Source organism: Streptococcus suis (genome assembly GCF_029616525.1).
GTDB lineage: Bacteria > Bacillota > Bacilli > Lactobacillales > Streptococcaceae > Streptococcus > Streptococcus suis_AF.
The window spans coordinates 1-48,946 of sequence record NZ_JANFME010000014.1; the positions used below are offsets into that span (position 1 = coordinate 1).

A 48,946-nucleotide genomic window follows, 5' to 3' on the forward strand; every position below is an offset into this window, starting at 1 on the left:
TTTGGTTGAACACTTTTCATTATAGGTCATATGGGACTTTTTTCTATACTCAAAAAGGCTCCATAATTTCCATGGTGGATTTACCCACTACAGAAATTATAGAGCCATAATTGTTAGGTGTTTTTCTGTTTTAATGGTCTTGGAATTTTTAGGATAATTTAGTATACTACTATCAGAATTATATTCATGGAGTGGATTGCAGTATGTTTGGATATTTTAAGAAAAATTGGTATGTTATCTTGTTGCTGGTTGGTCTTATTTTTATATCGGGTCCAATATTCTCTCTTTTTTTAACTTATATTCAACAAGCTCTAAATAGTAGCTTGGGCGACTGGCTTAGTTTTTATGGTGCAATCATTGGTATTGGTATTTCATTTTTTGTCTTCCATTTTCAATTATTTATTGACAAAGAGAAATTTAGAATCAGTCAGAGACCAGAGATGTTTTTAGATTATAGCTATCAAGTTGTGAAAGCTTCTAGCTATGTTTATTATCATGATAAATATTGGTATGGGTTGATTCAAAGTAATAAGAATACCAAAAAATTAGCAGTAAATTCATTTCAAAATTCGTATGGTGTGGATAATAAACGAGATAAGGCACTTTCTGTTGAGATTGTAAATAATCAACCTTTGTTTAATCTTCAAATTCAGTTTGGGGATTCTTCAGATTACGCTATCATTCCTAAATTGTCAGAAGGACAAAAAATTTATATTGTTTCAAAAAAGCATCAAGAGGCAATTTTTAATTATCTATTATTCAATATTCCTGATTTCGACCATATTCCTTCAGAATTAACAATTTATTATACAACTCTTTCAGGGGAGAAAATCAAGAGAATGTATCGTATAGACGAGAAGGGGCAGGTGAGTATGGTAAAAGAACAATCTATTGCTAGTTATTCTCCTCCCTCTAACTTGAATTATGTGTGTGATTATTTTATCAAGTAGTAGCTCACCTCGTGTGAGCTTTTTCCATTCCCGAACGTTACCCTGCTTTTTCTATCAAAATCCGTCCATTTTTGCTATACTGTTTATATAAAATCCGTTTTTGAGGTGTGAAAAAATGAAACTTTTGGTTGTCGGGTCTGGTGGTCGTGAACACGCTATTGCAAAGAAATTGTTAGAGTCTGATCAGGTAGAACAGGTCTTTGTAGCTCCTGGAAATGACGGAATGACTTTAGATGGTATCGAGTTAGTAAACATCGGAATTTCCGAACATTCTGCTCTCATCAATTTTGCCAAGGAAAATGATATTGCTTGGACTTTTGTGGGTCCAGACGATGCTCTGGCAGCAGGTATCGTTGATGATTTTGAACAGGCGGGACTAAAGGCTTTTGGCCCAAGTAGACTAGCCGCGGAGCTAGAGTGGTCAAAAGACTTTGCCAAACAAATCATGGTCAAATACGGCATTCCAACAGCAGCCTTTAGCACATTTTCCAACTTCGAAGAAGCCAAAGCCTACATCGAAGAGCAGGGGGCTCCCATCGTGGTCAAGGCGGACGGCTTGGCACTGGGCAAGGGTGTTGTCGTGGCGGAAACCGTCGAGCAGGCGGTCGAAGCAGCACGGGAGATGCTCTTGGATAACAGGTTCGGCGACTCAGGTGCCCGCGTGGTCATCGAGGAGTTCTTGGCGGGCGAGGAGTTTTCCCTCTTTGCTCTGGTCAACGGTGATCAGTTCTATATCCTGCCGACAGCCCAGGACCACAAGCGTGCCTTTGACGGCGACCAAGGTCCCAACACGGGCGGTATGGGGGCTTACGCTCCTGTTCCCCACCTACCTCAAAGCGTGGTGGATACAGCGGTTGACACCATTGTCAAGCCCATTCTGGACGGCATGATTGCGGAAGGGCGGTCTTATCTGGGCGTGCTCTATGCTGGCTTGATTCTGACCGACCAAGGTCCCAAGGTCATCGAGTTCAACGCCCGTTTTGGCGACCCAGAAACCCAGATTATCCTTCCTCGCCTGACCTCTGACTTTGCTCAGAACATCGACGATATCCTCCATAAACGCCCGACACAGCTGACTTGGCTGGATAGTGGCGTGACGCTGGGCGTAGTCGTGGCATCAAATGGCTATCCTTTGGACTACGAAAAAGGTGTAGAGTTGCCAGCGAAGACCGAGGGTGACATCACGACCTATTATGCAGGGGCGCGTTTTGCGGAAAATAGCAGAGCACTGCTCTCAAACGGCGGTCGTGTTTACATGCTAGTCACCACAGCAGACACCGTCCAAGACGCCCAGGAAAAAATTTACTTGAACCTGAAAAATCAAGATACGACAGGCCTCTTTTATCGGACAGATATTGGAAGTAAGGCAGTAAAATAAGGGATACAGAAAAGGAAAGACAAGTATGAACATTCCAATTTCCATCATCATGGGCTCTAGTTCTGACTGGAAAACCATGAAAAAAGCAGCCGATGTGCTGGACAAATTTGGCGTAGCCTATGAAAAGAAAGTGGTCTCTGCCCATCGCACGCCAGACCTCATGTTCCGTCATGCCGAGGAAGCGCGTGATCGTGGTATTAAGGTCATCATTGCAGGAGCGGGTGGTGCGGCTCATTTGCCAGGTATGGTGGCAGCTAAGACGACCCTGCCTGTCATCGGTGTTCCAGTCCAATCCCGTGCCCTCAGTGGTGTGGATTCGCTCTATTCAATCGTGCAGATGCCGGGCGGCGTGCCCGTTGCGACTATGGCAATCGGTGAAGCAGGTGCCACCAATGCAGCTCTGACAGCTCTTCGCATTCTCTCCATTGAAGACCCAACCATTGCAGCTCAGCTGGCAGACTTTGCTAAGGAACAGGAAAAAATTGCGGAGGCGATGACAGATGACCTCATCTAAGACAATCGGAATTATCGGCGGCGGTCAGCTGGGGCAGATGATAGCCATTTCTGCTATTTACATGGGCCACAAGGTCATTACGCTGGATCCAGCTGCGGACTGCCCAGCCTCCAAGGTCAGCGAGGTTATCGTCGCTCCCTATCACGATGTGGCGGCCCTCAAACAGCTGGCGGAGCGGTGTCATGTCCTGACCTACGAGTTTGAAAATGTCGATGCCGACGGACTGGACGCGGTCATCAAGGACGGCCAGCTCCCTCAAGGGACAGACCTCCTTCGCATTTCCCAGAACCGTATTTTTGAGAAGGATTTCTTGGCAAAAAAAGCTGGCGTGCAAGTCGCCCCCTACAAAGTCGTCACCTCTAGCCTAGACCTAGAGGGACAGGACCTCAGCAAAAACTATGTCTTAAAGACAGCGACTGGGGGCTATGATGGACATGGCCAGAAGGTCATTCGAGAAGCGGCGGACTTGGTAGAGGCCAGTCAACTAGCCAACTCTGCCGAGTGTGTTTTGGAAGAGTTTGTGAATTTCGACCTGGAAATCTCCGTCCTTGTGTCTGGCAATGGCTCCGACTACACCGTCTTTCCTGTGCAGGAAAATATCCACCGCAATAATATTCTTTACAAGACCATCGTGCCTGCCCGTATTTCAGATGAACTAGCTGAAAAAGCCAAAACCATGGCCCTGCAAATCGCAGAAAAGCTCCATTTGGCAGGCACCCTCTGCGTTGAAATGTTTGTGGCAGGTCAGGACATTCTGGTTAACGAAATTGCCCCTCGTCCTCATAATTCTGGGCACTATTCGATTGAGGCCTGCGATTTTTCGCAGTTTGACACCCATATCCGAGGCATTCTCGGACAGCCTCTGCCCCCTATTCGCTTACTTTCTCCAGCTGTCATGGTCAACATCCTTGGACAAGACATGGAAGCAGTCCAAACCTTTCTTCAAGAAAATCCTACCTCCCATCCCCATTTTTATGGTAAACTAGAAGCAAAGCACAATCGCAAAATGGGACACGTGACGGTGTTGGGGGAGGAGGCTGAAGTGGAGTATTAAGTTGGGGGTGAATTACTAATTGAGTAGTATTGACTTAAAAAAGGGAAAATCTTTTAGAAAATCTGTCATAAAGGTAATAAAATCAAATCAAAAAGTTTACTTACAAAAGGCGAATTTAACTGAGGAACAAAAAAGCTACTTCGAACGCCAATTTAAAAAAATGAATAGATATTTGAATAGTTTGTTGAGGAAAGAGCTTCTCTCCATAAATCAGACTAAAAATTTTATAAAAGTTAATAGACAAATCCAACGTATATCAGGGTATTGTCAAACCAATAAATTATTCAGGTACAACTTTTATGAGGAGAAAATTGTCCTAAATAACATATTAATTTCTATTTATGAGATTAACTTAGAATCGAACTATGACAAAAAGTGTGCTTCTTATGGAGAAAGTTTGTTGAATTGTTATTTAGATACCTTGATAACACTATTTGACCGTCATTCAGAAAAGGATATAACAAAAAATTTTCCTTTTCTAAATTATCCTCCGAGTGGCGAGAATTTAGAATTAGATGTTAACTTTGAAAATTTAAAATTAGCGTTTGAGTTTCAAGGAGAATATCATTATGTTGATAGCAGAATTCAAAAGAAAGATAAATTTAAGCTAAGCGCAATGAATAGAGAAAGAAGAATATTGATTCCAGTAAACGTTAGTCAATTACAAACTGACGAAATTGTGGATTTAATATTAAATGCTATTATTAACAGTGACAACATTAAAGAAGTTATTTACTATCAAAAAGAAATTCAAAAATTTTCTAGAGCTAGTCGTAATCGTTTTTTAAGGCTATTAAATAATTTTTCAATATCTTTGGAATTATATCGTGATTCATTTAAGTATTTAGATTATAGAGCAAGTTTTTATATATCAAAATTACAAAAAAGTAATAAAAATATTTCTGCTACAACTCCTGCACCACAGATGATAAGTAGTGATGAACAAGTTTCCTTCGAGTCCTTACAACGTCTTCAAAAAATATTGTTCAAGTTGTAATGAAAATGGAGATAAAGAGGGGAACGGAGTTTTATTTATTGATAGTAGTAAGATAGTTATAAGTAATGATTTTTATTGGTACGGGAGACTTATAGTTTGGAAAATATTTATAAATTTTGTGGAAGATTATTATAAAAACAAGTTTTTACAAGATGAAACTATGATGAACAATTTAATATTTAAATATACAAGGAGCAAATATGCTAAATCGTTATTCCCGCCCAGAGATGGCGGCTATTTGGAGTGAAGAGAACAAGTACAAGGCTTGGTTGGAGGTGGAAATTCTCGCTGATGAGGCTTGGGCTGAGTTGGGTGAGATTCCCAAAGAAGATGTGGCTTTGATTCGTGAGAAGGCGACTTTTGACATCGACCGCATTTTAGAGATTGAAGAGGAGACCCGTCACGATGTGGTGGCTTTCACGCGTGCGGTTTCGGAAAGTCTTGGTGAGGAACGCAAGTGGGTCCACTATGGTCTGACTTCGACCGACGTGGTAGATACGGCTTACGGCTACCTCTATAAGCAGGCCAACGACATTATCCGTCGTGACCTTGAGAACTTTACCAATATCATCGCCGACAAGGCGCGTGAGCACAAGTACACCATTATGATGGGGCGGACTCACGGTGTTCATGCGGAGCCAACGACCTTCGGTCTTAAGTTGGCGACTTGGTATAGCGAAATGAAACGCAACATGGAGCGTTTTGATGTGGCGGCTAAGGGTGTTGAAGCTGGTAAAATTTCAGGTGCGGTTGGTAACTTTGCCAACATTCCACCATTTGTGGAAGAGTATGTTTGTGGCAAATTGGGTATTCGTCCGCAGGAAATTTCAACTCAGGTCCTTCCTCGTGACCTCCACGCAGAATATTTCTCAGCCCTAGCCTTGATCGCAACGTCTATCGAGCGTATGGCGACAGAAATCCGTGGACTACAAAAATCTGAGCAACGCGAAGTAGAAGAGTATTTCGCCAAAGGCCAAAAGGGCAGCTCTGCTATGCCCCATAAACGCAACCCTATCGGCTCTGAAAACATGACCGGTCTGGCTCGTGTGGTGCGTGGTCACTTGGTGACGGCTTTTGAGAATGTGGCTCTCTGGCACGAACGCGATATTTCCCACTCGTCAGCGGAGCGGATTATCACGCCGGATACGACTATCCTCATCAACTATATGCTCAACCGTTTTGGTAATATCGTCAAGAACTTGACGGTCTTCCCTGAAAATATGAAACGCAATATGGAGTCGACTTTTGGCCTGATTTACAGTCAGCGTGTCATGCTTAGTTTGATTGAAAAAGGTATGACCCGTGAGGAAGCCTATGACTTGGTGCAACCAAAAACTGCGCAGTCATGGGATAATCAAGTGGACTTCAAGCCCCTTCTCGAAGCGGATGAGCGTGTGACTGCCAAACTCAGCCAGGAAGAAATCGATGAACTCTTCAACCCCGACTACTATGCTAAGCGGGTGGATGACATCTTTGCTCGACTTGGATTATAAAAAATCAAAATTCTTTGGATTTTCCAGAGAATTTTTTTATTTATTTGCGAATAAATAGGTGAAGGGGAAAACAAGCTCACAACTTATTCAAAAAAAGTATCGTCATTTGGTTTTTCTTTTATTACTTCGTTAACTCGCCTTGCCTAACTCTAGTTATGCTTGCGGCTCGTTGCCTAGTACTAAAAGTAAACTAAAAGACTATAAAAAATTTTTTCAAAAAATGCAGACGATTTGCGAATAAGTAAGTGAGAGGGAAAATTCCCCTCAAGGAGATACACACTTGAAAAAATAAATCATTTTCCAAATGATTTACGAATAAACAAGTGTAGGAAAAATGAAAGGAGAAGAAGGATGATTATAGCACCAGCGTTATGGATTTTATCATGGTGGAAAAAATAAGTTTGTTTTAATTTAGGGGAGTAGAGATGATAACAGTTCAACATATCCATAAACAGTTTGGAGACAAGGTTGCCTTAGACAACATTAGCTTTGATATTCAAGAAGGACAAATCTTTGGATTCTTGGGTCCCTCTGGCTCGGGAAAGACAACCATGATTAAGATTATTACCGGGCAGCTACCAGCAGATAGCGGAAAATCTTATCTACTAGGTAAAGAATCGACCCTATTGTCACCAGAGGACTTTGAAGCAATGGGCTTGGTCAGTGATTCAAGTGGCTTCTTCGAGAAGATGACTTTGGAAAATAATTTGTTGTTCTATGCAAAATTCTTTGGTGTCAGTCCGAAAGAAGTAGAGGTTATTTTACAAAAAGTAGGATTACTGGATAGCAAAAAAACAATTGCAGAAAAACTATCTACAGGTATGAAACAGCGAATGTTGCTTGCCAGAGCCCTGATCAATTCACCAAAAGTATTGTTTCTTGATGAGCCGACAAGTGGTTTGGATCCAACAACTTCAAAACGGATTCATGAACTATTATTGGAGCTAAAAGGTAAGGGGACGACGATCTTCTTGACCACGCATGATATGGCAGAAGCGACATTCTTATGTGATCAATTGGTTCTATTGAATCAAGGAAATTTGGTTGAAAAGGGAAGTCCGCAGGATTTAATTCATAAGTACAATGTCACTAAAAAAGTGAGGGTTACTTTTGAGGATGGTAGTGATACTGAGCTGTTGTTTAGTGAGTTGACACCTGAGAAGTTAGCTCAGGCAACCACTATTCACTCTTGTGAGCCGACTTTGGAAGACATTTTTATTCAACAGACAGGAGCAACCTTAAATGTATAAACGATTTTTAGCCTTGCTTTGGCTTCGCACACAAGTCTTGGTGACCAATAAAAACATCCTATTGCCAGTATTGATGCCTTACTTCATGTTATTGCTGTTTAAGTTTGTCATGAAAACAGATGATACCAAGGCAATGGATTTGATGGGAATTTGTTTTTCAATGGCTATTGGTATGTCAGTAGGAAGTCCTATATCTGCAATGATTTCTGAAGAAAAGGAAAAGAATAATCTGTCTACCTTGTTACTGACAGGTGTTCGCCCAAGTGAATATGTACTGTCTATTTTGTGTTACCCTGTTGTCATTAGCTTTGTCAATCTTATTCTATTTCCAGCTATTACACAGGCCGATGTATCAGGATACATGCTTAGCTACTCAGTCATCATGCTCTTGACATCATTGGCTTCTATTCTAATCAATCTTTTAATCGGGGCAACTTCCCAATCTCAATCCAAGTCACAGGTTACCTCGATGATTATCACAATGGCAGTATCTATGGGACCTAGCCTGTCTTTGATGAATGAGACAGTGGGGCAGATTTTGAAATATAGTTTTCTAGGAGCTTATATTGAATTTTTCAAAAATCCCTATGTTGAAATTTGGAATCAGGAACTCTATTACCTCTTGGGGTGGATTGTCCTGATTAGTTTGACCTTGATTCTCTACTTGGGAAATTGTATGAAATATTTTAGGAACTCCCTATCAGGAATAATAGAAAAAATTCAATATTCTTTATAATATGAGTAAATTAGAAAGGAGAAATTTATGGTATCAGCATTCATTATCGGTGTCGGTGTAGGAATTATTGTTTATTGTATTCAAAACTAATAGGAAATTGAAGAAAGAGTATTATATTATGAAGGAGGAGAAATATATGCTAGTAGCTGCAGTTACAGGTTTCGTTGTTGGTTATGTGGCGGCACATTATTTGAGACCATAATTGATGGTGAAATATGAGTATTAAAATTCTTTGGTTTTTCCAGAGAATTTTTCTTTTTGTTTACGAATAAATAGGTGAGGGAGTTATTGCTCATCTATCTTATTGATAAAAGGGGAAACAATATGAATATGTTTAGGTCAATTTTTAAGTCGGTGATACATCGAAGGGATGTTGCTTTGTTCTATGCTTTTGCGGGTTTGCCAATCTTAGTTCCTATATTGTCAAAATTTTTGGTGGGGGTAAAAGCTGAATATACGGATAATTTTTTAGATTTTCTAGGAGCAGCATTGGCAACACAGGATGGGATTGTGTTACCAGCATTACTGTTATCCTTGATTATTTCAGCAGTCTTTAGGGACGAGATTGATAGTGGCATTCTATTTTTATATAAAGATCTGAATAGAACCCGACTTTTTAATGCAAAAATCATTAATTTAGTAGCAATGTATACCTCTTATGTCCTTCTAACAGTGCTGACAAGTGCGATTGCTTATTTTGGCTTCTTGAATGCTTCTGGAAAAGTAGTATCGGATGATTGGAGTAATGTACAGTCCACCTTCCTATCTATTTTTGCAACAATTTCAATCAATGTTATTGGTATTCTATTGGTTGCTACGGTTTCTATCAAGGTGAAATCCTTACAGGCAGTTCTAGCAGGAGTTTTTTGGTCGCTATTTACAACAACTGCACCATTTCTGATTGGAGTTCGTTATGTCGTACCGAATGGCTATGCTAAGATGAGTCTTGATCAGCCACTGCTTGCATGGTTCTTGGTCGTAGCTATAACGACATTTTATATTGTTGCTACCTATCTCAAAGGTCGTTCGAACTTTGAAAAACTGGAATTTTAGAAATAGTTATATAAAGGAGTTACTTATGCTTAAAATCAATCATTTATCAAAACAGTTTGCAGGAAATGAATTTTACTCACTAAAAGATGTGAGTTTAGAAATCAATAAGGGGGAGATTGTTGGTCTGATTGGGAAAAACGGAGCTGGAAAATCCACGCTCATGAAACTAATGGCCAAGTCCCTAAAACCAAGTTCGGGAACCATTACTTATAAGGGTACGGATATTTTTAGCCAGGATAATTTGTTGGTAGACTTCGGGATTATGATTGATCCCGTCTTCTATCCAGAAATGACTGTTATGGACAATCTCAAGTTTTATTTGGACCTGCATGGGAAAAAAGACCTCTATCCAAATATTGAGAAGACTTTGAAATTGGTAGAATTATGGGAAGCTCGCAATCGGAAACCCAAGGGATTCTCGTTTGGTATGAAACAACGGACTGCTTTGGCGATTGCCTTGGTTGCGGAGCCCGATTTCCTTATCTTAGATGAGCCTTTTGTGGGCTTGGACCCGATTGGTGTTCAGAAATTGATTGATATCTTGAAGCAGTGGTCTAGTGAGCGACAAATTTCCATGCTGATTTCGAGTCACCAACTAGGTGAGCTGGAGGCCTTGTGCAGTCGCTATGTCTATATCGAATCGGGAGAATTGGCAGATGCTTTTGAAGGCAAATCTCATCCAAGTGTGCTCGTGCAGTTGGACAGGACTAAAAACCTAGATTCTGTAGAGGCTTTGCTCAATGACCATGTGGTGCTAGAGGGGGAAGTGCTAGAGATTTCCACTGCTACACCTACAAGTGAGCTAAATCAGATTTTTGGTTTGTTGGCTCGTCAAGAATTGATTGTGAAACTAGAAGTGAAAGAGAATCACTTGAAAGAAATCTTTACGAAAGGGTAGTGAGTATGAAGCAAATTTTTCCAGCTGTCTTTAGAACGATTTGGAAGCGAAAGGAGACGCAGATTTATCTCCTGTTCACTTTGTTTCCTTTTATCTATCTAATCACTTCATTTATTGAGGGATCGAATTTTATGCAGATTCATGCGGATGAGGGGTCGGTTAGTCTTGTTGCCTTTATGAATATGATTGTGAGCTCAGCAGATAGTTTCATTCTTCCTAGTTTGACCCTGTATTTTTTGGCTATATCTGTCTTTAGAAAAGAAGTAGATGAGCATACCATGTTTTTGTATCGGGATCTTGGACGGAAGCAGATTTTCTGGTCTAAATATCTTGGGCTACTAGCAACAATTGTTATTTTCTATGGTCTCTTCTTTGTAACCTCTGCATTTGTACATTATGTTCGGGTAATCCATCTGCCTTTTGGTAGTCCAGCTGTTTTTGAAGCTAGTTTGGCAGAGAGCTTGAGTAATGTATTTTGTATTGTCGCTTATTTGCTAAAAGATATTTTATCGATTAGTTTGGCAACTGCTCTTTGTTTGTATCTGAAAAATATCACCACAATGATCACAGGATTTTTGGTGACGATTACGATGATGATTTTAGCAGTTGTTGGCGGTCCAGTTGCGATGATTTTTCCAACTAGTTATATGCCTTTGGCGAACGAAGGTCTTACAGGAGCGGGACTTGCTTACTTAGGAGCTATCGGTGTCACAATTGTTTATGTACTCGTATTTACTAAAATTGCTGCGAAAAAATTCAAGAATTTGGAGTTCTAGTTATGAATAAAAGACTCGTCGGAGTGTTGTTGAAGTCGCTCAATAAAACGATATTCTTGTTTGGGATAGTTCTGAGTGCACTTGGGGTTGGAATGGGTTTGTTCCTGCCCCAGTTTATTGGTAGGTTGCTAGATCAAACCTATTTGAGCAATCTATTAACACGGCCAGAATTGCTGGCAGGTTTCATTCTTTTCTTTGTATCGGTCTATGCAGTACAGGCTCTATCTAATTATTTCATAGGGCGTAGTGGTAGTAATGCACTCAAACAGTTGCAACAATATATTTATGAATCCTTGTTGACTACATCTGTAAAGGACTTGGATCAGTACCAATCAGGTGATCTTGCCAGTCGTTTGACCAATGATATGTCGGTTGTTCTGAACTTCATCACCGTTATTCTTCCAAATTTCTTGATGAATGGTTTGATGGTTATGGGGTCAATTTATTTTCTGTGGACCATCAGTCCGTGGCTCACGGGTCTTAGTCTCTTCTTGCTTCCTATGTTGTCAATGGTTATGATTCCGATGAATCAGCGGTTGGAAGGTTACTACTCTGCTTATCAAGAGGGATTAGGGCAGGTTTCTAGTAGAATTAGTCATAAATTTACAACGATTCGTTTGATGAAGGCATTTCAGGGAGAAAAGTATGAACAGCGAGAGATGGGCAAGTCTTTTCAGTATCTGTCACAAACCTTTGAGAAAATGATTAGACTGTCAGCGGTCCAACATACCTTGGTTAGTAGCTTGATGACGGGATTTATTATCCTGATGTTACTTATAGCTGGGATAGAAGTAACCAAGGGAGTAATGACCATGGCTACCTTGACCACCTTTGTATTGTACATGATGCAATTGATTGATCCAGTAACAGATATTGCTGCTTCCCTAAATGAACTGACGGAGTTTCATGCAGTGTCTAAACGTTGGTAGAATTGCTGGAACTGAATAAGGAAGAACAGGAAGATACAGAATTGGTTGATGATGCTAGTATCCAGCTGGAAAATGTTCGGTTTTCCTATCATACAGATCCGGTTTTGAATGGAGTATCGGTTAGAATTCCTGAGGGAGCTCACGTGGCGATTGTTGGGCCAAGCGGAGCCGGAAAGTCAACGATTTTTTCTTTGCTGATGAAATACTATCAAGACTATCAAGGGGAGATTCGGATTGGTCAACAATGCTTAAGTGATATTTCAACCAAGGAGATGAGAAGATTGATTTCCTTCATACCACAAGACAATACGCTCTTCCATGGAACGATTAGAGAAAATCTATTGTATGGAAAGAACGAGTCTGTGTCTGAAGAGCGTATTGCTCATATTCTAAAGGAGTTGGGATTGTCTCCTTTAGTAGCTGAGTTGGAAGATGGTTTAGATACTCGGATTTCAGAAAATGGGACAGGTTTGTCGGAAGGCCAAAAACAACGGTTCAGCATTGCGAGAGCCTTATTGCTAGAACATCCGATTTATTTGCTAGATGAGGCGACAGCGAGTTTAGATACTGTCACAGAACGTGTCATTAGCAAAGCGATTGACCGGTTAACAGCTGGCAAAACAAGGCTAACCATTGCTCACCGTTTGCATACGGTGCGTGAGGCAGATGCTATTCTGGTATTGGATAAAAATGGACGAGTGGCTGACTACGGTCATCACCAGCAGTTAGTGGAGAGAAATCATCTGTATCAAGATTTCTTAAGAGGCTTACCGCAAGCCAGTTAGTGAATGGGGGTCGATGGACTGACCACTCTAAGTCAGGGTTATCTAATAATAAAATGGAAAACTGATGATTACTTGTACAATAAATAGATAGGAGAAGAGAATGAAACAAAAGACTTACACATTATCTTTGGGAGGAAATGATAGAGAGGACTCGAAAGTTTCAAAGATCGAAGAAAAATTTGAAAAATATATGGAGGGGGTAGCTGAAAAATTAATCAAAGCAGATAAAAAACGTATTGACAAATGGTTTGTTCATGTGCGAATTGAGGAGTAAAGTAGCTGTGAGCAAAAATCACAGATGTTTTTATAAATAGTGGAAAATAAATAAAATGAATTCTGTTTGTAGTTTTCCGTATGCGTGACGAGTTATACTCTATCCAAGCTAGAAATAGCAGAAATACTTTTCACCTAAAGGTGTCCCTAGCTCTAAGTCGCAAGCAACAAGAGCTAGGTATCATATAATCTCCTGAGAGCAGTCGGCAAAAGTCGGTTGTTTTCGTTGTAATCAATAGAAAAAGGTGCATATCTGCACCTTACTGTTCTTAAGAAATTATTCAACAACCCCACCTTCTACAACAAGATCATCAGCTTGAGCAGCATCACCATATACTGGTTGAAGGGTTTCTTGATAGGCTTTATGGAAGAATTCTTCTTCACCAAGTTTTTCAATTGTTTGGTTGATGAAATCAAGTAATTCGGTGTTTCCTTTTTGGACGGCAGGAGCGATAGTGTCTACATCTCCAAGCGCTTTTACACCAACCTCGAAACCTTTATTTTCCAAGGCCCATGCGAGAACTTCAGTATTGTCTGTACTTATGGCATCGCCACGTCCGTCTAAGAGAGCAGCGTAGGCTTCGCTGTATTGGTTGTATTTCTGAAGTTTGACTTCTGGATAATTCTCTTCGAAATAAAGTTCAGCTGTGGTACCCTTGCTGACGATGAGGGTTTTACCATTGAGTTGTTCTGGGTCAGTGATAACAGCAGAGCTTGGAGACACGATACCGAGGGATACTTTCATGTAAGGAAGGGCGAAGTCTACTTGTTCTTTTCGCTCATCTGTTACTGTAAAATTGGCTAGGATGATATCAACCTTGGCAGAAGTGAGATACTCCACACGGTTTGCGGCTTCGACAGGGACGTATTCTACCTCAACGCCCAATTCTTTTGCCAAGCGGTTGCCTAGATAGACGTCATATCCTTGGTATTCACCATTTGCATCCACATAGCCAAATGGTTTCTTGTCACTGAAAACACCGATTTTGACTGTTCCACTTTCTTTGATTTCTTCAAGAGTACGTGCGGTTGCCCCGCTTGTGGAACTGTTGGAACTATTTGAAGAACTGCTTGCGTTACTGCAGGCAACTAAAATAACTGCAGCCAAGACACTAAAAATAGCAAAAATAGGTTTAAAGATTTTCATAAAATTCTCCTTTTAAAAATGATTAAAGTCAAAAGTTGTTAGAAAGGCTTGAGCCCGTTGCGTTTGTGGATGTTGGAAGAAATTCTGAGCGGTATTTTCTTCGATAATTTCTCCCTTGTCCATGAAAATGATGCGGTCAGCAATGGCGCGTGCGAATTCCATTTCATGCGTCACAATCAGCATGGTCCGTCCTTCTTTTGCCAAATCATTGATGAGAACCAAGACTTCCCGAACCATTTCTGGGTCAAGAGATGCAGTGACCTCATCAAATAATATAATTTTAGGATGCATCAGGAGGGAACGAATGATAGCTACCCGTTGCTTTTGCCCGCCAGATAATTCACTGGCATAGCTGTGTTTTTTATCTTCAAGACCCACGCGTTTTAGCAAGGTCTCAGCTTCTGCTTGGACCTCTTCTTTGTTGCGTTTTAGGGCTTTGACAGGAACAAGGGTCAGATTTTCTAGGACATCCATATGGGGAAAGAGTTCATAATCTTGAAAGACCATGCCAATTTTTTGCCGAATATCTTGTAGAGAAAGTGTTCCAGACAGAATAGATTGGCCATCTAGTAAAATATCGCCATCTTGAATGCTTTCTAACTTGTTAATACAGCGTAGTAGTGTACTCTTCCCACAACCAGAAGGGCCTAAGATGACGACTACCTCTCCTTCCTTGACCGATAAGGAAAGATGATTGAGAATGGTTTGTTGACCAAAGCTTTTAGTAATATTTTGTAATTCTAAGACAGGTTGACTCACGACTTCACTCCTTCCAAATAGTTTCGAGATAGCGAGAAAATGCAGATATCGGGAAACAAATCATAAAGTAAATACAGAAAATCACTCCGTAAATCCATAAGGATACACTTGGAGAGCTAGTCCTGTAAAAATCAATAATCTGTTGCCCGATTTTATTGACCTCAACCACGCCAATGAGGATAACCAAGGAGCTGGTCTTAATCATGCGGGTGACCAAGTTAATTGCCTGTGGGAGTAGTCTGCGTAGAACTTGAGGAATGATGACATAGCGATAGAGACTTCGTTTGTTTAACCCCAATGCTAATCCGCTATCGAATTGGTGTTTAGGTAGAGAAGTGATGGCTCCTCGAACTAAATCTCCCATTTCAGCTGTTCCCCAAAGTGAGAATACTATAATCGCAGCCAATTCACCTGAAATATTGATATTGAATCCTCGTGCTAATCCAAAGTAGAAAAGGAAGAGTAGAACCAGCTGGGGTACAATGCGAATGGTTTCTAAATAGATTCTTGAAAACCAAATAATTAGCTTGTTTTTTGAAGTCATGATGATACCAAATGCTAGTCCAGCAATGGTGGAAATACCGATAGAGAGAAAGGAAATCCAGAGTGTGACACCAAGCCCGGCCATTAGCCGTTGCAAATTATTTCCTTCTAGTAAGACTTTAATGCCCATATTCTGCATGGCGAATACTCCTTTCTAGGTAATAAAAGAAAAGCGATAGTGGAAGCAGGACAATCAAGTAGGAACTCACTAGGAGAAAGAGTGCTTCGTCTGTTTCGTATTGCAGTCCTATCAAATCTTGAGCGACGTACATGAGGTCTGCCAAGGCAATGATGGAAAAAACAGAGGTTTCTTTTATTAGAAAGATGACATTGGCACTAAAGGAAGGTAGAGCGATAGCCAGCGATTGAGGGAGCAAGATGTATTGGAAAATCTGCCAATTTGTCAGACCCAAACTAGCTCCGATTTCTATCTGACTTTTCTTGATAGCCTCAAATCCACTACGGAAGGATTCTGCCATATAGGAACCACCTAGAAAAATCAAACCAGCAATGGCACAGACTTCAGCATCAAGTACAATTCCTAATCGCGGTAAACCATAATAGAGGAAGAAAAGTTGAATGACCAAGGGAGTATTGCGTGACAATTCAACATAAGCAGTGGTAATCTGTTGAAGAAGAGGAATACGGTAATAACGGATGATACTAATAATCAACCCCAAGCTAAAAGCTCCGATAATTCCGAGGAATGCAAGTCTAATTGTTAGAATGAATGCCTCTTGATAAAGTGGTATGGATTCTTGAATAAAGTTCCAATCCAGAAGATTCACCTCCTTTGTGATGTATTGAACTAATAGTAACATAGATACTTCTGCTTGAAAATTTTATTTTTTAAATGGGAGATATAAGTTTTTTCTATAGGACAGTTAGCTATGCTATAATAGAAACATGACAAATCGAATTTTAGATATGGAACAAATGCAGGACGAGGAGTATGTTGAGCGTACCCTGCGTCCACAGAAATTAAATGAGTACATCGGTCAGGACAAGGTTAAGGACCAGCTGAAAATCTTTATCGAGGCAGCCAAGCTCCGTGATGAAGCCTTGGACCATACCCTTCTGTTTGGACCTCCAGGTTTGGGGAAGACCACCATGGCTTTTGTCATTGCCAACGAACTAGGCGTCAATATCAAGCAGACCAGTGGTCCTGTTATTGAAAAAGCAGGTGACTTGGTGGCCCTTCTCAACGACTTGGAGCCTGGCGACGTCCTCTTTATCGATGAAATCCACCGTATGCCCATGGCGGTCGAGGAAATTCTCTACTCTGCTATGGAGGATTTCTACATCGACATCATGATTGGGGCTGGGGAAGCCAGTCGCTCCGTGCATTTGGAGTTGCCACCTTTTACCCTGATTGGAGCGACCACTCGTGCGGGTATGCTGTCCAATCCCCTGCGGGCTCGTTTTGGTATTACCGGCCATATGGAGTATTATGAACTGGCTGATTTGACGGAGATTGTCGAGCGGACAGCGGACATCTTTGACATGGAGATTACTCATGAAGCAGCGATCGAGCTGGCTCGTCGTTCCCGTGGGACCCCTCGTATCGCCAACCGTCTGCTCAAGCGGGTGCGGGATTTTGCACAGATTATGGGCGACGGCCTGATTGACGACACCATTACAGACAAGGCCCTAACCATGCTGGATGTGGACCGCGAGGGGCTGGACTACGTGGACCAGAAGATTCTCCGCACCATGATTGAGATGTACGGTGGCGGTCCCGTCGGCCTCAACACCCTGTCGGTCAATATTGCCGAGGAGCGTGAGACGGTGGAGGACATGTACGAACCTTACCTGATTCAGCAGGGCTTCCTCATGCGGACGCGGACAGGGCGGGTTGCAACAGCCAAGGCTTACGAGCACTTGGGTTATCCCTATACGGAAAAATAATGGCAGAGCAGATGAGACAAATAGCTCGTTTATTTGGAGACTGGCCTGAGACGATTATCTGGACCTGTTTAGAAGGTGCCATGGGAGACATTTATGTTGATGACAGCCAGTCGCCCCAGTCAGTTCTAGCTCTCTATGGACGGCAGAGCTTCTTTGGTTTTTTAGCTGGCCAGCCACATCGAGACTTGCTAAAAATCTGCGAGGAAAAAGATGTGATTATGGTTCCACAAACTCAGGCTTGGTCTGATTTAATAGAAGAAACTTACCCAGATGGTGTTTATTCATTTACTCGTTATGCAACAAAGAAAAATACGGTATTTGACCGAGGCGCTTTACAGGAAATGGTTGATGACTTGCCTGAAAGCTTTGATGTGAAACTGATTGACCGTAATCTGTACGAAGCTTGTCTGGTAGAGGAATGGTCACGGGATTTGGTGGGAAATTATATAGATGTGGAACAATTTTTGGACTTGGGGCTGGGCTATGTCATCTTGCACAAGGGTCAGGTGGTTTCGGGGGCTTCGTCCTATGCCAGCTATTCAGCTGGGATTGAGATAGAAGTGGATACTAGGGAAGACTATCGAGGTCAGGGTTTGGCAAAAGCCTGTGCGGCTCAGTTAATTTTAGCTTGTTTAGACCGCGGACTCTATCCAAGCTGGGATGCCCACACCTTGACATCCTTGAAACTGGCTGAAAAGCTGGGCTACCAACTGGACAGACCCTATCAGGCTTACGAATGGAGATAAGATGACACTGACATTTATTTGGGATTTGGATGGAACGCTCTTGGATTCCTATGAAGCGATTTTGGCTGGCATCCAGGAAACCTACGACCAATTTGACCTTCCTTTTGACCGTGAAGAAGTAAGAAATTTCATTCTTCGCTATTCTGTCAAGGATTTGCTGGTGCGTGATGCGGACAAGTACGGTCTAGATAGTGATGAGCTCAATCGTGTGCGTGCGACGTCCTTGAAGGAGAAAAATACGCAAATTCCTTTGATGGCTGGTGCGCGTGAAATTCTGGACTGGACGGCAGAGAAAGGAATTCAAAATTTTGTTTATACACACAAGAGTGACAATGCTTTTCAGGTTTTGGAAGATTTGGGTGTCCGTCACCATTTCACAGAAATCTTGACAAGCGATTCAGGTTTTGCCCGCAAACCAAGTCCAGAAGCTCTGCTATTTCTCATTGAAAAATACGGACTGAACAAAGAAAATACCTACTATATCGGTGACCGTTTGCTCGATGTAGAAACAGCTATCAACGCAGGGATTCAAAGCATCAACCTGCAAATTGATAGTGTGGAGAAGAATTGGAAGATTGTTTCTTTATTGGACATAAAACAAATATTAACCGATGAATATAAATAAAAAACAAACGTAAAACCGTTTGTTTTTTATTTAAAAGCAGAAAAAAGTATGGAAATTGAGTGGTGATTTTGCTATAATATACAAAAGAATATTTGGAGGTATTTTATGAACGATAAGGAATTTGGACAACGTGTACGTCAACTTCGAGAAACCGCTAGTCTGACACGTGAACAGTTTTGCGATGACGAACTTGAACTCTCCGTCCGCCAATTAACCCGTATCGAAGCAGGTACTTCTAAGCCGACTTTTTCAAAAATCCAATATATCGCAACCCGCTTAGGCATGGGGCTCTATGAGCTTATGCCAGATTATGTGTCGCTACCTGAACGATATTCCAAACTGAAGTTTGATGTCCTCCGTACACCGACTTATGAAAATGGGGAATTGATGGAAAAACGTGCAGATATGATGACAGAAATCTATGATGACTATTATGATGACTTGCCTGAAGAAGAGAAAATAGCGATTGATGCCATTCAATCCATTATTGATGTATTTGAAACGAAGACAGCAGAATTTGGTCAAGATATTCTAGAAGATTATTTTGAACAAATCCAAAGAACCCCCCAATTTTCAGCCAATGATTTGTTGATAATTCGACTCTATTTAATCAATTTGAGAATAGAAATTAAACAGAGCAGTGATTTTCAGCACTTTTTAGAGTTGGTGGAAAAGTTACCAAGCCAAGTAGAATTGATTGAATCTGGAGAATTATTTATTTTAAGAGATGTGATGCTGACGTCGATAGGGATTCTTGGCGAACATGAAGAATATGGCAAGATACCTCCACTTTTTGATGCTCTAGACAGAATTATGGTTTCAACTCAAGATTTTCAAAAGAAACCCATTCTCAATCTGCTTAAGTGGAAATATGAGTTGTATGTAAATAATGATAGCGAGGAGGCTAGACGGTTTTATGAAGAAGCAGTTATGTTCGCAAAATTAATTGGAGACTCCCATTTAGTAGAAAAACTAGAATCATCATGGAGAGAAGAGGAAAAGTGACATTTTTGTCCTGTTGAAGAATTGCAAAAAGTATTATACTAAACTCATAAAGATTAAAGGAGATTAGTAATATGTTTAACTTTTTGAATTTTTTTGGTCGTCTTGGTGGTAACTGGGGGAAATGGACTGATGGATAATAGAGTTCCTCAATGTATTATCAAAAGCCAACATCTGTTTGGCTTTTTTTGCTATACTAGACAGTATATAGGAGGTGGCTATGTTAGAAAATTGGTTAAACACCAAACAAGGTCAGGTGTTTCATTACAAGATGGAAAAGATTGAGTATGCCCTAGAACTGCTAGGGAATCCCCAGTTTGCAGTTTCGATCATTCATGTCGCTGGAACCAATGGCAAGGGATCGACAATTGCCTTTATGCGCCAGCTCTTTCAGACTCACGGCTTGCGTGTAGGTAGTTTTGTATCTCCCCACATGGTGAGCGTGCACGACAGGATTTGTATCAACAGTCAGCCCATTTCAGACCATGATTTTCAGCACTATTTACAGAAAGTCTACGACTTAGAGCAGGAAGTCGCCACTCGTTATGAGCCTTTTCGCTATTTTGAGGTCATGGTACTTATTATGTTCCTCTATTTCAAGGACCAACAGCCTGATTTGGCGTTAGTAGAGGTGGGGATTGGCGGACTTTTGGATACGACCAATGTCGTGGCACCAGCCCTAAGCGTCATCACCTCCATCGGCATGGACCATCAGGACTTACTAGGCTCGACTTTAAGGGAAATAGCAGAGCAGAAAGCAGGGATTATCAAGGAAAACGTGCCTGTCGTCCTTGGACCACTTTCTCCAGAAACCACAGCCATCTGTCGCCACATTGCCCAAGACAATCAGGCACCTGTCTACCAATTTGGTCAGGAATTCACCTATAAAGCAGGACAGTTCAGCAATCCGGACATCGACCTGTCAGAATTAGTTCTGGGTCTGGCAGGCCATCATCAAGAAGAGAATGCGGCCGTAGCCCTACAAACTTTTCTACTCTATATGACCAATATCCAAAAAGACATTCAACCTCAGTTGATTCAACAAGCCCTTGCCCAAACTAGCTGGCCTGGTCGTTTGGAATTGGTTGCTCAAGAGCCAAAAATCTATTTGGACGGAGCCCACAATGTCCCAGCTATCGAACGTTTGGTTGAATTTATTCAGGAGCAAGACGAACCTGTTACTATTCTCTTTTCAGCCCTTCGACGCAAGGATTTTCAAGAAATGCTTGAATTATTAGAAGAAAAATTGCCACATACTCCCCTTGTACTAACCAGCTTTGCCTATGATGGTGCCTTGTCTGAGGAAAACCGACAAGGACGAGATTATGTTGAGAATTATCAGCAGTATATAGAAGACTGGCAATCTAGCGAGCAAGGTATTTTGATTGTCACAGGCTCTCTCTACTTTATCTCAGAAGTTCGTCGGATTTTTAAAAAATGAATATCTTTTTGCGAATAAATAGGTATGACACATGCAGAAAAAGTAGCCTTTTTAAAAGAATTTCAAGAGAACAAACGCCATACCTTTCGCCAATTAGAACAGTTTGCAAAAATTTCTAGAACTCCCGATAGGAAATGACATCGGGAGTGCTTTTTGATATAATAAGGAAAGCAAATCCAAGGAGAAGAAAATGACAGAATTAGATGTAGTTTCGGACGTAGTTACTCATCCTGAGGAAACTTATCGGCGTAGTCGTAGAGCATCACGCAGACAGCAAGTGCAACTGAATGGTGAATTTCATGAAAGAGTATTAAAGACAAAGTATTGGCCAGCTCTTGTTTGGAGTTTAGTTTGGAGTTTAGTTTTAAGTGTTTTTAGCGTAGCCAATCCACTGCTAATGCCATTTGCAACCAATATACAAACTCAAAATTTATATGCAGGGATGGCAATGGCAAATGGACAAATCCCTTATGGTGATTTCTTTGGTACAAGCGGGTTATTATTCTATTTACTTGCTTTCTTAGGTCATCTGGGAGGAACTTTCATTATCTTTGGAATCCTCCAGTTTATAGCATTACTGATAGCGGGAGTCTATTTCTATAAGATTGTAGCTTATTTTAGTCAGTCAGAACACCTAGCGACAAGTTCTAGTCATTGGTTCTATGTATTTATTTTTGCACTTGGTTTTGGAGGGATGTATGCAGAAATGTTTGCTCTTCCATTTCTTTTGACTAGTGTGTGGTTTCTGGTCCGCTATTTTGAAAATGCAGTGCGTGATGAGGCATTTATCCTCTACGGAATCGATGCGGCATTGGTATTTTTAATTTACCCAAAAAGTCTGATCCTTTGGTTAGTTGCAGGTCTAGTTTTATTTATTTTTAATAACCAACACCGCCAAGTTACTCGAGGAATCTATCAATTATTAGCGACCATTTTTGGTTTTCTTTTGATTCTATATGCGGTAGGTTATTATGCTTTTGAGGCGCAGATTCTGGGGACAGCTATTCAACAAACTTTCCTTTATAACTTACAGTTAGACTTTCACCATTCCTATCTATATTTAGCCTTGGCGATTGTGTCTGTATTTTTACTCTTATCTGGATTCTTTAAAAGTTTCATCCAAATGGTGTTTTCTTTCAAACAAGGAAGACATACCTATATCAAAGTTCTCCTATTATTGACTTTCTTAGTTCAATGTGTCTTTATTGTTGGGAATGCAAACTTTCAATGGAGCCAACTCATTCTTCTTTTACCGTATGGTTTTGCGATGTCAGTCGTTTACCTGCGTGATGAGGATGTAGAAGATTATCGTGGGTATTTGCGTCGTCAATTCTTTCTTCCGTTAGCTATTTGCTTGGGTATTATCGCTCAACCTGCTTATCTTTATTTGGTACAGGGAGATTTGAGAACTAACCGTGAACAAGTTGCCAATTACATTGGTGAACAAACGAAAGATTCAGATAAGATTTATGTTTGGGATAATAGCGCAAGCATCTATCTTTCAAGTCAACGTTTATCTGCCGCAACGATTACTACAGCAGAACCCTATCTGAATACTGACGACAATAAAAATAGCTTGATGTATAACATCAATAAAAATGAGGCAAAATTTGTAGTCGTCAATAAGAATTTGCCAATTCTAGATGAAATCAAGACAAATTTAGAATCACAGTACCAGTCTGTTCAGACAACGGATTACTTTACGATTTATCAAAAGAATGAATGATTGCTCAGGCAGTCATTTTTTCTTTAGCCTATCTGGGAAAAGGAGGGAAAGTGGATATGTGGTATAATGGAAAAATAAGCATTCGGGAAAAATTATTAAAGAAATGTAGGAGAAATGATGTCACATATTATCGAACTACCAGAAATACTAGCCAACCAGATTGCGGCTGGTGAGGTCATTGAGCGACCAGCCAGTGTGGTTAAGGAGTTGGTGGAAAATTCCATTGACGCAGGGGCTAGTCAGATTGAAATTAGTGTTGAAGAGGCTGGCCTTAAAATGATTCAAATTACGGATAACGGTGAGGGGATTGCCCCTGATGAAGTAGCGCTTGCCCTCCGCCGTCACGCCACCAGTAAGATAAAAAATCAATCGGATTTGTTTCGTATTCGCACCCTCGGTTTTCGTGGAGAAGCTCTGCCTTCCATTGCTTCTGTCAGTCATATGATCATTGAGACAGCTACGGCAGACTCTGCACACGGGCTTCATTTGGAGGCCAAAGGTGGTGTCATCGAGAAAGAGGAGCCAGTTAGTCGTCCAGTTGGCACACAGATTACTGTTTCGGATTTATTTTACAATACCCCTGCTCGTCTCAAATACGTTCGCAGTCAACAGGCTGAATTATCACATATTGTTGATGTTGTAAATCGATTGAGCCTAGCTCATCCGGAAATAGCCTTTGCCTTAGTAAACGAAGGGCGAGAATTAATTAGAACTGCAGGGACAGGGAAACTTCGTCAGGCAATTTCAGGGATTTATGGGATTGCTTCCGCCAAAAAAATGGTTGAAATTGAGGCAGAAGATCTGGATTTTCAGATTTCAGGTTATGTTTCCTTGCCAGAGTTGACTCGTGCCAACCGCAACTATATTTCCATTTTCATCAACGGTCGTTATATCAAGAATTTTTTGCTGAATCGAGCGATTTTGGAAGGTTACGGCAGTAAGTTGATGGTTGGACGCTTTCCGTTGGCAGTCATTTCTATAGAAATTGACCCCTATCTTGCTGATGTCAATGTGCATCCGACCAAGCAGGAAGTTCGCATCTCCAAGGAAAAAGAACTCATGACCTTGATTCGAGAGGCGATTAGTCAAGCGCTTAAAGAGCAGGACTTGATACCAGATGCTCTTGAGAATTTAGCTCAGTCAAGTACTCGACCAAAAGTAAAAGCAGAGCAAGGCACCTTACCACTCAGAGAGCCAAAAATCTATTATGATACGATTAAGCAAGACTTCTTCTTAAAACCAGATGTTGTCGCTGAGGATGTCAAACCTCTCGAAGAGGATAGGCAAGAGATTGTTGAGTCGCCTGTCGAAAATAAACCTACATCTGTTCAATTTGCAGAACGTCAGTCGGTGGAATCAGAAGATCAAGAGCATCCCAATCTAAGCGCAAAAGAATTGGCAAAACTGGCAGATAAATTAGACCGGGAGGCAACCTCGACATTTCCAGAGTTAGAATATTTTGGTCAGATGCACGGGACGTATTTATTTGCACAAGGCAAGACAGGACTTTATATCATTGACCAGCATGCCGCACAAGAGAGGGTCAAATACGAATACTACCGTGAGAAAATTGGACAGGTTGACAATTCAGCTCAACAGTTATTGGTGCCGTATATTTTTGAATTTCCGCAGAATGATGCCCTTGACCTCGTCCACAAAATGGATGCCCTTCGTCAAGTTGGTGTCAACTTGGAAGAATATGGAGCTAATCAATTTATTCTGCGTGAACATCCTATTTGGATGAAGGAAGAAGAGATTGAGTCTGGCATTTATGAGATGTGCGACATGTTGCTCTTGACGGATCAGGTGTCAATCAAGCAGTATCGGGCAGAACTGGCTATCATGATGTCTTGTAAACGGTCAATCAAGGCCAACCATGCTTTGGATGATTATTCGGCGCGTGATTTATTGAGACAATTGTCTTACTGCCAAAATCCCTATAACTGCCCGCACGGTCGCCCAGTCTTAGTACATTTTAGCAAGTCAGATATGGAAAAGATGTTCCGTCGCATTCAAGAAAATCACACGAGTTTGCGAGAGTTGGGCAAGTATTAACATAGTTGAAAAAGTTGACACATTAGTAAAGGAAGTATATGTACGACTATATTAAAGGAATTTTAACGAAAATAACTGCAAAATACATTGTGGTAGAAACGCAAGGAGTAGGCTATATCTTGCAGGTTGCTAATCCCTACGCCTATTCAGGACAAGTTCAGCAAGAAGTGACTGTCTATACTCATCAGGTGATTCGTGAAGATGCTCATTTGCTCTACGGATTTGCTACAGAAAATGAAAAATCCGTCTTTCTGAGTCTGATTTCAGTATCAGGTATTGGTCCAACAACAGCTCTGGCTATTATTGCTGTTGATGATAATGATGGTCTGGTGCGTGCTATTGAGCAAAAAAATATTACTTATCTGACCAAGTTTCCAAAGATTGGCAAGAAAACAGCCCAGCAGATGATTTTGGACCTAGAAGGCAAGTTTGTCATGAGCGAAGAAGCGGGTCCTGTTCAACAAGTAGCACCATCCAGTGAAAATATTGCCCTCGATGAAGCTATGGAAGCCATGGAAGCCCTTGGTTACCGTCCAGCCGAACTCAAGAAAATCAAGAAATTCTTCGACGGTACCAACGACACCGCAGAAAACTACATCAAGTCAGCACTTAAAATGCTGATGAAGTAATGGGATACTAAGGCGTTAAGCGATACAAAGCAAAATAGAAAAGCTGACGCAGAGGCTTTAGCATCTAGGAAGTCTTTATCTTTTTGCAAAGTATCGTAGCCGTGTTCAATTAACGTACCAGTATGATGGTTAAAAAGTTTTGTTTTGTTACTCAAAGTTTGAGTCAACATTTCAGCGCAGTGGTTGATTGGCAGATTTGTTCGTGTTTCACACATCAAATCTGGCCTAATCAACTGTGCGGGGGCGGGAAGACGAATTCTTTTTCTGCCTGTCGAATTCTTTCCCGCTCCCACTACGGCAATCGCTATTTGCGACTTGCCTAGGTACCTTACTAATTCGTCACAAAAATAATATCGATTTTTGTGGCTCATGTCGTGTCCAGATATAAAGGACGTGAAGGACAAAGAGAAAATAGACGGCCGAACAGAAATTTTGCAAGAAATTTCGTTGTGAGACCTCCGCAATGACAACTAGGTAAAAGGCGAGTTTTGACGAAGCCTTTTGCCAGATGTCAACTGCGTTATTCGGTGATATTTAGGATTCAGTTTGTATCATAGCCGTGTTTCAGTCAGTTTATCCTGATTCGCACTTTAGTTATTCACGAAAAGGAGTTTCTATGTCCCCTTGTGCTTGGGTCAATCCCAACAATCCACTCTATATTGCTTACCATGATGAAGAATGGGGCAAGCCACTTCACGATGAGCAGTCTTTGTTTGAGTTGCTTTGCTTGGAATCCTACCAAGCAGGACTTTCCTGGGAAATTGTTCTCAATAAACGCCAGGCTTTTCGCTCTGCTTTTTTCAACTATGATATTCAAAAGGTTGCGGCCATGACAGATAGAGAGTTAGATAGCCTTCTGACCAATTCAGACATCATTCGTCATAAGGCAAAGCTGTACGCTACCCGCGCCAATGCTCAGGCCTTTCTTCGAGTACAGGAGGAATTCGGTACGTTTGATACGTATCTTTGGGAATGGGTTAACTTTACATCTATCGACAACCCTGTCAAGTCCTTCCGAGAATTGCCGACCAAGAACGACTTGTCTGAGCGGATTTCAAAAGATTTGAAGAAACGAGGTTTCAAATTTGTAGGGCCTGTCTGTATTTACTCCTATTTGCAGGCTTCAGGTCTGTTGAATGAACATGAAGAAACTTGCGAGATTGGAAAGAAATTACGAATTAATTAGATGAGCGAGCAATCGCACCCTAGACAGAGGAGGAATATGAAAGCAGAACTAATCGCCGTTGGGACGGAGATTTTGACAGGTCAAATCGTTAATACCAATGCTCAGTTCCTTTCGGAGAAATGTGCAGAGCTGGGAATTGATGTTTATTTCCATACAGCTGTTGGAGATAATGAAAACAGGCTTCTGTCTGTACTGGAAGTAGCCAGTCAGCGGAGCGACTTGGTCATTCTCTGTGGAGGACTTGGTCCAACTGAGGATGACTTGACCAAGCAGACCTTGGCGACCTTCTTAGGTAGAAATCTTGTGTTTGATGAGTTGGCTATGGCAAAATTAGACCGTTTCTTTGCCAGTCGCCCAGGTCGTGTCCGTACACCAAATAATGAACGTCAGGCACAGATTGTGGAGGGAAGTCAGGCGTTACAGAATCCAGCTGGTTTAGCTGTTGGTGGTATGGTTGAGCAAGATGGTGTAACCTATATTGTTTTGCCTGGCCCACCAAGTGAGCTTACGGCCATGTTTTCTGAGAGTCTCTTACCTTTACTGTCCCAATCTCAGCAGCAACTTTATTCGCGTGTCCTACGTTTTTTTGGCATTGGTGAAAGCCAGTTAGTGACTGTTTTGGCGGACTTGATCGACAAGCAGACAGACCCAACTCTTGCTCCTTATGCAAAAGTTGGAGAGGTGACTTTACGCTTGTCCACCAAAGCGACCAGCCAAAAAGAGGCAAATTTACGTTTGAATCAGTTGGAAGAGGAAATCTTACAACATGACAAACTGGCAGACTATTTCTATGCCTACGGAGAGGACAATAGTTTGGTCAAAACGGTAGCGACTCGTTTGGCGGAGAAAAGACAAACCATCGCTATCGTCGAACAGGGGACAGGTGGTCTCTTGCAAGCTGAATTGAGCCTGGCTTTGGCTGATCAGCCGTATTTTAGCGGAGGAAAAGTCATCGGTCAGCTAGGGACAGAATCGGGCTGGCTATCAGAGGAAGTTGACTGCATTCGGCAGGAGCTGCAAGCTGATTTAGGTTTGGCTGTGTCTGTGCTTATCAAACCGGAATCAACAGAGGACAACGTACTTGCAAAAGTATACCTCACTTTGGCTACGACCTCGGGTATTTCCCAAAAAGAGATAGATTTAGGTGGTTATTCGTGGCAATACCTTCGCCAGCTTGCTTGTCTGCAGGCCTGGGATTTTGTACGAAACACTTTGTGAAATAGCAGATATTTGCTATAATAGTTTGACTAAGAAAAGAGGAGAAAATCATTGGCTAAGAAACCAGGAAAAAAATTAGAAGATATTACAAAGAAATTTGGAGATGAGCGTAAAAAAGCGCTGGATGATGCCCTAAAATCAATTGAAAAAGATTTTGGTAAGGGTGCTGTTATGCGTCTTGGTGAGCGTGCTGAGCAAAAAGTTCAAGTCATGAGCTCAGGTAGCTTGTCAATCGACATTGCGCTTGGAGCAGGTGGATATCCGAAGGGCCGTATCATTGAGATTTATGGTCCAGAGAGTTCAGGTAAGACAACTGTTGCCCTTCATGCAGTAGCTCAAGCCCAGAAAGATGGCGGTATTGCTGCCTTTATCGATGCAGAACATGCCTTAGATCCAGCCTATGCAGCAGCTCTTGGTGTCAATATTGATGAGTTGCTCTTGTCACAGCCAGACTCAGGGGAGCAAGGTCTTGAAATTGCAGGTAAGTTGATCGACTCTGGTGCGGTTGACTTGGTTGTTGTGGACTCTGTTGCTGCCCTAGTACCACGTGCAGAAATCGACGGTGATATTGGTGATAGCCACGTTGGTTTGCAGGCTCGTATGATGAGCCAGGCTATGCGCAAACTAGGTGCATCAATTAATAAAACTAAGACGGTTGCCATTTTCATTAACCAATTACGTGAAAAAGTCGGTGTCATGTTTGGTAACCCTGAAACAACACCTGGTGGTCGTGCGCTTAAATTCTATGCATCTGTCCGTATGGATGTTCGTGGAAACACACAAATCAAAGGAACAGGTGACAAGAAAGATCAAAACGTTGGTAAGGAAACCAAGGTGAAGATTGTGAAGAACAAGGTGGCTCCACCATTTAAAGAAGCTGTTGTTGAAATCATGTACGGTGAAGGAATTTCTCGCACAGGTGAATTGATTGAGATTGGTAGCAACCTCGGCATCATCCAAAAAGCAGGGGCTTGGTATTCATATAATGGAGAAAAAATTGGCCAAGGTTCTGAAAATGCTAAGAAATTCTTAGCAGATAATCCAGCAATCTTTGATGAAATTGACCGCAAGATACGTGTTCATTATGGCTTGATCGAAGCAGATGGAGTTGCGACCGAAGAAGCTCCTGTTGTTGCGGAAGAAATCCAAGATGTTATCCTAGATCTTGATGGCGGTATTGAATTAGAAGATTAATTCCTAACAAAATAGATTTAATATTGAACTATTGATACCTATCTGTTATAGGTATGTATGAAGTTGTTTAGTATAAGAACGAAAAAGTCTGGAGATTCCAGGCTTTTTTCTAATAAAAACCGAATTTTTACCCCAAAATTTAAAGTTTTTTTAAAAAATAGGTCTGCAGACCGAGGGAATTTATGATATAATAGTCTATAATGTGCTTAATAAAATGTAGCAAAGGAGTGACTACATGATTAAAATTTATACTGTATCTAGTTGTACTTCTTGTAAGAAAGCGAAAAATTGGTTAAATGCTCACCAATTATCTTATAATGAGCATAATCTTGCGAAGGAAGCCATTACTAAGGAAGAAATCCTAAACATCTTAACCAAAACAGAGAATGGTATTGCAAGTATCGTATCGTCAAAAAACCGTTATGCAAAGAGTCTGGACTTTGATATTGAAGAGTTGAGTGTGAACGAGGTCATTGATTTAATTACCTCTAACCCACGTATTTTGAAGAGTCCAATCTTGATCGATGAGAAACGACTTCAAGTGGGCTATAAAGAAGACGATATACGCGCTTTCTTGCCACGTGCAGTGCGCAATGTTGAAAATGCTCAGGCTCGTATGAGAGCAGCTCTATAAGATGTACAAAAGGACTCTTTTGGGGTTCTTTTTGCGCATTTTTTGAGAATAATTAAAATTTGTGATATAATGTAAAAAATAGGGAAAGAAGGTGTAAGTATGGGATTTACCGAAGAAACCGTTCGTTTTCGCCTAGATGATACAGATAAACAAGAAATCAGCAAGACATTGACTAGTGTTTATCGTTCGCTAGAGGAAAAGGGCTATAATCCGATTAACCAAATCATTGGCTATGTATTAAGTGGGGACCCTGCTTATATTCCTCGCTATAATGATGCCCGCAATCAGATTCGTAAACATGAACGAGATGAAATCATTGAAGAATTGGTGCGCTACTATTTGAAAGGGAATGGGATTGACCTCTAATGAGAATAATGGGATTAGACGTCGGTTCCAAGACAGTTGGTGTAGCTATTTCAGATCCGTTAGGTTTCACGGCCCAAGGGTTGGAAATCATCCCAATCGATGAAGAAAAGGGCGAATTCGGTCTGGAGCGTTTGACCGAACTTGTAGAACAGTACAAGGTTGATAAATTTGTTGTAGGCTTGCCGAAGAATATGAATAATACTAGTGGTCCACGTGTGGAAGCTAGTCAAGCTTACGGTGATTTATTGACTGAGCGTTATAAACTTCCAGTTGATTATCAGGATGAACGTTTAACAACTGTTGCAGCAGAACGGATGCTGATTGAGCAAGCGGATATCAGCCGAGGAAAACGCAAGAAAGTTATCGATAAATTAGCAGCTCAGCTGATTTTACAAAATTATTTAGATAGAACATTTTAAAGGAGATTCTAATGGCACATCATCATGACCATGAACACGACCACAACCACGACGAACGTGAATTGATTACTTTGGTAGACGACCAAGGTAACGAAACACTTTTTGAAATCTTATTGACGATTGACGGTCAAGAAGAGTTTGGTAAGAACTATGTTCTCTTGATTCCTGCAAGTGCAGAAGAAGATGAGAACGGAGAAGTTGAAATCCAAGCCTACTCATACATCGAGAATGAGAATGGCACAGAAGGTGATTTGCAACCTATCCCAGAAGACGCAACAGCAGAATGGGATATGATTGAAGAAGTCTTCAACAGCTTTATGGAAGAGGAATAAAAAGGTCCAGTGGACCTTTTTATCATGAGCCTGAAAACAAGAAAGCGAATTAAGGTCCAGTGGACCTTTTTATCATGAGCTGAAAATCAAAGAGCGAATTGAGGTCAGGTGGAGTGAAGCAGTCTGGGAAGAGACTGTTTAACAGCAAGGCGAGGAATGAATCATAAGCCAGAAAATCAAAAGGGAGGCCAGATGAAAGATAGTTTTACAGAAAGAAGTAAGAAGCTGAGTGAGGAATTAGAGAGGCATCTACTGGCTGATAAAAATATTTTGGTCATATTAGACATAATGGATAGACTGAATTTATCAGATTGCTGGCTCTGTGCGGGAACTATCCGTAATTTCATTTGGAATCAATACAGTTTTGATGAAGAAACAGATGTTGATCTTGTGTTTTTTGATGAAAATATTTCTTATGAAGAGACAATGGAAATAGAAAGCGATTTATATCAAAACTATCCAGCCTATCGATGGGAATTAAAAAATCAAGTGTATATGCATATCCATAGTCCGAATACTAAACCGTATCAATCATCAAGGGATGCGATTGAAAAATTTCCAGAAAGATGCACAGCGATAGGTATTTGTCGAACAGAAAGAAATAAATTAGAAATATTTGCTCCTTTTGGATTGGATGACATTTATGCTTACCAAGTACGGCCAACACCACATTTCTTAGCGGATCCTAATCGCATGGAATTGTATCGACAAAGAATTCTTAAGAAACAGTGGAAAAATAGGTGGCTATCGCTAACAGTAAAAGAGACCTAACTCCCACCAAGTAAGTAGGCAAAAAACAGTATTTTTTTTATAAAGTAAAACAATCAACTACGGGAGACTGACTATGTTATGGAATTTGAAACGGTTTGTTTGAAGCTTAGAAACTTAGGTAGGCTATATTGTTACTTCAAAGTTAAATTTAGAAACCATATCGAGGCTATAATTCGTAAACAGGAAAGTCAAAAATGTAAATTTGATCGTCTCCTCCATGAAGATATTCATGGTTTGATTCAATCACCGAGCTTGGGTAATGATGAGTTGCTGATGTTATGGGGTCTCCTGAGAGATTATCGAAAAAATTTAATCAATGACCGACTTGAAAATATGAAAAATTGATAAGCAGACAGAGTTTTACTGGCAGTCAAAAAAATAATTCGAGAGTTACAAGGATATTTGAAAAAACGTTGATAGTTAACTCAAATAAAAAATAAGTAATGAAGAATCCTGAAATAAAAGTTTTGGGATTTTTTGAATTTTTGAGTAAAAACTCTTGCAATGGCAAGTAGAATCTGGTAGAATGTTCTAGTGCCGTAAAAATTACGGCTGTAGCTTTGATGCAAGAGGTTGCGACACGCTCGGTTGCATTGCCACGCAGCACGTGTTGGTTTTCTTGTGGAGCTAGCCTATTATGTTAAATAGACGAAAAGGAGAAAAAGATGGCAAACAAAAAAATTCGCATCCGCTTGAAAGCGTACGAACACCGTACACTTGATACAGCAGCTGCAAAAATCGTTGAAACTGCAACACGTACAGGTGCTCAAGTAGCAGGTCCAGTTCCGCTTCCAACAGAACGTAGCCTCTACACAATCATCCGTGCGACTCACAAGTATAAAGATTCTCGTGAGCAGTTCGAAATGCGTACACACAAACGTTTGATTGATATCATCAACCCAACTCAAAAAACAGTTGATGCTTTGATGAAATTGGATCTTCCAAGTGGTGTAAACGTAGAAATCAAATTGTAATCAAGTCGCAAGGTAGAAAAGCAAGTGTTCAAAATTGAACACGGGCTAAACTCCGTGTGAAAAAAGATAAACTTTCCTAGAAACAGAAGTTTCTTTGTCAAGTTTCCTATTTTCACTTTGAGTTCGACGCCCTTTGTATCTTGATTTGAGCATGAAAAACGCTCGTTAAAAACTTTTTAAATACAAAATTAAGAAAAGGAATATTTTTCTCATGACAAAAGGAATCTTAGGGAAAAAAGTGGGAATGACTCAAATCTTCACTGAATCTGGTGAATTTATCCCTGTAACTGTCATCGAAGCAACTCCAAACGTTGTTCTTCAAGTGAAAACAGTTGAAACTGATGGTTATGCAGCAGTTCAAGTTGGTTTTGATGACAAACGTGAAGTATTGAGCAACAAACCTGCCAAAGGCCATGTAGCTAAAGCTAACACAGCTCCTAAGCGCTTCATTCGTGAATTCAAAAACATTGAAGGCTTGGAAGTTGGACAAGAAATTACAGTTGAAACTTTCGCAGCTGGTGATGTTGTTGATGTAACTGGTACATCTAAAGGTAAAGGTTTCCAAGGTGTTATCAAACGCCATGGTCAATCACGTGGTCCTATGGCTCACGGTTCTCGTTACCATCGTCGTCCAGGTTCTATGGGTCCTGTTGCACCTAACCGTGTATTCAAAGGTAAAAACCTTGCAGGTCGTATGGGCGGCAACCGTGTAACAATTCAAAACCTTGAAGTTGTACAAGTTGTTCCAGAAAAGAACGTTATCCTCATCAAAGGTAACGTACCAGGTGCTAAGAAATCTCTTATCACTATCAAGTCAGCAGTTAAAGCTGGTAAATAATAAGGAAAGGGGAAATCAGTCGAAATGGCAAACGTAACATTATTTGACCAAACTGGTAAACAAGCTGGTGAAGTAGTTCTTAACGATGCGATTTTTGGTATCGAGCCAAACCAAGCAGTTGTATTTGATGTGATCATCAGCCAACGTGCTAGCCTTCGTCAAGGTACTCACGCAGTTAAAAACCGTTCAGCAGTCTCAGGTGGCGGACGCAAACCATGGCGTCAAAAAGGAACTGGACGTGCTCGTCAAGGTTCTATCCGCTCACCACAATGGCGTGGCGGTGGCGTAGTCTTCGGACCAACTCCACGTTCATACGCGTACAAACTTCCACAAAAAGTTCGTCGCTTGGCACTTAAATCTGTTTACTCAGAAAAAGTTGCTGAAAACAAATTTGTAGCTGTTAACTCACTTGAATTCACAGCTCCAAAAACTGCTGAATTTGCAAAAGTACTTGCAGCATTGAGCATTGATTCTAAAGTCCTTGTTATTCTTGAAGAAGGCAACGAATTCGCAGCTCTTTCTGCTCGTAACATCCCAGGAGTTAAAGTTGCAACTGCAACAACTGCAAGCGTACTTGACATCGCAAATGCAGACAAACTTCTTGTAACTCAAGCAGCTATCTCTAAAATTGAGGAGGTTCTTGCATAATGAATTTGTATGATGTTATCAAAAAACCTGTCATCACAGAAAGCTCAATGGGCCAACTCGAAGCAGGCAAGTATGTATTTGAAGTTGACACTCGTGCACACAAACTCTTGATCAAGCAAGCTGTTGAAGCTGCATTCGAGGGTGTTAAAGTTGCAAATGTTAACACAATCAACGTGAAACCTAAAACAAAACGCGTAGGTCGTTATGTAGGTCGCACAAACAAAGTGAAAAAAGCAATCATCACATTGGCTGCTGATTCAAAAGCGATCGAATTGTTCGCTACAGCTGACGCTGAATAATCAAAGGAGGAATTAACGTGGGTATTAAAGTTTATAAACCAACGACAAATGGCCGTCGTAACATGACTTCTTTGGACTTCGCTGAAATCACAACAAGCACTCCAGAAAAAAGCTTGCTTGTTGCTTTGAAGAGCAAAGCTGGTCGTAACAACAACGGTCGCATCACTGTTCGTCACCAAGGTGGCGGTCACAAACGTTTCTACCGTTTGGTAGACTTCAAACGTAACAAAGATGGCGTTGAAGCAATCGTTAAAACTATCGAATACGATCCAAACCGTTCAGCAAACATCGCTCTTGTACACTACACAGACGGTGTTAAAGCTTACATCATTGCTCCTAAAGGTCTTGAAGTTGGTCAACGCATCGTTTCAGGTCCAGAAGCAGATATCAAAGTTGGTAACGCACTTCCACTTGCAAACATCCCAGTCGGTACTGTTGTTCACAACATCGAGTTGAAACCAGGTCGCGGTGGTGAGTTGGTTCGTGCTGCTGGTGCATCTGCACAGGTTCTTGGTCAAGAAGGTAAATACGTTCTTGTTCGCCTTCAATCAGGTGAAGTTCGTATGATCCTTGGTACTTGCCGTGCTACTGTTGGTACTGTAGGTAACGAACAACATGGCCTTGTCAACCTTGGTAAAGCAGGTCGTAGCCGTTGGAAAGGTATCCGTCCAACAGTTCGCGGTTCTGTAATGAACCCTAACGATCACCCACACGGTGGTGGTGAAGGTAAAGCACCAGTTGGTCGTAAAGCACCATCTACACCATGGGGTAAACCAGCTCTTGGTTTGAAAACTCGTAACAAGAAAGCTAAATCTGACAAACTTATCGTTCGTCGTCGCAACCAAAAATAATCTATTCTTAGTTGCCTAGCATTCTATATCATCCGCCAACTCGGTAGCCCGCAAAGCGGGCAAGCCGCTGTGGTACATATTTTAAAGGAGAAAACACTAAAATGGGACGTAGTCTTAAAAAAGGACCTTTCGTCGATGAGCATTTGATGAAAAAAGTTGAAGCTCAAGCAAACGACGAAAAGAAAAAAGTAATTAAAACTTGGTCACGTCGTTCAACGATCTTCCCAAGTTTCATCGGTTATACAATCGCAGTTTACGATGGACGTAAACACGTACCTGTATACATTCAAGAAGACATGGTAGGTCACAAACTTGGTGAATTTGCACCAACTCGTACTTACAAAGGTCATGCTGCTGACGACAAGAAAACTCGTCGTAAATAATTTAGGAGGAAAACACAATGGCAGAAATTACTTCAGCTAAAGCAACTGCTCGCACAGTACGTGTTTCACCTCGTAAATCACGTCTTGTCTTGGATAACATCCGTGGCAAAAGCGTAGCAGACGCAATCGCAATCTTGAAATTCACACCAAACAAAGCTGCAGGCATTATCGAGGGAGTTTTGAACTCAGCAATCGCTAACGCTGAAAACAACTTTGGTTTGGAAAAAGCTAACTTGGTAGTCAGCGAAGCATTCGCAAACGAAGGACCGACGTTGAAACGTTTCCGTCCACGTGCGAAAGGTTCAGCTTCACCAATCAACAAACGCACAGCTCACATCACTGTAGTTGTGGCAGAGAAATAAGGAGGTAAAAACGTGGGTCAAAAAGTACATCCAATTGGTATGCGTGTTGGCATCATCCGTGATTGGGATGCTAAATGGTATGCTGAAAAAGAATACGCGGATTACCTTCATGAAGATCTTGCAATCCGCAACTTTATCAAAAAAGAATTGGCTGATGCGTCAACATCAACAATCGAAATCGAACGTGCTGTAAATAAAGTAATCGTTTCTATCCACACTGCTAAGCCAGGTATGGTTATCGGTAAAGCTGGTAGCAACGTTGATGCACTTCGTGCTCAATTGAACAAATTGACTGGTAAGCAAGTACACATCAACATCATCGAAATCAAACAACCTGATTTGGATGCACACCTTGTTGGTGAGTCAATCGCTCGTCAATTGGAGCAACGTGTGGCATTCCGCCGTGCTCAAAAACAAGCTATCCAACGTGCAATGCGCGCTGGTGCAAAAGGTATCAAAACACAAGTTTCTGGTCGTTTGAACGGTGCTGATATTGCCCGTGCAGAAGGCTACTCAGAAGGAACTGTTCCTCTTCATACACTTCGTGCGGATATCGACTACGCTTGGGAAGAAGCTTTGACAACTTACGGTAAACTTGGTGTTAAAGTATGGATCTACCGTGGTGAAGTTCTTCCAGCTCGTAAAAACACTAAAGGAGGTAAATAACAAATGTTAGTACCTAAACGTGTAAAACACCGTCGTGAATTCCGTGGAAAAATGCGCGGTGAAGCTAAAGGTGGAAAACAAGTAGACTTTGGTCAATACGGTCTTCAAGCAACTACTAGCTCATGGATTACAAACCGCCAAATCGAAGCTGCCCGTATCGCTATGACGCATTACATGAAACGTGGTGGTAAAGTTTGGATTAAGATCTTCCCACACAAATCATACACTGCTAAAGCTATCGGTGTACGTATGGGTTCTGGTAAAGGTGCTCCTGAAGGTTGGGTAGCTCCAGTTAAACGCGGTAAGGTTATGTTTGAAGTAGCTGGCGTTTCTGAAGAAATCGCACGTGAAGCATTCCGCCTTGCTGGTCATAAATTGCCAGTTAAAGTTAAATTCGTAAAACGTGAAGCAGAATAAGGAGAAGACATGAAACTTCAAGAAATTAAAGATTTTGTAAAAGAACTTCGTGGCCTTTCTCAAGAAGAACTTGCTAAGAAAGAAAACGAATTGAAGAAAGAACTCTTCGAACTTCGTTTCCAAGCTGCTGCTGGTCAACTTGAGCAAACTGCTCGTTTGAACGAAGTGAAGAAACAAATTGCACGTATCAAAACTGTGCAATCTGAAACTAAATAATAGATTGGGAAAGGAGAATTTCAATGGAACGCAATAATCGTAAAGTTCTTGTTGGACGCGTAGTATCTGACAAAATGGACAAAACAATCACAGTTGTAGTTGAAACTAAACGTAACCACCCAGTCTATGGTAAACGTATTAACTACTCTAAAAAGTACAAAGCTCATGATGAAAACAATGTTGCTAAAGAAGGCGATATCGTTCGTATCATGGAAACTCGCCCACTTTCAGCTACAAAACGTTTCCGTCTTGTAGAAGTTGTGGAAGAGGCAGTTATCATTTAATCAACCTGAAAGGAGAAAATTGACATGATTCAAACAGAAACTCGTTTGAAAGTTGCTGACAACAGTGGCGCACGTGAAATCTTGACAATCAAAGTTCTTGGTGGTTCAGGACGTAAATTCGCGAACATCGGCGACATCATCGTTGCTTCAGTAAAACAAGCTACTCCTGGTGGTGCGGTTAAAAAAGGTGACGTTGTTAAAGCCGTTATCGTTCGTACTAAGACAGGTGCTCGTCGTGCTGATGGTTCATACATCAAATTCGATGAGAATGCTGCAGTTATCATCCGTGAAGATAAAAACCCTCGCGGAACTCGTATCTTTGGCCCAGTGGCACGCGAATTGCGTGATGGCGGTTTCATGAAAATCGTTTCATTGGCACCAGAAGTACTTTAATCTAACAAACTAAGTCCCCTGTTATCTCACCAGAGTAACAGGGTGCCCATTAGGGCGTAAGAAATCATAGGAGAAATCAAATGTTTGTAAAAAAAGGCGATAAAGTTCGCGTAATCGCTGGTAAAGACAAAGGCGTTGAAGCAGTTGTCGTAACAGCACTTCCAAAAGTAAACAAAGTTATTGTTGAAGGTGTTAACATCGTTAAGAAACACCAAAAACCAAACAGCGAAAACCCTCAAGGCGCTATCGTTGAAAAAGAAGCTCCAATCCATGTGTCAAACGTTCAAGTTCTTGACAAAAATGGTGTTGCAGGACGCGTTGGTTACAAGTTTGTAGACGGCAAAAAAGTTCGCTACAACAAAAAATCAGGCGAAGTGCTTGATTAATCACGAAGGAAAGGAGAAGTATAATGGCAAATCGTTTAAAAGAAAAATATCTTAATGAAGTAGTTCCTGCTTTGACTGAACAATTTAACTATTCTTCAGTTATGGCTGTGCCAAAAGTTGATAAGATCGTTTTGAACATGGGTGTTGGTGACGCTGTTTCTAACGCTAAAAACCTTGAGAAAGCTGCTCAAGAATTGGCTTTGATCTCAGGTCAAAAACCACTTATCACTAAAGCTAAGAAATCAATCGCCGGCTTCCGTCTTCGTGAGGGTGTTGCGATCGGTGCGAAAGTAACTCTTCGTGGCGAACGTATGTATGAATTCTTGGACAAATTGGTTACAGTTTCACTTCCACGTGTACGTGACTTCCACGGTGTACCAACTAAGTCATTCGACGGACGTGGTAACTACACACTTGGTGTGAAAGAGCAATTGATCTTCCCAGAAATCAACTTCGACGATGTTGATAAAACTCGCGGTATGGATATCGTTATCGTTACAACTGCTAACACTGACGAAGAATCACGTGCATTGCTTACTGGCCTTGGTATGCCGTTTGCAAAATAAGAGGGAGAGAATAAATGGCTAAAAAATCAATGATCGCTAAGAACAAACGCCCAGCTAAGTTCTCTACACAAGCTTACACACGCTGTGAAAAATGTGGACGTCCACACTCAGTTTACCGCAAATTCAAATTGTGCCGTGTATGCTTCCGCGACTTGGCTTACCTTGGACAAATTCCTGGCGTAACAAAAGCTTCTTGGTAAGATAAGATGTGAGAGCGTTTAGCAACCAAGGCAAAGATAGGAGATTTGACGATGAAGTTTACTTCTAGGAAAATCTATCTTCTTTGCTAAGGTTGTAGCTCGAACTCAATTAAAACAACCCCGATACAAAGTTTGCTTGCCGATTTGAACACGGGCGAAAGCCTGTGTGAAAAAGACAAACTTTCCTAGAAACCACAGTTTCTACGTCAAGTTTTCTATTTTCACTTTGGCTTTTTAGCGCCCTTTGTATCATGAATTAACTAGCAAGTGATTTAATCAAACTGCTAGTAAGAGGAGAAACAACAAATGGTTATGACTGACCCAATTGCAGACTTTTTGACACGTATTCGTAACGCTAATCAAGCAAAACACGAAGTGCTTGAAGTTCCTGCATCAAACATCAAAAAAGGTATTGCTACAATCCTTAAAAACGAAGGTTTTGTGAAAAACGTTGAATTCATCGAAGATGACAAACAAGGTATCATCCGCGTATTCTTGAAATACGGACCAAACGGTGAAAAAGTTATCACTAACTTGAAACGCGTTTCAAAACCAGGTCTTCGTGTTTACTCAAAACGTGAAGATATTCCAAAAGTTCTTAATGGACTTGGTATCGCAATCATCTCAACATCAGAAGGTCTTTTGACTGACAAACAAGCTCGTCAAAAGAACGTTGGTGGTGAGGTTATCGCATACGTTTGGTAATTGGATGATACCAAGAGCGTAGTGACCTAAGTGAAAATAGGAAATCAAACGAAGAATGCTTGCATTCAAGTTTGATTTATCTTTTTCACACAGGTCACAGCTCGGGTTCAAATCTAATAATCTGATTTGAAGGTATCATAAAACCTGCTCATTCGAACACGGGCTGAAGTCAGTGTTTAAGTGAGTCCCCCGTGAAAACTAGTCGCTTGACGGCTTGATAATTTAACAGGAGAATTTAAAAATATGTCACGTATTGGTAATAAAGTAATTACATTGCCTGCTGGCGTTGAGCTTGCTCAAAACAACGGCGTGGTAACTGTAAAAGGACCTAAAGGGGAATTGACTCGTGAATTCCCAACTGCTATTGAAATCCGTGTGGAAGGTGCAGAAGTAACTCTTCACCGTCCAAACGATTCAAAAGAAATGAAGACTATTCACGGTACTAGCCGTGCTAACCTCAACAACATGGTTGTTGGTGTTTCTGAAGGCTTCAAAAAAGAACTTGAAATGCGTGGTGTCGGTTACCGTGCTCAATTGGCTGGTAACAAATTGACACTTGCTGTTGGTAAATCACATCCAGATGAAGTGGTTGCACCAGAAGGTATTACATTTGAAGTTCCAACACCAACACAAATCGTCGTGTCTGGTATCAACAAAGAAGTTGTTGGTCAAACAGCAGCTTACATCCGTAGCCTTCGCGCTCCTGAGCCATACAAAGGTAAAGGTATCCGCTACGTTGGTGAATTCGTTCGCCGTAAAGAAGGTAAAACAGGTAAATAATAGCTTGCTGAGGTGGCTTAGCCACCTGGCTGACTATTTCTCAAATTGTTTCGCAAGAAACAGAATCATACATTAAGAGGTGAATATTGTGATTTCAAAACCAGATAAAAACAAAATCCGCCAAAAACGCCACCGTCGCGTTCGCGGTAAAATCTCTGGAACTGCTGCTCGCCCACGTTTGAACATTTTCCGTTCTAATACAGGCATCTACGCTCAAGTGATTGATGACGTAGCGGGTGTAACGCTCGCAAGCGCTTCTACTCTTGATAAAGAAGTTTCAAAAGGTACTAAGACAGAACAAGCTGTTGTTGTAGGTAAACTCGTTGCTGAACGCGCGGTAGCTAAAGGTATTTCTGAAGTGGTCTTTGACCGCGGTGGATATCTCTATCACGGACGTGTGAAAGCTTTGGCTGAATCAGCTCGTGAAAACGGATTGAAATTCTAATAGGGAGGACACTAAGAAATGGCATTCAAAGATAACGCAGTTGAAATTGAAGAACGCGTAGTAGCCATCAACCGTGTTACAAAAGTTGTTAAAGGTGGACGTCGTCTTCGTTTTGCAGCTCTTGTGGTTGTTGGTGACCGTAACGGTCGCGTAGGTTTCGGTACTGGTAAAGCTCAAGAAGTACCAGAAGCTATTCGTAAAGCAGTTGAATCTGCTAAGAAAAACATGATTGAAGTACCAATGGTTGGTACAACAATCCCTCACGAAGTTCGCTCAGAATTTGGCGGCGCTCGTGTATTGTTGAAACCTGCTTCAGAAGGTTCTGGGGTTGCTGCCGGTGGTGCAACTCGTGCCGTAATCGAATTGGCAGGTATCGCAGATGTGACTTCTAAGTCACTTGGTTCAAACACACCAATCAACATCGTTCGCGCAACAGTTGAAGGTTTGAAACAATTGAAACGTGCTGAAGAAGTGGCTGCACTTCGTGGCATCTCAGTTTCTGATTTAGCATAAGAAAGGAGATACTCATGGCTCAAATTAAAATCACTTTGACTAAGTCTCCAATCGGTCGCAAACCAGAACAACGTAAAACAGTTGTTGCACTTGGACTTGGTAAATTGAACTCTTCAGTTGTTAAAGAAGATAACCCAGCTATTCTTGGAATGGTTAACGCTATCTCTCACTTGGTAACTGTAGAAGAAGTTAAATAATCTAACAAATAGACTAAGTCGCATAGAGAAATCTTTGCGACTTCTAGTCCATTTTACATATTTACACACAGCGAGTTTGTGGAGGAAGACTCTTGTACTTCACAGGCGCTAGCATATAAAAGAGGAGAAATAATAATGAAACTTCATGAATTACAACCTGCTACAGGTTCTCGTAAAGTCCGCAACCGTGTAGGTCGTGGTACATCATCAGGTAACGGTAAAACATCTGGCCGTGGTCAAAAAGGTCAAAAAGCTCGTAGCGGTGGCGGTGTTCGCCCAGGTTTTGAAGGTGGACAAACTCCATTGTTCCGTCGTCTTCCAAAACGTGGATTTACAAATATCAACGCTAAAGAGTACGCAATCGTTAACCTTGATCAATTGAACGCTTTTGAAGATGGTGCAGAAGTAACACCAGTTGTGCTTATCGAAGCTGGAATCGTTAAAGCTGAAAAATCAGGAATTAAAATTCTTGGTAATGGTGAATTGACGAAGAAATTGACAGTTAAAGCTGCTAAATTCTCTAAATCAGCTGAAGAAGCAATCACTTCTAAAGGTGGCTCAGTAGAAGTCATCTAAGAGGTGACAGCCTATGTTTTTTAAACTTTTAAAAGATGCCTTAAAGGTAAAATTGGTACGTAGTAAAATTCTATTTACTATCTTTATCCTTTTTGTCTTCCGCGTAGGAACCCACATTACAGTACCAGGAGTAAACGCAAGGAGTCTTGAAGCCTTGTCAAATGTTCCATTTTTGAACATGTTGAGCTTGGTTTCGGGAAATGCTATGCGTAATTTCTCAGTTTTCGCGCTAGGTGTTAGTCCTTATATTACAGCTTCCATCATTGTTCAACTTTTGCAAATGGATATTTTACCTAAATTTGTTGAATGGGGTAAGCAAGGTGAAGTTGGTCGTCGTAAACTGAATCAGGCAACACGCTACATTTCTTTGGTACTGGCATTTGTTCAATCGATTGGTATTACAGCAGGCTTTAATGCCTTGTCTGGTGCAAAATTGACCAATATGCCATTAAATTGGCACACATATTTGTTGATTGGATCAATTTTGACAACAGGTTCAATTATTGTAACCTGGTTGGGGGAACAAATTTCTGAAAAGGGCTATGGTAATGGTACATCAATGATTATCTTCGCGGGTATCATTTCATCACTACCAGGAACTTTTCACGAGATTTACATTGATCGCTTTGTTAATATTGAATCAAGTCGTTTGGGGGAGTCAGCAATCTTTGTTGCTGCACTCGTCGTATTAATATTCTTTGTTGTGTATTTTACAACTTTTGTACAACAAGCAGAATATAAATTACCAATTCAATATACAAAACGTGCACAAGGAGCACCTTCTAGCTCATATTTACCGCTGAAATTGAATCCAGCAGGAGTTATTCCCGTAATCTTTGCAGGCTCAATCACTGCAGTTCCAACTTCTTTGATTCAATATTTCGCAAGTCAAAATAAGAGTGCCGGGTGGTTATTGACGGTTCAGGAATACTTTGATTATTCAACTGCTAAAGGTATGATTGTATATGCAGGTTTAATTATTGCCTTTACATTCTTCTACACCTTTGTTCAAGTAAATCCTGAGAAGACTGCAGAAAGCCTTCAGAAAAGTGCAGCCTATATCCATGGAGTTCGTCCTGGTAATGGCACTGAACAGTTTTTGTCAAAATTATTGACAAGATTGGCAGTAATCGGTGCACTCTTCTTGAGTTTTGTAGCTTTGTTGCCTATCCTTGCGCAAAATCTCTTTGGGCTTTCTTCAAGCATTGCGTTCCTTGGTACAAGTTTGATTATCGTAATCTCTACAAGTATCGAAGGCATCAAGCAATTAGAAGGCTACCTTCTTAAGAGAAAATATGTAGGTTTCTTAGAAATTACAGAATAGAATATAGGTTGACCTAGTCAACCTTCTATTTTGTTTTTAGATAAGTTTGTCAATAATGGCAAATTTATGTGAAAACAAAATAAGGAGTTTGTCATGAATCTTTTAATTATGGGTTTACCAGGTGCTGGTAAAGGGACACAAGCGGCCAAGATTGTTGAGAAATTCAATGTTGCTCATATCTCAACAGGAGATATGTTCCGTGCAGCAATGGCCAATCAGACTGAAATGGGTATTCTTGCCAAGTCGTACATTGATAAGGGTGACCTCGTTCCCGATGAAGTTACTAATGGCATTGTCAAAGAACGTTTGGTTCAGGATGACATCAAGGAAAAAGGCTTTTTACTAGATGGCTATCCTCGTACGATTGAACAAGCTCATGCCTTGGATGAAAATTTGGCTGACTTAGGAATTGAGTTGCAAGGTGTTATCAATATTGAGATTGATCCTTCAAAATTGGTAGAGCGTCTCAGCGGTCGTATTATTCATAAAGAAACCGGCGAGACTTTCCACAAAGTATTCAATCCACCTGTTGGAGACTACAAAGAGGAAGACTTCTATCAACGTGAAGATGACAAGCCAGAATCTGTCAAACGTCGTTTAGAGGTCAATATCGCACAAGGACAGCCAATCATTGATCATTATCGTGCAAAAGGGCTGGTCCATGATATTGAAGGTGACCAAGACATTGACCTTGTTTTCCAAGCAATTGATACAGTACTATCAAAATTGCAATAAACTAACAGATTTGGCTTGCATTTTTTACACAAAGATGATAAAATAGCCTAGTCTGACTTATAATTGTTACCTCTGTGTTCAGAGGACATCAAATCGATATTTAGAGAGGGGTTACTTTTGCATGGCAAAAGAAGATGTGATTGAAATTGAAGGCAAAGTAGTCGATACAATGCCAAATGCTATGTTTACTGTTGAGTTGGAGAACGGACACCAAGTCCTTGCAACTGTTTCAGGTAAAATCCGTAAAAACTACATTCGTATTTTGGTCGGTGACCGCGTAACTGTTGAGCTTAGTCCATACGACTTGACACGTGGACGTATCACATACCGCTTTAAATAGTCGAAATACTTGGAGGGATTAAACATGAAAGTAAGACCATCGGTCAAACCAATTTGCGAATACTGCAAAGTTATTCGTCGTAATGGTCGTGTTATGGTGATTTGCCCAGCAAATCCTAAACACAAGCAACGTCAAGGTTAAGAAATAGAAAGGAGAAAACATGGCTCGTATTGCTGGAGTTGACATTCCAAATGACAAACGTGTAGTTATTTCATTAACTTATGTTTATGGTATCGGTCTTGCAACATCTAAAAAAATTCTTGCAGCTGCAGGTATTTCAGAAGATGTACGCGTGAAAGATTTGACATCAGATCAAGAAGATGCTATTCGTCGTGAAGTTGATGCAATCAAAGTTGAAGGTGACCTCCGTCGTGAAGTTAACTTGAACATCAAACGTTTGATGGAAATCGGTTCATACCGTGGTATCCGTCACCGTCGTGGACTTCCTGTCCGTGGACAAAACACTAAAAACAATGCCCGCACTCGTAAAGGTAAAGCTGTTGCGATTGCAGGTAAGAAAAAATAATATAGGAGGTAGAAAAATTGGCTAAACCAACACGTAAACGTCGTGTGAAAAAGAATATCGAATCTGGTATTGCTCATATTCACGCTACATTTAATAACACTATTGTTATGATTACTGATGTGCATGGTAACGCTATTGCTTGGTCATCAGCTGGTGCTCTTGGTTTCAAAGGTTCTCGTAAATCTACACCATTCGCAGCCCAAATGGCTTCAGAAGCAGCTGCTAAATCTGCACAAGAACACGGTCTTAAAACAGTTGAAGTTACCGTTAAAGGCCCAGGTTCAGGTCGTGAGTCTGCTATCCGCGCTCTTGCTGCCGCTGGTCTTGAAGTAACAGCAATTCGTGATGTGACTCCTGTACCACACAATGGTGCTCGTCCTCCAAAACGTCGCCGTGTATAATCATACATTCCATACACAGCTTTTCGTTTAAGAGGGAGTAAGAAATGATTGAGTTTGAAAAACCAACAATAACAAAAATTGATGAAAATAAAGATTACGGCAGATTTGTGATCGAACCATTAGAACGTGGTTACGGTACAACTCTTGGTAACTCTCTTCGTCGTGTACTTCTTGCCTCACTTCCAGGTGCTGCAGTAACATCAATTAAAATTGATGGTGTACTCCACGAATTCGACACAGTTCCAGGTGTTCGTGAAGATGTTATGCAAATTATTCTTAACATCAAAGGCATTGCTGTAAAATCTTATGTCGAAGACGAAAAGAAAATTGAACTTGATGTAGTAGGTCCAACTGAAGTAACAGCAGGAGACATTCTTACAGATAGTGACATTGAAATTGTAAACCCTGACCATTATCTCTTTACCATTGCTGATGGTGCCACTTTTAAAGCTGTTTTGACTGTCAATTCAGGTCGTGGTTATGTACCAGCTGAGGGTAATAAGAAAGACGATGCACCAGTGGGAACACTTGCTGTAGATTCTATCTATACGCCAGTGAAGAAAGTCAATTATCAAGTTGAACCAGCTCGTGTTGGTAGCAACGATGGTTTTGACAAATTAACACTTGAAATCAACACAAATGGCACCATTATTCCAGAAGATGCTTTAGGTCTTTCTGCACGCATTTTGATGGAGCACTTAGGTCTCTTCACTGACTTGACTGAAGTTGCAAAATCTGCAGAAGTGATGAAAGAAGCTGAAGTGGCTTCAGATGATCGTATGCTTGATCGTACGATTGAAGAATTGGATCTATCTGTTCGCTCATATAACTGTCTGAAACGTGCAGGCATTAACACTGTATTCGACTTGACAGAGAAAACTGAGCCAGAAATGATGAAAGTGCGCAATCTTGGTCGCAAGAGTCTTGAAGAAGTTAAAGTTAAATTGGCTGATCTTGGTCTAGGATTGAAAAAAGATAAATAATATAGGAGGAAATCATGGCATACCGTAAACTAGGACGCACTAGCTCACAACGTAAAGCAATGTTGCGCGATTTGACAACTGACCTTTTGATCAACGAATCAATCGTTACAACTGAAGCTCGTGCTAAAGAAATCCGTAAAACAGTTGAAAAAATGATCACACTTGGTAAACGTGGTGATTTGCACGCACGTCGTCAAGCGGCAGCATTTGTTCGTAACGAAATTGCATCTGAAAACTATGATGAAGCAACTGATAAGTACACTTCTACTACAGCACTTCAAAAATTGTTCTCTGAAATTGCACCTCGTTATGCAGAACGTAATGGTGGATATACTCGTATCCTCAAAACTGAACCACGTCGTGGTGATGCTGCACCAATGGCAATTATCGAACTTGTATAAGATCATCAATTTTGTTGAGTGTTATGATGATGGAATCCTATTCTGATTCTTAGTCTAGCTCTGGTCTACCGCTGAGCTTGTCTCAGCGGTAACACTCATCATGTTGATTGGACGCTTGTTTACGAAATTACTCTAAGATAGAATAATTTCGTAAGCAGGCGTTTTTATTTTACTCAAAAATTTTGATATACTTATAAAATGAATAGAGAAGACATGACATCCCTAGGCAATTGCTTTGAAGAACACTATTTTGCTAACATTAAAGAAAAGCCAGAATTGTTTATAGGTGTAGAATTAGAATATCCGATAGTTAATATCTCAGGGAAAGCAACTTCTATCCAAGTGGCTACAGATATGATGCGACATCTTTCTAATCAAAATGGTTTTACCATCGTCAAAAGAGATGATAGAGGAAATCCGATAGAACTCCAGCACGAGTCGGGAGACCTCATACTATTTGAAGTCACGTATAATACACTAGAATTTGCATTCGCAAAAGCAAAAAATATTGGTAGTGTAGAAGAGCGTCATAAAGAATATCTAGAGAATATTCAATATTATTTGCGCCAAAATGGACACGAATTGCAGGGGTTAGGGATAAATCCCAATTGGGAAAACAATGACAATAGACCGGTAGATACGGGCCGATATAGGATGTTGATGAACTATCTCAAGCTAGGAGAAGGCAAACCTAATATGCATCCCTATACTGGATATGCTGGCTTTATTTGCGGAAATCAAGTGCAGTTTGATGTGAGTCGAAAATCCTTTTTACGAGTCATTAATGCGTTTAATAAAATTGAAGCAGCGAAGGCGTTTTTGTTTGCAAATTCACCATTCGATCATATGGATGGTATGGCCCTTACTAGGGATTATTTTTGGGAATATTCAATGCATGGCCTCTTAAAGAATAACGTTGGTATCTACTCAGAGGAATTTCAAACTGAGGCAGAATATCGTCAATACCAAGAAGAGTCCGCAATGTTTTATGTCATCAGGGATAACTGCTATTATTATTTTAAACCAATTACTGTTAAATCTTTTTTTGAGCAAGAAAAATTTGCAGCGTATTCAGAAACTGGCGAGATATGTTACTTTGTTCCGAAAGCAGATGATTTCAAAAACCATCGCTCATACCACTATCAAGAGCTTACCAAACGAGGAACTATTGAATTTCGAAGTACATGTACACAACCATTTGAAACAACATTTGCTCCCATAGCCTTTCATTTAGGTCTGCTCGCCAATCTCGTGAAATTAGAAGAAATTCTGGAATGTACAGAGTTTTTTAAAGAATTTGGCAGAGATTATTCGAAGCTACGTAGACAATTTTCGAGAAAAAAACTGTCTGATTTAGAACAAAGAATGGCGAAAGACTTTTCTAAGACATTATTAGATTGTGCACATGAAGCCCTCCTTTTGAGAGGATACAGTGAAGAAAAATATTTAACTCCACTGTACAATTCATTAATTGATGACTTCGGGGTATTGTGACAGTCTACTAAAATATGAATAGGTGGGCATAGATTTTCACAAAAAACATAAAGACCGGTAAAATTTTGATATACTGGAGGCATACGAAGAAAATATACAATCTCCGATTAGTATGCCTCTCAGCTTTTCGCCAAATTTCATAAAAAATCTAAAAAATCTCAAAAAACCGGTTGACAATTGCCAAAGTAGATGATAGAATAATTGAGTTGTCTCTTGAGGGGCTAGTTAATAGAGGAACGAAAAAAAGTTTCGAAAA

Annotated in this window: 62 protein-coding genes and 1 pseudogene; 59 read left to right on the top strand and 4 right to left on the bottom strand. The window is 40.8% G+C overall.

The window, feature by feature from the left end:
• The first annotated feature begins 203 nt into the window (after positions 1 to 203).
• The 13 genes and pseudogenes from NOL38_RS06685 (at position 204) to NOL38_RS06750 (ending at position 13,087) form a co-directional block, all read left to right on the top strand.
• Positions 204 to 950: a hypothetical protein gene (locus NOL38_RS06685; protein ID WP_044670241.1), complete on the top strand. Its 747-nt coding sequence runs from the start codon at positions 204 to 206 to the stop codon at positions 948 to 950.
• A gap of 115 nt (positions 951 to 1,065) precedes the next feature.
• Positions 1,066 to 2,328 carry a phosphoribosylamine--glycine ligase gene (gene purD / locus NOL38_RS06690; RefSeq protein ID WP_277941748.1) on the top strand — a complete coding sequence of 421 codons (1,263 nt, stop codon included), beginning with the start codon at positions 1,066 to 1,068 and terminating at the stop codon, positions 2,326 to 2,328.
• Between the two features lie 25 nt (positions 2,329 to 2,353).
• Entirely contained in the window at positions 2,354 to 2,842 is a 489-nt protein-coding gene (gene purE, locus NOL38_RS06695) for a 5-(carboxyamino)imidazole ribonucleotide mutase (protein ID WP_277941749.1), read from the top strand.
• Positions 2,829 to 3,896 carry a 5-(carboxyamino)imidazole ribonucleotide synthase gene (gene purK, locus NOL38_RS06700; protein WP_277941750.1) on the top strand — a complete coding sequence of 356 codons (1,068 nt, stop codon included), beginning with the start codon at positions 2,829 to 2,831 and terminating at the stop codon, positions 3,894 to 3,896. Before purE ends, purK begins: the two co-directional genes overlap by 14 nt.
• Positions 3,897 to 3,915: 19 nt before the next feature.
• Positions 3,916 to 4,893: a hypothetical protein gene (locus NOL38_RS06705; RefSeq protein WP_277941751.1), complete on the top strand. Its 978-nt coding sequence runs from the start codon at positions 3,916 to 3,918 to the stop codon at positions 4,891 to 4,893.
• 200 nt (positions 4,894 to 5,093) lie between these two features.
• Positions 5,094 to 6,386, top strand: a complete 1,293-nt coding sequence (gene purB / locus NOL38_RS06710; protein ID WP_277941752.1) for an adenylosuccinate lyase — start codon at positions 5,094 to 5,096, stop codon at positions 6,384 to 6,386.
• 425 nt (positions 6,387 to 6,811) lie between these two features.
• Positions 6,812 to 7,636 (top strand): ABC transporter ATP-binding protein, encoded by an 825-nt coding sequence (locus NOL38_RS06715; RefSeq protein ID WP_024387786.1) that lies wholly within the window; start codon positions 6,812 to 6,814, stop codon positions 7,634 to 7,636.
• Positions 7,629 to 8,372, top strand: coding sequence for an ABC transporter permease (locus tag NOL38_RS06720; protein WP_277941753.1), 744 nt, complete (start codon positions 7,629 to 7,631; stop codon positions 8,370 to 8,372). The genes NOL38_RS06715 and NOL38_RS06720 overlap by 8 nt, the downstream gene beginning before the upstream one ends.
• 324 nt (positions 8,373 to 8,696) lie before the next feature.
• The gene (locus NOL38_RS06725) at positions 8,697 to 9,425 is read left to right on the top strand and encodes an amino acid transporter (RefSeq protein WP_341829393.1); all 729 of its coding nucleotides are present in this window, start codon (positions 8,697 to 8,699) and stop codon (positions 9,423 to 9,425) included.
• A gap of 25 nt (positions 9,426 to 9,450) precedes the next feature.
• Positions 9,451 to 10,323: an ABC transporter ATP-binding protein gene (locus tag NOL38_RS06730; RefSeq protein WP_277941755.1), complete on the top strand. Its 873-nt coding sequence runs from the start codon at positions 9,451 to 9,453 to the stop codon at positions 10,321 to 10,323.
• 5 nt (positions 10,324 to 10,328) lie between these two features.
• Positions 10,329 to 11,099 (top strand): hypothetical protein, encoded by a 771-nt coding sequence (locus NOL38_RS06735; protein ID WP_277941756.1) that lies wholly within the window; start codon positions 10,329 to 10,331, stop codon positions 11,097 to 11,099.
• A 2-nt stretch (positions 11,100 to 11,101) separates the two neighbouring features.
• Positions 11,102 to 12,813: pseudogene (locus tag NOL38_RS10475) on the top strand (ABC transporter ATP-binding protein).
• A 100-nt stretch (positions 12,814 to 12,913) separates the two neighbouring features.
• On the top strand, positions 12,914 to 13,087 hold the full coding sequence (locus tag NOL38_RS06750) for a hypothetical protein (protein WP_208582471.1): 174 nt from the start codon (positions 12,914 to 12,916) through the stop codon (positions 13,085 to 13,087).
• A gap of 276 nt (positions 13,088 to 13,363) precedes the next feature.
• Here the strand turns inward: NOL38_RS06750 and NOL38_RS06755 are convergent, their stop codons facing one another.
• From NOL38_RS06755 to NOL38_RS06770, 4 genes are read right to left on the bottom strand one after another with little or no spacing between them, the layout of a single operon-like run.
• Positions 13,364 to 14,233, bottom strand: coding sequence for a cysteine ABC transporter substrate-binding protein (locus tag NOL38_RS06755; protein ID WP_277941759.1), 870 nt, complete (start codon positions 14,231 to 14,233; stop codon positions 13,364 to 13,366).
• A gap of 12 nt (positions 14,234 to 14,245) precedes the next feature.
• A complete protein-coding gene (locus NOL38_RS06760) occupies positions 14,246 to 14,992 on the bottom strand; it encodes an amino acid ABC transporter ATP-binding protein (RefSeq protein ID WP_277941760.1) in 747 nt (248 codons plus the stop codon).
• Positions 14,993 to 14,996: 4 nt separating this feature from the next.
• Entirely contained in the window at positions 14,997 to 15,674 is a 678-nt protein-coding gene (locus NOL38_RS06765) for an amino acid ABC transporter permease (protein WP_277941761.1), read from the bottom strand.
• Positions 15,655 to 16,314: an amino acid ABC transporter permease gene (locus NOL38_RS06770; protein ID WP_277941773.1), complete on the bottom strand. Its 660-nt coding sequence runs from the start codon at positions 16,312 to 16,314 to the stop codon at positions 15,655 to 15,657. The genes NOL38_RS06765 and NOL38_RS06770 overlap by 20 nt, the downstream gene beginning before the upstream one ends.
• Before the next feature lie 127 nt (positions 16,315 to 16,441).
• On the opposite strand from NOL38_RS06770, the gene ruvB reads away from it, so the two are divergent.
• The 46 genes from ruvB to NOL38_RS07000 all read left to right on the top strand — a co-directional run bounded on the left by ruvB (position 16,442) and on the right by NOL38_RS07000 (position 48,690).
• Complete coding sequence (gene ruvB, locus NOL38_RS06775; RefSeq protein ID WP_024377694.1) at positions 16,442 to 17,443, top strand: Holliday junction branch migration DNA helicase RuvB; 1,002 nt, start codon at positions 16,442 to 16,444, stop codon at positions 17,441 to 17,443.
• Complete coding sequence (locus NOL38_RS06780; protein WP_024395313.1) at positions 17,443 to 18,189, top strand: GNAT family N-acetyltransferase; 747 nt, start codon at positions 17,443 to 17,445, stop codon at positions 18,187 to 18,189. Before ruvB ends, NOL38_RS06780 begins: the two co-directional genes overlap by 1 nt.
• Position 18,190: 1 nt before the next feature.
• On the top strand, positions 18,191 to 18,814 hold the full coding sequence (locus tag NOL38_RS06785; RefSeq protein WP_277941762.1) for an HAD-IA family hydrolase: 624 nt from the start codon (positions 18,191 to 18,193) through the stop codon (positions 18,812 to 18,814).
• A gap of 105 nt (positions 18,815 to 18,919) precedes the next feature.
• Positions 18,920 to 19,819, top strand: coding sequence for a helix-turn-helix domain-containing protein (locus tag NOL38_RS06790; RefSeq protein WP_277941763.1), 900 nt, complete (start codon positions 18,920 to 18,922; stop codon positions 19,817 to 19,819).
• Positions 19,820 to 20,036: 217 nt separating this feature from the next.
• Positions 20,037 to 21,257: a bifunctional folylpolyglutamate synthase/dihydrofolate synthase gene (locus NOL38_RS06795; protein WP_277941764.1), complete on the top strand. Its 1,221-nt coding sequence runs from the start codon at positions 20,037 to 20,039 to the stop codon at positions 21,255 to 21,257.
• Between the two features lie 190 nt (positions 21,258 to 21,447).
• Positions 21,448 to 22,983: a quinol oxidase gene (locus NOL38_RS06800; RefSeq protein ID WP_277941765.1), complete on the top strand. Its 1,536-nt coding sequence runs from the start codon at positions 21,448 to 21,450 to the stop codon at positions 22,981 to 22,983.
• Between the two features lie 117 nt (positions 22,984 to 23,100).
• Entirely contained in the window at positions 23,101 to 25,038 is a 1,938-nt protein-coding gene (gene mutL / locus NOL38_RS06805) for a DNA mismatch repair endonuclease MutL (protein ID WP_024395309.1), read from the top strand.
• Positions 25,039 to 25,076: 38 nt separating this feature from the next.
• The gene (gene ruvA, locus NOL38_RS06810) at positions 25,077 to 25,667 is read left to right on the top strand and encodes a Holliday junction branch migration protein RuvA (RefSeq protein WP_024389679.1); all 591 of its coding nucleotides are present in this window, start codon (positions 25,077 to 25,079) and stop codon (positions 25,665 to 25,667) included.
• A 616-nt stretch (positions 25,668 to 26,283) separates the two neighbouring features.
• On the top strand, positions 26,284 to 26,853 hold the full coding sequence (locus tag NOL38_RS06815; protein ID WP_277941766.1) for a DNA-3-methyladenine glycosylase I: 570 nt from the start codon (positions 26,284 to 26,286) through the stop codon (positions 26,851 to 26,853).
• Positions 26,854 to 26,889: 36 nt separating this feature from the next.
• Positions 26,890 to 28,071 (top strand): competence/damage-inducible protein A, encoded by a 1,182-nt coding sequence (locus tag NOL38_RS06820; protein WP_277941767.1) that lies wholly within the window; start codon positions 26,890 to 26,892, stop codon positions 28,069 to 28,071.
• Between the two features lie 51 nt (positions 28,072 to 28,122).
• Positions 28,123 to 29,265 (top strand): recombinase RecA, encoded by a 1,143-nt coding sequence (gene recA / locus NOL38_RS06825; RefSeq protein ID WP_277941768.1) that lies wholly within the window; start codon positions 28,123 to 28,125, stop codon positions 29,263 to 29,265.
• A gap of 235 nt (positions 29,266 to 29,500) precedes the next feature.
• Positions 29,501 to 29,899, top strand: a complete 399-nt coding sequence (gene spx / locus NOL38_RS06830; protein WP_002939362.1) for a transcriptional regulator Spx — start codon at positions 29,501 to 29,503, stop codon at positions 29,897 to 29,899.
• 99 nt (positions 29,900 to 29,998) lie between these two features.
• Positions 29,999 to 30,265, top strand: coding sequence for an IreB family regulatory phosphoprotein (locus NOL38_RS06835; protein WP_002939360.1), 267 nt, complete (start codon positions 29,999 to 30,001; stop codon positions 30,263 to 30,265).
• Positions 30,265 to 30,684, top strand: a complete 420-nt coding sequence (gene ruvX, locus NOL38_RS06840; protein ID WP_002939356.1) for a Holliday junction resolvase RuvX — start codon at positions 30,265 to 30,267, stop codon at positions 30,682 to 30,684. The genes NOL38_RS06835 and ruvX overlap by 1 nt, the downstream gene beginning before the upstream one ends.
• A gap of 11 nt (positions 30,685 to 30,695) precedes the next feature.
• Complete coding sequence (locus NOL38_RS06845) at positions 30,696 to 31,016, top strand: DUF1292 domain-containing protein (RefSeq protein WP_002939343.1); 321 nt, start codon at positions 30,696 to 30,698, stop codon at positions 31,014 to 31,016.
• Between the two features lie 192 nt (positions 31,017 to 31,208).
• Entirely contained in the window at positions 31,209 to 31,787 is a 579-nt protein-coding gene (locus NOL38_RS06850) for a nucleotidyltransferase family protein (protein WP_277941769.1), read from the top strand.
• 665 nt (positions 31,788 to 32,452) lie between these two features.
• Entirely contained in the window at positions 32,453 to 32,761 is a 309-nt protein-coding gene (gene rpsJ / locus NOL38_RS06855) for a 30S ribosomal protein S10 (RefSeq protein ID WP_002939332.1), read from the top strand.
• Positions 32,762 to 32,972: 211 nt separating this feature from the next.
• A complete protein-coding gene (gene rplC / locus NOL38_RS06860; RefSeq protein WP_011921686.1) occupies positions 32,973 to 33,599 on the top strand; it encodes a 50S ribosomal protein L3 in 627 nt (208 codons plus the stop codon).
• A 24-nt stretch (positions 33,600 to 33,623) separates the two neighbouring features.
• Positions 33,624 to 34,247 (top strand): 50S ribosomal protein L4, encoded by a 624-nt coding sequence (rplD, locus tag NOL38_RS06865; protein ID WP_004195490.1) that lies wholly within the window; start codon positions 33,624 to 33,626, stop codon positions 34,245 to 34,247.
• Positions 34,247 to 34,546, top strand: a complete 300-nt coding sequence (locus tag NOL38_RS06870) for a 50S ribosomal protein L23 (protein ID WP_004195491.1) — start codon at positions 34,247 to 34,249, stop codon at positions 34,544 to 34,546. The genes rplD and NOL38_RS06870 overlap by 1 nt, the downstream gene beginning before the upstream one ends.
• A 17-nt stretch (positions 34,547 to 34,563) precedes the next feature.
• Complete coding sequence (gene rplB, locus NOL38_RS06875) at positions 34,564 to 35,397, top strand: 50S ribosomal protein L2 (protein ID WP_002936663.1); 834 nt, start codon at positions 34,564 to 34,566, stop codon at positions 35,395 to 35,397.
• 101 nt (positions 35,398 to 35,498) lie between these two features.
• On the top strand, positions 35,499 to 35,780 hold the full coding sequence (gene rpsS, locus NOL38_RS06880; protein WP_000533766.1) for a 30S ribosomal protein S19: 282 nt from the start codon (positions 35,499 to 35,501) through the stop codon (positions 35,778 to 35,780).
• Between the two features lie 17 nt (positions 35,781 to 35,797).
• Positions 35,798 to 36,142, top strand: a complete 345-nt coding sequence (rplV, locus tag NOL38_RS06885) for a 50S ribosomal protein L22 (protein WP_002936662.1) — start codon at positions 35,798 to 35,800, stop codon at positions 36,140 to 36,142.
• A gap of 12 nt (positions 36,143 to 36,154) precedes the next feature.
• Positions 36,155 to 36,808: a 30S ribosomal protein S3 gene (rpsC, locus tag NOL38_RS06890; protein WP_002936661.1), complete on the top strand. Its 654-nt coding sequence runs from the start codon at positions 36,155 to 36,157 to the stop codon at positions 36,806 to 36,808.
• 3 nt (positions 36,809 to 36,811) lie between these two features.
• The gene (rplP, locus tag NOL38_RS06895; RefSeq protein WP_024406767.1) at positions 36,812 to 37,225 is read left to right on the top strand and encodes a 50S ribosomal protein L16; all 414 of its coding nucleotides are present in this window, start codon (positions 36,812 to 36,814) and stop codon (positions 37,223 to 37,225) included.
• A gap of 9 nt (positions 37,226 to 37,234) precedes the next feature.
• The gene (gene rpmC, locus NOL38_RS06900) at positions 37,235 to 37,441 is read left to right on the top strand and encodes a 50S ribosomal protein L29 (RefSeq protein WP_002936659.1); all 207 of its coding nucleotides are present in this window, start codon (positions 37,235 to 37,237) and stop codon (positions 37,439 to 37,441) included.
• Positions 37,442 to 37,464: 23 nt separating this feature from the next.
• Complete coding sequence (rpsQ, locus tag NOL38_RS06905) at positions 37,465 to 37,725, top strand: 30S ribosomal protein S17 (RefSeq protein ID WP_000440801.1); 261 nt, start codon at positions 37,465 to 37,467, stop codon at positions 37,723 to 37,725.
• A 24-nt stretch (positions 37,726 to 37,749) separates the two neighbouring features.
• Positions 37,750 to 38,118 (top strand): 50S ribosomal protein L14, encoded by a 369-nt coding sequence (gene rplN / locus NOL38_RS06910; protein ID WP_002936658.1) that lies wholly within the window; start codon positions 37,750 to 37,752, stop codon positions 38,116 to 38,118.
• Positions 38,119 to 38,198: 80 nt separating this feature from the next.
• The gene (gene rplX, locus NOL38_RS06915) at positions 38,199 to 38,504 is read left to right on the top strand and encodes a 50S ribosomal protein L24 (RefSeq protein ID WP_002936656.1); all 306 of its coding nucleotides are present in this window, start codon (positions 38,199 to 38,201) and stop codon (positions 38,502 to 38,504) included.
• A 23-nt stretch (positions 38,505 to 38,527) separates the two neighbouring features.
• Positions 38,528 to 39,070 carry a 50S ribosomal protein L5 gene (gene rplE / locus NOL38_RS06920; RefSeq protein ID WP_002936653.1) on the top strand — a complete coding sequence of 181 codons (543 nt, stop codon included), beginning with the start codon at positions 38,528 to 38,530 and terminating at the stop codon, positions 39,068 to 39,070.
• A 14-nt stretch (positions 39,071 to 39,084) separates the two neighbouring features.
• Positions 39,085 to 39,270 carry a type Z 30S ribosomal protein S14 gene (locus NOL38_RS06925; RefSeq protein WP_002936651.1) on the top strand — a complete coding sequence of 62 codons (186 nt, stop codon included), beginning with the start codon at positions 39,085 to 39,087 and terminating at the stop codon, positions 39,268 to 39,270.
• Between the two features lie 306 nt (positions 39,271 to 39,576).
• Positions 39,577 to 39,975, top strand: a complete 399-nt coding sequence (gene rpsH / locus NOL38_RS06930; RefSeq protein ID WP_002936647.1) for a 30S ribosomal protein S8 — start codon at positions 39,577 to 39,579, stop codon at positions 39,973 to 39,975.
• Between the two features lie 243 nt (positions 39,976 to 40,218).
• Positions 40,219 to 40,755, top strand: coding sequence for a 50S ribosomal protein L6 (gene rplF, locus NOL38_RS06935; RefSeq protein WP_004195502.1), 537 nt, complete (start codon positions 40,219 to 40,221; stop codon positions 40,753 to 40,755).
• An 88-nt stretch (positions 40,756 to 40,843) separates the two neighbouring features.
• A complete protein-coding gene (rplR, locus tag NOL38_RS06940) occupies positions 40,844 to 41,200 on the top strand; it encodes a 50S ribosomal protein L18 (RefSeq protein ID WP_002936641.1) in 357 nt (118 codons plus the stop codon).
• Positions 41,201 to 41,218: 18 nt separating this feature from the next.
• Complete coding sequence (gene rpsE, locus NOL38_RS06945; RefSeq protein ID WP_002936639.1) at positions 41,219 to 41,713, top strand: 30S ribosomal protein S5; 495 nt, start codon at positions 41,219 to 41,221, stop codon at positions 41,711 to 41,713.
• Positions 41,714 to 41,727: 14 nt separating this feature from the next.
• Complete coding sequence (gene rpmD, locus NOL38_RS06950) at positions 41,728 to 41,910, top strand: 50S ribosomal protein L30 (RefSeq protein ID WP_002936638.1); 183 nt, start codon at positions 41,728 to 41,730, stop codon at positions 41,908 to 41,910.
• A 135-nt stretch (positions 41,911 to 42,045) separates the two neighbouring features.
• Positions 42,046 to 42,486 carry a 50S ribosomal protein L15 gene (gene rplO, locus NOL38_RS06955; protein ID WP_002936637.1) on the top strand — a complete coding sequence of 147 codons (441 nt, stop codon included), beginning with the start codon at positions 42,046 to 42,048 and terminating at the stop codon, positions 42,484 to 42,486.
• A gap of 13 nt (positions 42,487 to 42,499) precedes the next feature.
• On the top strand, positions 42,500 to 43,810 hold the full coding sequence (gene secY / locus NOL38_RS06960; RefSeq protein WP_277941770.1) for a preprotein translocase subunit SecY: 1,311 nt from the start codon (positions 42,500 to 42,502) through the stop codon (positions 43,808 to 43,810).
• 93 nt (positions 43,811 to 43,903) lie between these two features.
• Positions 43,904 to 44,545: an adenylate kinase gene (locus NOL38_RS06965; protein WP_002936630.1), complete on the top strand. Its 642-nt coding sequence runs from the start codon at positions 43,904 to 43,906 to the stop codon at positions 44,543 to 44,545.
• 121 nt (positions 44,546 to 44,666) lie between these two features.
• Positions 44,667 to 44,885, top strand: coding sequence for a translation initiation factor IF-1 (infA, locus tag NOL38_RS06970; protein ID WP_002936627.1), 219 nt, complete (start codon positions 44,667 to 44,669; stop codon positions 44,883 to 44,885).
• Between the two features lie 24 nt (positions 44,886 to 44,909).
• Positions 44,910 to 45,026, top strand: coding sequence for a 50S ribosomal protein L36 (gene rpmJ, locus NOL38_RS06975; protein WP_001808836.1), 117 nt, complete (start codon positions 44,910 to 44,912; stop codon positions 45,024 to 45,026).
• Between the two features lie 19 nt (positions 45,027 to 45,045).
• Complete coding sequence (gene rpsM, locus NOL38_RS06980) at positions 45,046 to 45,411, top strand: 30S ribosomal protein S13 (protein ID WP_002936622.1); 366 nt, start codon at positions 45,046 to 45,048, stop codon at positions 45,409 to 45,411.
• Between the two features lie 17 nt (positions 45,412 to 45,428).
• Positions 45,429 to 45,812, top strand: coding sequence for a 30S ribosomal protein S11 (gene rpsK, locus NOL38_RS06985; RefSeq protein WP_004195509.1), 384 nt, complete (start codon positions 45,429 to 45,431; stop codon positions 45,810 to 45,812).
• A 44-nt stretch (positions 45,813 to 45,856) separates the two neighbouring features.
• Positions 45,857 to 46,795, top strand: a complete 939-nt coding sequence (locus NOL38_RS06990) for a DNA-directed RNA polymerase subunit alpha (protein ID WP_277941771.1) — start codon at positions 45,857 to 45,859, stop codon at positions 46,793 to 46,795.
• A gap of 14 nt (positions 46,796 to 46,809) precedes the next feature.
• Positions 46,810 to 47,196, top strand: coding sequence for a 50S ribosomal protein L17 (gene rplQ / locus NOL38_RS06995; RefSeq protein WP_000331493.1), 387 nt, complete (start codon positions 46,810 to 46,812; stop codon positions 47,194 to 47,196).
• 198 nt (positions 47,197 to 47,394) lie between these two features.
• Positions 47,395 to 48,690 (top strand): glutamate-cysteine ligase family protein, encoded by a 1,296-nt coding sequence (locus tag NOL38_RS07000; protein ID WP_277941772.1) that lies wholly within the window; start codon positions 47,395 to 47,397, stop codon positions 48,688 to 48,690.
• Positions 48,691 to 48,946: the final 256 nt, after the last annotated feature.

Bases quoted from the DNA above. Each gene is read 5' to 3' on its own strand.
- NOL38_RS06870 (WP_004195491.1), top strand. From the start codon at position 34,247: ATGAATTTGTATGATGTTATCAAAAAACCTGTCATCACAGAAAGCTCA.
- purB (WP_277941752.1), top strand. From the start codon at position 5,094: ATGCTAAATCGTTATTCCCGCCCAGAGATGGCGGCTATTTGGAGTGAA.
- purE (WP_277941749.1), top strand. From the start codon at position 2,354: ATGAACATTCCAATTTCCATCATCATGGGCTCTAGTTCTGACTGGAAA.
- rpmJ (WP_001808836.1), top strand. From the start codon at position 44,910: ATGAAAGTAAGACCATCGGTCAAACCAATTTGCGAATACTGCAAAGTT.
- mutL (WP_024395309.1), top strand. From the start codon at position 23,101: ATGTCACATATTATCGAACTACCAGAAATACTAGCCAACCAGATTGCG.
- NOL38_RS06750 (WP_208582471.1), top strand. From the start codon at position 12,914: ATGAAACAAAAGACTTACACATTATCTTTGGGAGGAAATGATAGAGAG.
- rpsH (WP_002936647.1), top strand. From the start codon at position 39,577: ATGGTTATGACTGACCCAATTGCAGACTTTTTGACACGTATTCGTAAC.
- NOL38_RS06725 (WP_341829393.1), top strand. From the start codon at position 8,697: ATGAATATGTTTAGGTCAATTTTTAAGTCGGTGATACATCGAAGGGAT.
- ruvX (WP_002939356.1), top strand. From the start codon at position 30,265: ATGAGAATAATGGGATTAGACGTCGGTTCCAAGACAGTTGGTGTAGCT.
- rplP (WP_024406767.1), top strand. From the start codon at position 36,812: ATGTTAGTACCTAAACGTGTAAAACACCGTCGTGAATTCCGTGGAAAA.
- rpsS (WP_000533766.1), top strand. From the start codon at position 35,499: ATGGGACGTAGTCTTAAAAAAGGACCTTTCGTCGATGAGCATTTGATG.
- NOL38_RS06720 (WP_277941753.1), top strand. From the start codon at position 7,629: ATGTATAAACGATTTTTAGCCTTGCTTTGGCTTCGCACACAAGTCTTG.
- NOL38_RS06715 (WP_024387786.1), top strand. From the start codon at position 6,812: ATGATAACAGTTCAACATATCCATAAACAGTTTGGAGACAAGGTTGCC.
- NOL38_RS06990 (WP_277941771.1), top strand. From the start codon at position 45,857: ATGATTGAGTTTGAAAAACCAACAATAACAAAAATTGATGAAAATAAA.
- rplV (WP_002936662.1), top strand. From the start codon at position 35,798: ATGGCAGAAATTACTTCAGCTAAAGCAACTGCTCGCACAGTACGTGTT.
- NOL38_RS06735 (WP_277941756.1), top strand. From the start codon at position 10,329: ATGAAGCAAATTTTTCCAGCTGTCTTTAGAACGATTTGGAAGCGAAAG.
- ruvA (WP_024389679.1), top strand. From the start codon at position 25,077: ATGTACGACTATATTAAAGGAATTTTAACGAAAATAACTGCAAAATAC.
- rpsJ (WP_002939332.1), top strand. From the start codon at position 32,453: ATGGCAAACAAAAAAATTCGCATCCGCTTGAAAGCGTACGAACACCGT.
- spx (WP_002939362.1), top strand. From the start codon at position 29,501: ATGATTAAAATTTATACTGTATCTAGTTGTACTTCTTGTAAGAAAGCG.
- rpmC (WP_002936659.1), top strand. From the start codon at position 37,235: ATGAAACTTCAAGAAATTAAAGATTTTGTAAAAGAACTTCGTGGCCTT.
- rplN (WP_002936658.1), top strand. From the start codon at position 37,750: ATGATTCAAACAGAAACTCGTTTGAAAGTTGCTGACAACAGTGGCGCA.
- NOL38_RS06965 (WP_002936630.1), top strand. From the start codon at position 43,904: ATGAATCTTTTAATTATGGGTTTACCAGGTGCTGGTAAAGGGACACAA.
- NOL38_RS06815 (WP_277941766.1), top strand. From the start codon at position 26,284: ATGTCCCCTTGTGCTTGGGTCAATCCCAACAATCCACTCTATATTGCT.
- rplF (WP_004195502.1), top strand. From the start codon at position 40,219: ATGTCACGTATTGGTAATAAAGTAATTACATTGCCTGCTGGCGTTGAG.
- NOL38_RS06765 (WP_277941761.1), bottom strand. From the start codon at position 15,674: ATGCAGAATATGGGCATTAAAGTCTTACTAGAAGGAAATAATTTGCAA.
- NOL38_RS06820 (WP_277941767.1), top strand. From the start codon at position 26,890: ATGAAAGCAGAACTAATCGCCGTTGGGACGGAGATTTTGACAGGTCAA.
- rplQ (WP_000331493.1), top strand. From the start codon at position 46,810: ATGGCATACCGTAAACTAGGACGCACTAGCTCACAACGTAAAGCAATG.
- rplE (WP_002936653.1), top strand. From the start codon at position 38,528: ATGGCAAATCGTTTAAAAGAAAAATATCTTAATGAAGTAGTTCCTGCT.
- NOL38_RS07000 (WP_277941772.1), top strand. From the start codon at position 47,395: ATGAATAGAGAAGACATGACATCCCTAGGCAATTGCTTTGAAGAACAC.
- NOL38_RS06780 (WP_024395313.1), top strand. From the start codon at position 17,443: ATGGCAGAGCAGATGAGACAAATAGCTCGTTTATTTGGAGACTGGCCT.
- NOL38_RS06835 (WP_002939360.1), top strand. From the start codon at position 29,999: ATGGGATTTACCGAAGAAACCGTTCGTTTTCGCCTAGATGATACAGAT.
- rpsQ (WP_000440801.1), top strand. From the start codon at position 37,465: ATGGAACGCAATAATCGTAAAGTTCTTGTTGGACGCGTAGTATCTGAC.
- infA (WP_002936627.1), top strand. From the start codon at position 44,667: ATGGCAAAAGAAGATGTGATTGAAATTGAAGGCAAAGTAGTCGATACA.
- NOL38_RS06790 (WP_277941763.1), top strand. From the start codon at position 18,920: ATGAACGATAAGGAATTTGGACAACGTGTACGTCAACTTCGAGAAACC.
- NOL38_RS06845 (WP_002939343.1), top strand. From the start codon at position 30,696: ATGGCACATCATCATGACCATGAACACGACCACAACCACGACGAACGT.
- NOL38_RS06925 (WP_002936651.1), top strand. From the start codon at position 39,085: ATGGCTAAAAAATCAATGATCGCTAAGAACAAACGCCCAGCTAAGTTC.
- rplC (WP_011921686.1), top strand. From the start codon at position 32,973: ATGACAAAAGGAATCTTAGGGAAAAAAGTGGGAATGACTCAAATCTTC.
- NOL38_RS06755 (WP_277941759.1), bottom strand. From the start codon at position 14,233: ATGAAAATCTTTAAACCTATTTTTGCTATTTTTAGTGTCTTGGCTGCA.
- rpmD (WP_002936638.1), top strand. From the start codon at position 41,728: ATGGCTCAAATTAAAATCACTTTGACTAAGTCTCCAATCGGTCGCAAA.
- NOL38_RS06685 (WP_044670241.1), top strand. From the start codon at position 204: ATGTTTGGATATTTTAAGAAAAATTGGTATGTTATCTTGTTGCTGGTT.
- NOL38_RS06730 (WP_277941755.1), top strand. From the start codon at position 9,451: ATGCTTAAAATCAATCATTTATCAAAACAGTTTGCAGGAAATGAATTT.
- secY (WP_277941770.1), top strand. From the start codon at position 42,500: ATGTTTTTTAAACTTTTAAAAGATGCCTTAAAGGTAAAATTGGTACGT.
- rplD (WP_004195490.1), top strand. From the start codon at position 33,624: ATGGCAAACGTAACATTATTTGACCAAACTGGTAAACAAGCTGGTGAA.
- rpsM (WP_002936622.1), top strand. From the start codon at position 45,046: ATGGCTCGTATTGCTGGAGTTGACATTCCAAATGACAAACGTGTAGTT.
- ruvB (WP_024377694.1), top strand. From the start codon at position 16,442: ATGACAAATCGAATTTTAGATATGGAACAAATGCAGGACGAGGAGTAT.
- purD (WP_277941748.1), top strand. From the start codon at position 1,066: ATGAAACTTTTGGTTGTCGGGTCTGGTGGTCGTGAACACGCTATTGCA.
- NOL38_RS06800 (WP_277941765.1), top strand. From the start codon at position 21,448: ATGACAGAATTAGATGTAGTTTCGGACGTAGTTACTCATCCTGAGGAA.
- rplX (WP_002936656.1), top strand. From the start codon at position 38,199: ATGTTTGTAAAAAAAGGCGATAAAGTTCGCGTAATCGCTGGTAAAGAC.
- rplO (WP_002936637.1), top strand. From the start codon at position 42,046: ATGAAACTTCATGAATTACAACCTGCTACAGGTTCTCGTAAAGTCCGC.
- NOL38_RS06850 (WP_277941769.1), top strand. From the start codon at position 31,209: ATGAAAGATAGTTTTACAGAAAGAAGTAAGAAGCTGAGTGAGGAATTA.
- rpsE (WP_002936639.1), top strand. From the start codon at position 41,219: ATGGCATTCAAAGATAACGCAGTTGAAATTGAAGAACGCGTAGTAGCC.
- NOL38_RS06785 (WP_277941762.1), top strand. From the start codon at position 18,191: ATGACACTGACATTTATTTGGGATTTGGATGGAACGCTCTTGGATTCC.
- purK (WP_277941750.1), top strand. From the start codon at position 2,829: ATGACCTCATCTAAGACAATCGGAATTATCGGCGGCGGTCAGCTGGGG.
- NOL38_RS06795 (WP_277941764.1), top strand. From the start codon at position 20,037: ATGTTAGAAAATTGGTTAAACACCAAACAAGGTCAGGTGTTTCATTAC.